This window comes from Vibrio gazogenes (genome assembly GCF_002196515.1).
GTDB classification, from domain to species: domain Bacteria; phylum Pseudomonadota; class Gammaproteobacteria; order Enterobacterales; family Vibrionaceae; genus Vibrio; species Vibrio gazogenes_A.
The window spans coordinates 115,343-173,013 of sequence record NZ_CP018835.1 but is presented as its reverse complement, the minus strand read 5'-3'; the positions used below and the strand labels follow the sequence as shown (position 1 = coordinate 173,013).

At 43.6% G+C, this 57,671-nt stretch carries 50 protein-coding genes and 1 pseudogene (2 of these 51 running past the window's edge); 24 read left to right on the top strand and 27 right to left on the bottom strand.

What is annotated here, in order from left to right; translation table 11 throughout:
* The 8 genes from BSQ33_RS00775 to BSQ33_RS00740 all read right to left on the bottom strand — a co-directional run.
* Positions 1–150, bottom strand: the start of a protein-coding gene (locus BSQ33_RS00775) for a trypsin-like peptidase domain-containing protein (protein WP_088132914.1). Its footprint begins 801 nt before the window's first position; only the first 150 of its 951 coding nucleotides appear in the window; the start codon lies at positions 148–150; the stop codon falls past the left edge of the window.
* A 233-nt stretch (positions 151–383) separates the two neighbouring features.
* Positions 384–5,231, bottom strand: a complete 4,848-nt coding sequence (locus BSQ33_RS00770) for an NAD-glutamate dehydrogenase (protein ID WP_088132912.1) — start codon at positions 5,229–5,231, stop codon at positions 384–386.
* A 152-nt stretch (positions 5,232–5,383) separates the two neighbouring features.
* Positions 5,384–5,602 (bottom strand): DUF2835 domain-containing protein, encoded by a 219-nt coding sequence (locus tag BSQ33_RS00765; RefSeq protein ID WP_021020330.1) that lies wholly within the window; start codon positions 5,600–5,602, stop codon positions 5,384–5,386.
* 62 nt (positions 5,603–5,664) lie between these two features.
* On the bottom strand, positions 5,665–8,268 hold the full coding sequence (gene pepN / locus BSQ33_RS00760) for an aminopeptidase N (RefSeq protein ID WP_088132910.1): 2,604 nt from the start codon (positions 8,266–8,268) through the stop codon (positions 5,665–5,667).
* A gap of 214 nt (positions 8,269–8,482) precedes the next feature.
* Positions 8,483–9,151 carry a hypothetical protein gene (locus BSQ33_RS00755; RefSeq protein ID WP_021020332.1) on the bottom strand — a complete coding sequence of 223 codons (669 nt, stop codon included), beginning with the start codon at positions 9,149–9,151 and terminating at the stop codon, positions 8,483–8,485.
* A gap of 175 nt (positions 9,152–9,326) precedes the next feature.
* Positions 9,327–11,333, bottom strand: a complete 2,007-nt coding sequence (gene prc / locus BSQ33_RS00750; RefSeq protein WP_021020333.1) for a carboxy terminal-processing peptidase — start codon at positions 11,331–11,333, stop codon at positions 9,327–9,329.
* A gap of 17 nt (positions 11,334–11,350) precedes the next feature.
* Positions 11,351–11,962 carry an RNA chaperone ProQ gene (gene proQ, locus BSQ33_RS00745; RefSeq protein WP_021020334.1) on the bottom strand — a complete coding sequence of 204 codons (612 nt, stop codon included), beginning with the start codon at positions 11,960–11,962 and terminating at the stop codon, positions 11,351–11,353.
* 90 nt (positions 11,963–12,052) lie between these two features.
* A complete protein-coding gene (locus tag BSQ33_RS00740) occupies positions 12,053–12,538 on the bottom strand; it encodes a GAF domain-containing protein (RefSeq protein ID WP_088132909.1) in 486 nt (161 codons plus the stop codon).
* Positions 12,539–12,843: 305 nt separating this feature from the next.
* Between BSQ33_RS00740 and rsmF the strand changes: the two genes are divergently transcribed.
* Positions 12,844–14,271, top strand: coding sequence for a 16S rRNA (cytosine(1407)-C(5))-methyltransferase RsmF (rsmF, locus tag BSQ33_RS00735; RefSeq protein ID WP_088132907.1), 1,428 nt, complete (start codon positions 12,844–12,846; stop codon positions 14,269–14,271).
* Positions 14,272–14,438: 167 nt separating this feature from the next.
* On the opposite strand, the gene BSQ33_RS00730 is transcribed toward rsmF, so the two are convergent.
* A complete protein-coding gene (locus BSQ33_RS00730) occupies positions 14,439–15,284 on the bottom strand; it encodes a S1 RNA-binding domain-containing protein (protein WP_021020337.1) in 846 nt (281 codons plus the stop codon).
* A gap of 157 nt (positions 15,285–15,441) precedes the next feature.
* Between BSQ33_RS00730 and BSQ33_RS00725 the strand changes: the two genes are divergently transcribed.
* Genes BSQ33_RS00725 through BSQ33_RS00715 form a run of 3 tightly spaced genes read left to right on the top strand, consistent with a single transcriptional unit; the run spans position 15,442 to position 18,375 of the window.
* Positions 15,442–16,806 (top strand): hypothetical protein, encoded by a 1,365-nt coding sequence (locus tag BSQ33_RS00725; protein ID WP_021020338.1) that lies wholly within the window; start codon positions 15,442–15,444, stop codon positions 16,804–16,806.
* 10 nt (positions 16,807–16,816) lie between these two features.
* Positions 16,817–17,875 carry a 3-deoxy-7-phosphoheptulonate synthase gene (locus BSQ33_RS00720; protein WP_021020339.1) on the top strand — a complete coding sequence of 353 codons (1,059 nt, stop codon included), beginning with the start codon at positions 16,817–16,819 and terminating at the stop codon, positions 17,873–17,875.
* Positions 17,876–17,892: 17 nt separating this feature from the next.
* Complete coding sequence (locus tag BSQ33_RS00715) at positions 17,893–18,375, top strand: YajQ family cyclic di-GMP-binding protein (protein ID WP_021020340.1); 483 nt, start codon at positions 17,893–17,895, stop codon at positions 18,373–18,375.
* Between the two features lie 91 nt (positions 18,376–18,466).
* On the opposite strand, the gene BSQ33_RS00710 is transcribed toward BSQ33_RS00715, so the two are convergent.
* Positions 18,467–18,823 carry a YibL family ribosome-associated protein gene (locus BSQ33_RS00710; protein ID WP_088132906.1) on the bottom strand — a complete coding sequence of 119 codons (357 nt, stop codon included), beginning with the start codon at positions 18,821–18,823 and terminating at the stop codon, positions 18,467–18,469.
* Positions 18,824–18,911: 88 nt separating this feature from the next.
* Entirely contained in the window at positions 18,912–19,862 is a 951-nt protein-coding gene (locus tag BSQ33_RS00705) for a precorrin-2 dehydrogenase/sirohydrochlorin ferrochelatase family protein (protein WP_088132904.1), read from the bottom strand.
* 472 nt (positions 19,863–20,334) lie between these two features.
* Between BSQ33_RS00705 and BSQ33_RS00700 the strand changes: the two genes are divergently transcribed.
* The 6 genes from BSQ33_RS00700 to BSQ33_RS00675 all read left to right on the top strand — a co-directional run bounded on the left by BSQ33_RS00700 (position 20,335) and on the right by BSQ33_RS00675 (position 25,930).
* Entirely contained in the window at positions 20,335–21,366 is a 1,032-nt protein-coding gene (locus BSQ33_RS00700) for an amino acid ABC transporter substrate-binding protein (protein ID WP_021020343.1), read from the top strand.
* 67 nt (positions 21,367–21,433) lie between these two features.
* Positions 21,434–22,645 carry an amino acid ABC transporter permease gene (locus BSQ33_RS00695; RefSeq protein WP_021020344.1) on the top strand — a complete coding sequence of 404 codons (1,212 nt, stop codon included), beginning with the start codon at positions 21,434–21,436 and terminating at the stop codon, positions 22,643–22,645.
* A gap of 1 nt (position 22,646) precedes the next feature.
* Complete coding sequence (locus BSQ33_RS00690; protein WP_021020345.1) at positions 22,647–23,744, top strand: amino acid ABC transporter permease; 1,098 nt, start codon at positions 22,647–22,649, stop codon at positions 23,742–23,744.
* Positions 23,745–23,763: 19 nt separating this feature from the next.
* Positions 23,764–24,525 (top strand): amino acid ABC transporter ATP-binding protein, encoded by a 762-nt coding sequence (locus BSQ33_RS00685; RefSeq protein WP_021020346.1) that lies wholly within the window; start codon positions 23,764–23,766, stop codon positions 24,523–24,525.
* 239 nt (positions 24,526–24,764) lie between these two features.
* The gene (locus tag BSQ33_RS00680) at positions 24,765–25,427 is read left to right on the top strand and encodes a Bax inhibitor-1/YccA family protein (protein WP_021020347.1); all 663 of its coding nucleotides are present in this window, start codon (positions 24,765–24,767) and stop codon (positions 25,425–25,427) included.
* A 173-nt stretch (positions 25,428–25,600) separates the two neighbouring features.
* A complete protein-coding gene (locus tag BSQ33_RS00675; protein ID WP_021020348.1) occupies positions 25,601–25,930 on the top strand; it encodes a TusE/DsrC/DsvC family sulfur relay protein in 330 nt (109 codons plus the stop codon).
* 148 nt (positions 25,931–26,078) lie between these two features.
* On the opposite strand, the gene yccX is transcribed toward BSQ33_RS00675, so the two are convergent.
* Complete coding sequence (gene yccX / locus BSQ33_RS00670) at positions 26,079–26,354, bottom strand: acylphosphatase (RefSeq protein WP_027694191.1); 276 nt, start codon at positions 26,352–26,354, stop codon at positions 26,079–26,081.
* A gap of 217 nt (positions 26,355–26,571) precedes the next feature.
* On the opposite strand from yccX, the gene BSQ33_RS00665 reads away from it, so the two are divergent.
* Positions 26,572–27,765 (top strand): class I SAM-dependent methyltransferase, encoded by a 1,194-nt coding sequence (locus tag BSQ33_RS00665; protein ID WP_088132902.1) that lies wholly within the window; start codon positions 26,572–26,574, stop codon positions 27,763–27,765.
* A gap of 187 nt (positions 27,766–27,952) precedes the next feature.
* Here BSQ33_RS00665 and citG read toward each other — a convergent pair whose 3' ends face one another.
* Genes citG through citC form a run of 6 tightly spaced genes read right to left on the bottom strand, consistent with a single transcriptional unit; the run spans position 27,953 to position 33,233 of the window.
* Positions 27,953–28,918: a triphosphoribosyl-dephospho-CoA synthase CitG gene (gene citG, locus BSQ33_RS00660; RefSeq protein ID WP_088132901.1), complete on the bottom strand. Its 966-nt coding sequence runs from the start codon at positions 28,916–28,918 to the stop codon at positions 27,953–27,955.
* The gene (gene citX, locus BSQ33_RS00655) at positions 28,896–29,435 is read right to left on the bottom strand and encodes a citrate lyase holo-[acyl-carrier protein] synthase (RefSeq protein ID WP_021020352.1); all 540 of its coding nucleotides are present in this window, start codon (positions 29,433–29,435) and stop codon (positions 28,896–28,898) included. Before citX ends, citG begins: the two co-directional genes overlap by 23 nt.
* Complete coding sequence (citF, locus tag BSQ33_RS00650; protein WP_021020353.1) at positions 29,432–30,958, bottom strand: citrate lyase subunit alpha; 1,527 nt, start codon at positions 30,956–30,958, stop codon at positions 29,432–29,434. The genes citX and citF overlap by 4 nt, the downstream gene beginning before the upstream one ends.
* A 13-nt stretch (positions 30,959–30,971) precedes the next feature.
* Positions 30,972–31,847 (bottom strand): citrate (pro-3S)-lyase subunit beta, encoded by an 876-nt coding sequence (citE, locus tag BSQ33_RS00645; RefSeq protein WP_021020354.1) that lies wholly within the window; start codon positions 31,845–31,847, stop codon positions 30,972–30,974.
* The gene (gene citD, locus BSQ33_RS00640) at positions 31,844–32,140 is read right to left on the bottom strand and encodes a citrate lyase acyl carrier protein (protein ID WP_021020355.1); all 297 of its coding nucleotides are present in this window, start codon (positions 32,138–32,140) and stop codon (positions 31,844–31,846) included. Before citD ends, citE begins: the two co-directional genes overlap by 4 nt.
* Positions 32,141–32,183: 43 nt before the next feature.
* Positions 32,184–33,233 (bottom strand): [citrate (pro-3S)-lyase] ligase, encoded by a 1,050-nt coding sequence (gene citC / locus BSQ33_RS00635; protein ID WP_088132898.1) that lies wholly within the window; start codon positions 33,231–33,233, stop codon positions 32,184–32,186.
* Between the two features lie 280 nt (positions 33,234–33,513).
* Between citC and citS the strand changes: the two genes are divergently transcribed.
* The 3 genes from citS to BSQ33_RS00620 all read left to right on the top strand — a co-directional run bounded on the left by citS (position 33,514) and on the right by BSQ33_RS00620 (position 37,403).
* Positions 33,514–34,857: a citrate/sodium symporter CitS gene (citS, locus tag BSQ33_RS00630; RefSeq protein ID WP_021020357.1), complete on the top strand. Its 1,344-nt coding sequence runs from the start codon at positions 33,514–33,516 to the stop codon at positions 34,855–34,857.
* A gap of 216 nt (positions 34,858–35,073) precedes the next feature.
* Positions 35,074–36,720, top strand: a complete 1,647-nt coding sequence (locus BSQ33_RS00625) for an ATP-binding protein (protein WP_088132897.1) — start codon at positions 35,074–35,076, stop codon at positions 36,718–36,720.
* The gene (locus tag BSQ33_RS00620) at positions 36,720–37,403 is read left to right on the top strand and encodes a response regulator (protein ID WP_027694194.1); all 684 of its coding nucleotides are present in this window, start codon (positions 36,720–36,722) and stop codon (positions 37,401–37,403) included. The genes BSQ33_RS00625 and BSQ33_RS00620 overlap by 1 nt, the downstream gene beginning before the upstream one ends.
* 129 nt (positions 37,404–37,532) lie before the next feature.
* On the opposite strand, the gene pncA is transcribed toward BSQ33_RS00620, so the two are convergent.
* Complete coding sequence (gene pncA, locus BSQ33_RS00615) at positions 37,533–38,153, bottom strand: bifunctional nicotinamidase/pyrazinamidase (protein WP_088132896.1); 621 nt, start codon at positions 38,151–38,153, stop codon at positions 37,533–37,535.
* 897 nt (positions 38,154–39,050) lie between these two features.
* On the opposite strand from pncA, the gene BSQ33_RS00610 reads away from it, so the two are divergent.
* From BSQ33_RS00610 to BSQ33_RS00600, 3 genes are read left to right on the top strand one after another with little or no spacing between them, the layout of a single operon-like run.
* Entirely contained in the window at positions 39,051–39,665 is a 615-nt protein-coding gene (locus BSQ33_RS00610) for a GNAT family N-acetyltransferase (RefSeq protein ID WP_021020361.1), read from the top strand.
* Positions 39,652–40,512 (top strand): hypothetical protein, encoded by an 861-nt coding sequence (locus BSQ33_RS00605; protein ID WP_021020362.1) that lies wholly within the window; start codon positions 39,652–39,654, stop codon positions 40,510–40,512. Before BSQ33_RS00610 ends, BSQ33_RS00605 begins: the two co-directional genes overlap by 14 nt.
* Positions 40,509–41,195, top strand: a complete 687-nt coding sequence (locus BSQ33_RS00600) for an HAD family hydrolase (protein WP_088132894.1) — start codon at positions 40,509–40,511, stop codon at positions 41,193–41,195. The genes BSQ33_RS00605 and BSQ33_RS00600 overlap by 4 nt, the downstream gene beginning before the upstream one ends.
* A gap of 70 nt (positions 41,196–41,265) precedes the next feature.
* Here BSQ33_RS00600 and BSQ33_RS22200 read toward each other — a convergent pair.
* Positions 41,266–41,412, bottom strand: a pseudogene (locus BSQ33_RS22200) (two-component system response regulator); the annotation flags it as partial.
* Positions 41,405–41,620 (bottom strand): hypothetical protein, encoded by a 216-nt coding sequence (locus tag BSQ33_RS22195; RefSeq protein ID WP_420070615.1) that lies wholly within the window; start codon positions 41,618–41,620, stop codon positions 41,405–41,407. The gene BSQ33_RS22195 and the pseudogene BSQ33_RS22200, both read right to left, overlap by 8 nt.
* Before the next feature lie 209 nt (positions 41,621–41,829).
* Between BSQ33_RS22195 and BSQ33_RS00590 the strand changes: the two genes are divergently transcribed.
* Together BSQ33_RS00590 and BSQ33_RS00585 are read left to right on the top strand one after the other, a co-directional pair.
* The gene (locus BSQ33_RS00590) at positions 41,830–43,725 is read left to right on the top strand and encodes a putative nucleotidyltransferase substrate binding domain-containing protein (protein ID WP_021020366.1); all 1,896 of its coding nucleotides are present in this window, start codon (positions 41,830–41,832) and stop codon (positions 43,723–43,725) included.
* A 1-nt stretch (position 43,726) separates the two neighbouring features.
* Positions 43,727–44,449 (top strand): 3'-5' exonuclease, encoded by a 723-nt coding sequence (locus BSQ33_RS00585; protein WP_027694196.1) that lies wholly within the window; start codon positions 43,727–43,729, stop codon positions 44,447–44,449.
* Between the two features lie 262 nt (positions 44,450–44,711).
* Here the strand turns inward: BSQ33_RS00585 and BSQ33_RS00580 are convergent, their stop codons facing one another.
* Positions 44,712–46,286 (bottom strand): BCCT family transporter, encoded by a 1,575-nt coding sequence (locus BSQ33_RS00580; RefSeq protein ID WP_021020368.1) that lies wholly within the window; start codon positions 46,284–46,286, stop codon positions 44,712–44,714.
* Between the two features lie 486 nt (positions 46,287–46,772).
* Here BSQ33_RS00580 and BSQ33_RS00575 point away from each other — a divergent pair, with 486 nt between their 5' ends.
* Positions 46,773–47,249, top strand: coding sequence for a MarR family winged helix-turn-helix transcriptional regulator (locus BSQ33_RS00575; protein ID WP_021020369.1), 477 nt, complete (start codon positions 46,773–46,775; stop codon positions 47,247–47,249).
* Positions 47,250–47,336: 87 nt separating this feature from the next.
* On the opposite strand, the gene BSQ33_RS00570 is transcribed toward BSQ33_RS00575, so the two are convergent.
* Positions 47,337–47,693 carry a hypothetical protein gene (locus BSQ33_RS00570; protein ID WP_021020370.1) on the bottom strand — a complete coding sequence of 119 codons (357 nt, stop codon included), beginning with the start codon at positions 47,691–47,693 and terminating at the stop codon, positions 47,337–47,339.
* A 308-nt stretch (positions 47,694–48,001) separates the two neighbouring features.
* On the opposite strand from BSQ33_RS00570, the gene BSQ33_RS00565 reads away from it, so the two are divergent.
* The gene (locus tag BSQ33_RS00565; RefSeq protein ID WP_021020371.1) at positions 48,002–48,682 is read left to right on the top strand and encodes a DUF2982 domain-containing protein; all 681 of its coding nucleotides are present in this window, start codon (positions 48,002–48,004) and stop codon (positions 48,680–48,682) included.
* Here BSQ33_RS00565 and BSQ33_RS00560 read toward each other — a convergent pair.
* From BSQ33_RS00560 to gyrA, 4 genes are all read right to left on the bottom strand, one after another.
* Positions 48,676–49,332 carry an MBL fold metallo-hydrolase gene (locus tag BSQ33_RS00560; protein ID WP_021020372.1) on the bottom strand — a complete coding sequence of 219 codons (657 nt, stop codon included), beginning with the start codon at positions 49,330–49,332 and terminating at the stop codon, positions 48,676–48,678. The genes BSQ33_RS00565 and BSQ33_RS00560 overlap by 7 nt on opposite strands.
* A 233-nt stretch (positions 49,333–49,565) precedes the next feature.
* Positions 49,566–50,162: a GTP cyclohydrolase II gene (locus tag BSQ33_RS00555; protein ID WP_021020373.1), complete on the bottom strand. Its 597-nt coding sequence runs from the start codon at positions 50,160–50,162 to the stop codon at positions 49,566–49,568.
* 300 nt (positions 50,163–50,462) lie between these two features.
* A complete protein-coding gene (locus BSQ33_RS21760) occupies positions 50,463–50,639 on the bottom strand; it encodes a hypothetical protein (RefSeq protein ID WP_021020374.1) in 177 nt (58 codons plus the stop codon).
* 390 nt (positions 50,640–51,029) lie between these two features.
* The gene (gyrA, locus tag BSQ33_RS00545) at positions 51,030–53,765 is read right to left on the bottom strand and encodes a DNA topoisomerase (ATP-hydrolyzing) subunit A (protein ID WP_021020376.1); all 2,736 of its coding nucleotides are present in this window, start codon (positions 53,763–53,765) and stop codon (positions 51,030–51,032) included.
* 383 nt (positions 53,766–54,148) lie between these two features.
* Between gyrA and ubiG the strand changes: the two genes are divergently transcribed.
* The 3 genes from ubiG to nrdB all read left to right on the top strand — a co-directional run.
* Entirely contained in the window at positions 54,149–54,856 is a 708-nt protein-coding gene (gene ubiG, locus BSQ33_RS00540; protein WP_088132892.1) for a bifunctional 2-polyprenyl-6-hydroxyphenol methylase/3-demethylubiquinol 3-O-methyltransferase UbiG, read from the top strand.
* A 426-nt stretch (positions 54,857–55,282) separates the two neighbouring features.
* A complete protein-coding gene (gene nrdA / locus BSQ33_RS00535) occupies positions 55,283–57,571 on the top strand; it encodes a class 1a ribonucleoside-diphosphate reductase subunit alpha (RefSeq protein WP_088132890.1) in 2,289 nt (762 codons plus the stop codon).
* An 88-nt stretch (positions 57,572–57,659) separates the two neighbouring features.
* Positions 57,660–57,671 carry the 5' portion of a class Ia ribonucleoside-diphosphate reductase subunit beta gene (nrdB, locus tag BSQ33_RS00530; RefSeq protein ID WP_021020379.1) on the top strand. 1,122 nt of this gene lie beyond the right edge of the window, so only the first 12 of its 1,134 coding nucleotides appear in the window; its start codon is at positions 57,660–57,662; its stop codon lies off the right edge, out of view.

The following is a 57,671-nucleotide window of genomic DNA, read 5'->3' as shown; positions in this document are numbered from 1 at the left end:
AGATATATTATTCAGACCAATCGCAAATGCTTTATGATCTGTTTGCTCCTGATATTTTTTGTAAAGATCTGTTGTAGTCATGGCTACGACAACTTTTGATGTAAACAATATCATAGTAAGACCCAATACACGGACCACCATCTTATTCATAAAAAATCCTATTCATTATCAAGTGTTAGCATCAATATTGACATTCAAAAAATATGTTTATACCTTCAGATTAGACTATTTGAAAGCTTTGTGTGAGTTCCTTTATCGGGAAGAAGATGATAACAAATATGAAGTGATATAAAAAATCCCCACTAATAAAAAATTAATGGGGATCATCTATAACCCTAGCACTATTCGATGCTTAGAAAGCCAAGTAAATCTCTATCATCTATTTACTCATTTGCCGAACAATTCAAATTTAATAATGTCAGCTCCCTGAGTGCCACTGAGAATTTGGCAAATTCATGAACAGCCCCGACTTTAAATTCGTTGAGGATATTCTCCCACCGTTGCAAGGTCATCTGGTTGGCTTCAATCCATTGTTCCAGTAGCGCGATTTCATCAAATGAATCGTCGAGACAAGCACAGGAAAGAACCTGAGATGTTAACTGACGCTGTTGCCAATCGAGATCTTCCCTAAATGCAGCGCGAGCTAAGGCCTGCCAATTATTATCAACCGCCTGATGATTGATTTGCTCTAAGAACCAGTGCAGTGATAAACGAACACCAAGGTGGAAATATAGCTTCGCTGTTTGCTGAACTGTAATCCCTTTTTCTCGGGCGACGATACAAATATCCAATGCAGAATTGAGACTGGAAAGTCGGGAAACATAATGTGCCATATCGTCATCGATTCCCTGGCCGATCCAGCGGTTAGCAAGCGCATCGTGATCACTGATTTCTCTGCCAACCAACACCTCATTCAAATGTGTCGCAATTTGCTGCACATCATCTTTATAAAGTTCGATCAGTTCATTAACCGATTTTTTCCCCATATGATTGCGGAGAATCCAACGGGACAAACGTCTTAAAAATCGCCGGACAACCCCCAGCACTTCATATTGTGCCGCTGTGGTAGCCTGATTATCTAGCACCCGAATTTTTTCCATAATATGGTCAAGGTTATAGATATCTCTAGCCGCACAATAAGCATTGGTAATCTCAACCACACCGGCTCCGGTTTCATCCTGTAAACGAGAGACAAAATTACAACCCATTTCATTGACCATTTGATTCGCCAGCGCTGTTGCAATAATTTCGATTCGCAGTGGATGTGTCGGAAGTAACTCAGCATAGTTACGCCGTAACTCAGAAGGAAAATATTGAATCAACTGCGTCGCATGGTAACTGTCATTAGCAATGCGTTCATCCGCCAACTGCTCTTTCAACACCATTTTCGCGTAAGCGATCAGAACGGACAACTCAGGACGAGTCAGCCCGACTTCCTGTTTTTCACGCTCCAACAGGGTTTCATCATCAGGCAGATATTCCAGCGCCCGATCCAAAGCACCATTCTTTTCGAGTGCATGAATAAAGCGGATCTGCTCTTTGACTAAAGAGACACCTTGCACTTCAGCCACCGAAATCGATTCGGCCTGCTGATAAGCATCAGCAAGAACGATCTCTCCCACTTCATCCTGCATTGATTGCAGTAATTGATTGCGTTTTTTCATGGTCAGCTCACCATGTGCAACCAATGTATTCAGGAAGATTTTGATATTGACTTCATTATCCGAACAATCAACACCACCGACATTATCAACAAAATCAGTATTGATGCGGCCCCCCTTCAATGAATATTCGATGCGCCCTAACTGCGTCATCCCGAGGTTGCCGCCTTCTCCGACAATTTTCGCTTGCAAATCAGTGCCATTAATTCTCACAGCATCATTGGCTCGGTCACCAACATCAGCATCGGTTTCTTGGGCAGATTTAACATAAGTACCGATTCCCCCATTCCATAGCAAATCAACATCCATTTTCAAGATTAAGCGGATCAATTCATTCGGCGCCAGTCGTTTTTGATCCGTTTGTAGCATGGTTCGGACTTCCGGTGACAGTGTGATTGATTTCGCCTTACGCGAGAAGATCCCACCTCCTTTTGAGATCAACTTCTGATCATAATCTTCCCATGATGATCTGGGCATTTTGAATAAACGATCCCGCTCCTGCCAACTCTGCGCAGGATCCGGATCGGGATCCAAGAAAATATGCAAATGGTTAAAAGCCGCCTGCAAACGTGTATATTGTGATAACAACATCCCGTTACCGAATACATCACCGGCCATATCACCAATTCCAATCGCGGTAAACTCGGAGGTTTGACAATCAATTCCCAACTCCCGGAAATGACGTTTAACCGATTCCCAACCACCTTTCGCAGTGATACCCATTGCTTTATGGTCATAGCCGTTTGAACCACCGGAGGCAAATGCATCTCCTAACCAGAAGCTATATGCCTGTGAAACAGAGTTAGCAATATCCGAGAATGTTGCCGTCCCTTTGTCTGCTGCAACCACTAAGTATGGATCATCAGGATCATGTCGAACCACCTGGGCCGGTGGCACAACATCCCCTTCTTTAATATTGTCTGTAATATCCAGCAATCCCTGAATAAACTGGCGATAACACCGTTGTCCTTCCGCAAAAATTTCATCGCGATTACTAAACAAATATTGTTTCTTACAGATGAAGCCACCTTTGGCTCCTACAGGAACAATCACAGTATTCTTCACTTGCTGAGCTTTGACCAACCCCAGAATTTCTGTGCGATAGTCCTCAAGTCGATCCGACCAACGCAATCCGCCTCGGGCAACTTTACCACCGCGTAAATGGACGCCTTCAACATCCGGTGCATAAACAAAAATCTCATAAGCAGGAACTGGAGCTGGAATATCAGGTATATCCCGTGGACTCAGTTTCATCGATAACCAAGGTTTCGGCTGCCCTTGCTCATCCGTCTGGAAATAATTCGTCCGCAGTGTGGCCTGAATCATTTCCATGTAACGACGTAAAATCCGGTCATCATCGAGACTTTCAACATCTTCAAGCTGAGCTGAAAGCTCATTCACCAATTTCTCAAATGTCCGAGTACGTTTCTGCTCATCTGAAGCCGGATTGAAGCGCGCGCTAAACAGACCAACGAGCCCCTTAGCCAAGTGAGGATAATGATTGAGTGTATCTTCAATATATTGTTGGCTGAACGGGAAGCCAACTTGCCGCATATACCGGGCATAAGCTCTCAGAATAGAAACTTCTCTTCCCGTCAGTGAAGCGCTCAATACCAAACGGTTAAATCCGTCATTGTCGAGTTCTCCGCGCCAAATTGCAGCAAAAGCCTGCTGGAAACGATCCCTTGATTCGCGAATATCAATAGCCATGTCTGTTTTATGTAGCATGGAGAAATCAAGAATCCAGTAAGTCTGCCCATTGGTTTTATCCACTTCATAAGGAGACTCGCCAATCACTCGAAGTCCGAGATTTTCAAGCATCGGCATCACATCGGATAAATGAATCGGTTCATCCCGATGATAGAGTTTCAGTTTGACGACCTTGGAGTGACGATCTTCTTCCTGTGGGCGATAAAACAACATGTCTAATTTATGCGATTCGCTTAAGGACTCCAGCCTTTCGATGTCCGCAACAGCCGTACTTGGCATCATGGCTTCTTTATAAGATCGCGGAAACGCTCGCATATACTCTTTTGAAAGTGGTAATCCTTTACTCTCACCTGAATCCGCAACAATGGCTTCAGATAATCGATCATCCCAACTGGTCGATGCTTCCATCAAGTTTTGCTCTATTCGTTTCACATCAATATCCATATTATTGTTATCAACCCGTACAATATAATGCGTTCGGGCTAACGGACTCTCTGAGAAATACACTGTATAATCAACGGGTTGTTTTGACTCAAAATAATCAGCAAGCACCGTTTGTGTTTTTTTCCTCAGTTCGGTCGTATGTCGATCTCTCGCAACATAAACCATACAACTGAAGAAGCGCCCGAATGGGTCTTTGCGGACAAATAACCGTAACAGATCCCGATCCTGCATCTGGACCACACCCATCCCGACTTCAAGTAATTCTTCCTCATTGGCCTGTAACAGTTCATCCCGTGGGTAATTTTCGAGAATATTGTGCAATGCTTTATAAGAATAAGCTCCCTCGCGATAGCCACTGGCAGCAAGGATCCGGCGGACTTTATCACGGATCAACGGAATACTTTCAACCGTTTGGTTATAGACCGCTGAAGTGTATAACCCCGTAAAACGATGCTCCCCGATCACTTTGCCATTTTTATCGAATTTTTTGATCCCGATATAATCGGTATAAGCCGGACGGTGGATCCGGGACTGACCATTCCCTTTGGTCATGATCAACAAGAATGGCTTCGTTGCTTCCAAACGTGCGGAGTCAGAAAAATCGGAGAGCTTGACACCTCTGACCCGCTTCGGATTAGAAAAAAGTCCCAGTCCAACATCATCGGTTGGTTTGAGCTCCCCGCCTTCTGCGGTATCAATCAAATCGTACTCTTTGTAACCCATGAACGTGAAATTATGGTTGGCTAACCAACGTAAGAACTCAATTGTTTCGGAAAAGCGTCCTTCATCAATCGGTAGTTGCTTTTTCTGTTTTTCCAATTGCTGAATGACACGATTGAGTTGTTCAACCATCGGCATCCAATCTCTGACAACCAATGCAGTATCTGCGATCACTCGAATCACTTCTTCGCGCAGATGTTTTATCTTTTGAGTATCCGTTAATCGATCAACTTCAATGTGAAACATCGAATGCAGCTCACCCTTACGCTGACCAATTGAAATAATTTTATTATTCTCATCACGCTGAACCTGAGCGGGACCATGCAGCATGATATGACAGGCCAGATCAAGGCGATTCAAAACCATTTTTATTGAATCAACTAAAAAAGGCGTATCGGGAACGACGACTTCAATAATCGTATGTGTGGACTGCCATCCATGTTTGCTAACCACTGGATTAAAAACTTTGACGGATTGCTCCGTGACTTGGGCTTCATTCAAATGATGCCAAAGACTAATGACCGCCCCATAAAGATCAGACTCCGTTCGATCAGTCAGATCATCCTGTGAAATGTTATTAAAAAGATGCTGCGCCAACTGCTTAACGACCGAATGTTGCTCAGAATCGAACTTCGATTGGATCAGTTGGTATACTTTCTCAACTAAAACTGGCTGTAATGTATCGTGGGAGCCCATAGAAACCTCATCTATTACTGGATTGCCTGTCATTTTTATTAGTTTATGCGTTAAAGAGAATATTTTTGTAAAAGAAACAACTGAATTGTGAAGTAATTTCGATAAAAATTAACTAATTCGTATCACAAAAGGGAGAATATGTTGCGTAAATGTCAAATCAATTCAAGGCGCTGGAATTTATGTTGTGCATCAGTCGTAAGACGGAAGCGCCCCTTCAAACCAAATTGAGTCAAATAAGGACGAAAATGTGTCGCGGGAAGTTGAAGTGTGAGTCCATTATCGGTTTTCACAACAAGATGGCTTGCCGAACCGGAGTAATGTGCAAGGTATTCCTGATAGGGAATATAAAGCGAAAAATAAAAATATTTCATCAGTGAATAATGACCGTGGCCAAGCCACGGTCTTTCCTCATCTAAACTAATGATAATACAAACTAAGCTTCCAGCGCTTTGGTTACTTTTTCATATAAATCTTTTGCGAGATTATCCATATTGAGTAACGCCTCTAACTCTTGCTTCATCAATTTCTGACGAACTGAGTCATAACGCTTATATTTCAGCAATGGATCAATCAAACGTGAAGCAACTTGCGGGTTTATCGCATTCAGTTGCTGTAATATTTCACCGGCAAAACGGTAACCGTTCCCTGACTTGTCATGGAAACGTGCAGGATTCTGATTCAGGAATGAACCAATCAAACTCCGAATACGATTCGGGTTTTTCAGCGTGAATGCTTCGTGGTTCATCGTTTCCTGAATCACCGCCAGCGCATCTTCTGCCGAGTTGGTTCCTTGTAACGCAAACCATTTATCCATCACCAGACCATCGTGTTTCCACTGACGACTATAGTCAGCCATCAATGTTTCACGACACGGAAGTTCAGCCTGATTTGCCGCCGTCATGGCAGCGATAGTATCGGTCATATTATTAGCATTTTGGTACTGCTGATGTACCAAGGCATCCCCTTGTTCCGTCAATGCTAAATAGGATAAGCAAGTATTTCTCAGAGAACGTTGGCCAATCGCGGCATGCTCAATGGTGTATTCATCTTGCTTCAACGAATGATAGAATGCTGAAAACTCATCTTGTAACTCTTGTGCTAAAGCATTTTTGATCGCTTTCAATACCAGCGAGATCGCATCAACATCAACCGTTTCAAACCAACCTGACACTTCATTATGATTTGGCAGTGCCAACATCTCAGCAATAAATTCATGATCCAAAGATGGATCGAGCAATACACCGCGGAAAGCATCCATTACCGATTCAGGCAACTCAATTGACTGTCCCTGTTGCACTCGCTCAATATTGGCGCGAATATACTTCGCAATCAGCATTTGTCCGGCATCCCAGCGAGCAAATTCATTTCTCGCATGGATCATCAAAAATGCTAATGCTTCATCTTGATAGTCATACACCAGTTTCACCGGTGCTGAGAATTCTTGCATCAGAGAAGGGATTGGCTCGCTGCTAACCGACTCAAACACGAATGTCTGCTCTTCTTGGGTAATATCCAAGACATCTGATACCTTTTCACCGTTACAACGTAACTCAATAATATTTCCTGTGGCATCATAGAGTTCGATAGCAAGAGGAATATGAAGTGGCTGCTTTTCTTTTTGATCGGCTGTCGGTGGCGTGTGTTGCTTCACTGACAGTGTAAATGTCTGCGCGGCTTGATCATAAGTACCGCTCACTCGAAGTTCCGGAGTTCCCGATTGGCTGTACCATAAACGGAACTGCTGCAAATCAACACCCGATGCATCTTCCATTGCCGCGACAAAATCTTCACAAGTTGCAGCGGTGCCATCATGACGTTCAAAGTAAAGTTTCATCCCCTTCTGGAAATTGCTTTCACCCAACAAGGTATGAATCATACGAATTACTTCGCTGCCTTTTTCATATACCGTCAAAGTATAGAAGTTATTCATTTCGATCACTTGCTCCGGACGAATCGGATGTGACATCGGTGAAGCATCTTCGGCAAATTGTGGTCCGCGAATAATACGCACATTATGAATACGATTGACTGCCCGCGAGCCCAAATCTGAAGAGAACTCTTGATCACGGAAAACCGTCAACCCTTCTTTCAGACTAAGTTGAAACCAATCCCGGCAAGTGACACGATTCCCTGTCCAGTTATGAAAATATTCATGTCCAATCACCGCCTCGATACCAAGATAATCCGTATCGGTTGCTGTTTGATCATTGGCTAAGACGAACTTGGAGTTAAAGACATTTAACCCTTTATTCTCCATCGCACCCATATTAAAGAAATCGACGGCTACGACCATGTAGATATCTAGGTCATATTCCAGCCCGAATCGCTGCTCATCCCATTTCATCGCGTTGATCAGCGAGCGCATCGCATGATGAGCGCGGTCTAAGTTGCCTTTATCAACGAAAATTTCAAGTGCAACATCTCGGCCGGATACGGTTTGGTAAGAATCGCGAAGCACATCAAAATCACCGGCCACTAACGCAAACAGGTATGAAGGTTTTGGATGCGGGTCTTCCCAACGAACCCAAGACTTCCCTTCATCGGTTGTTCCCTGCGCAACTTTGTTACCATTGCTGAGCAGATAAGGATAATTTTGCGGGGCAATAATTGTGGTGGTATATCGTGCCAGCACGTCAGGTCGGTCAAGATAATAAGTGATGCGGCGGAACCCTTCAGCTTCACATTGTGTGCAGAATGCACCGTCAGATAAATATAAACCTTCCAACGCTGTATTTTCTGCCGGATTAATCAGTGTCTCTATTTGTAGTTCAAATTGAGTAGGAAGATTACTCAATTCTAAGCCGGCTTCGACAACCTGATAATCCGTCCACGGTTGCTGGTCAACCTGAACACTCACCAACTCAAGGGCTTCACCATCGAGCGTCAATTGATTGCTTTCTTGTAACTGTTTCACCTGAGATACGGCGACGACGCGAGTTTGATTTTCATGAAGGTCAAACGTGAGATTGAGATCAGTGATCGTATGAGAAGGCGATTGATAATCTTTACGATATTTGGCTTGAAGCGTACTTGCCATCTTGAATCCTTTTGCGTTAACGATATAAAACTTTTCCAGAATGATGGAAATAGGTTTGTCAGAGATATAGAACGTTTTCACGTCTATAGATAAGGCTACTCTAGGCGATTCTCATATAATTCTCAATGACCGAACAAGATTATCTGTCGATGTGCCGATGTTGTATCTTGCGATGCTGCAATATCATTCAATACTCATCGGCAAAGACTCAGACTTACTCAACCCGATTCAACACCGCAACCATTGCGCCATTTTCAAAATTAACCGTGAGCTGATCAGCACTAACCTGAAAACGGGTATCGTGCTCTCCCTGTTCATACAATAAAACCAGATGATCGCTCTCGGTATAATAGACACCACGGTGGACCGCTTCATTGCCTTGTTCATCAACAGACCGAATAAAAAATAAGAAATCAGGTTGTAGAATCAGTTGAATTTGTGTCACACCAACCACATCTAACTCCGTTCCCGATAGGTACTCACTTTGCCAATAGCCAACCAGAGAACGAGCAAGTGATTTGACGAAAGTAACCCCATTTAACATCAGTCGATTATGGGTTGTCTGATAGGCATAAATTTGTGGTTCAATCATGTGGGTACCAAGCATTAAAGTGTCTTGGCTCGCGGTATATCCACCTTCCCAATATTCGACTGAACTATCCCGCTTCTTGACCTGAACGGCAAATGTATAACTGGAACTCAGTGTCAGATGGATAGACATAAAATCCTGATGCGGGTCTTCCGGATCTGGATTCACCAGATACCACTCACCGATCAAAAAAGGAAAATCGAACTGAGTGAGATCGCTCTTGTGACTGGAACTCAATCCACTACCAGAACACACGAAACTGAGGATAGCGACATACCATTTCACATTGCGCATCAGATATTCTCCTCACTTTTTTCTTTAAGCTTAGAATCCATATACTGATAAAGCGAACAATTCCATGATTGTCTCAAGATGCAAAAAGACAGAGACAGAAACGCATGAAGCAGATAAAAAAGAAAACGCGCTTTCAAAAAGCGCGTTTATCTATAAAAGTCAAAAAATGACGAAATTAAGAACCAATATTGACCATATCAACGGTAATTGCGACGGCTTCATCCAAATAAGCATCCGGAGCAACATAGTCCTTCGGAATATCTTCGAACTTGGCATAAGGCTTATGACCTTCTTGCTTCTGGCGTAGATTGATCCGTTTTAATTTCAGTGCATCCGCAGCATCAGTCTCCTGACGTCTGACAGCTTCATTCAAAGAAAGCCAATTCTCATTTTCTTTCTCCTGTTTATACTTCGCAATGTCTTGCTCGATAAACTGAAACTCCATATCTTTGGCAATGCGTTTTTCATGGCGTTTTTTTAGTGCCTGAATCAGCTTTTGATAGTGATGCACTGGTGTGTAATCAGCACGAGTAATGCTATCCCAAGGTAAGGCATTATCTTCAACACTTTCACCAGTTTCGCTCGGATCAACAGCTGTCGGGAATGCAATATCAGGGGCTACGCCCTTATCCTGAGTGCTACCGCCATTAATGCGATAAAATTTCTGGATGGTATATTGGATATATCCCAATGGCTCACTGAACAAATCGTAAATACTATTCAACGAGTAATGTTGCTGAACCGTCCCTTTGCCATAGGAGTTTTCTCCGAGAATTACAGCACGATCATAATCCTGCATAGCGGCGGCAAAAATTTCAGAAGCCGAAGCACTATAACGGTTAATCAATACCGTTAAAGGCCCATCATAACTACTCTTGCCATCGGTATCGCTGTTGATGTTTACTTGTCCGCGGCTATCACGTACCTGAACCACCGGTCCTTTTTTAATAAATAAGCCCGTTAATCCAGTCGCTTCAGTCAGCGCACCCCCACCATTATTACGCAGGTCAACAATCACACCATCAACATGCTGCTGCTTAAATTCAGCCAACAGCTTATCGGTATCACGGGAAAGTCCGACATAAAAACTAGGCACTTCAAGCACCCCGATTTTCTTGCCGTCTCGCTCAATCACTTTTGATTTAACAGCCCGATCTTCCAGACGAATTTTATCTCGTGTAATTGTGACAACGTGACTTTTAGCATTCTTGCCTTCTGGCAGGATTTGCAATTTAACCACGGTGCCTTTCGGCCCTTTGATCAGTTGTACGACATCATCCAGACGCCACCCAATTACATCAACGATTGCTTTACCTTCCTGACCAACCCCGATAATACGGTCACCCTCAGAAAGTTTGTGGCTTTTATCTGCTGGTCCACCAGCGACTAATGAACGAATGACGGTATAATCATCCGTCATTTGCAACACAGCACCGATCCCTTCCAGCGACAGGTTCATTTCAGATTTAAACTGCTCAGCACTACGCGGAGAAAGATAGCTGGTATGCGGGTCAATCTGACGCGCAAAAGCATTCATAAACAGTTGAAATACATCTTCACTATGTGTCTGAGTCAAGCGTTTGATTGCATTATTATAGCGTTTCGTTAGCGTCTCTTTGATTTCCGGCCATTTCTTTCCGGTCAGTTTCAAATTCAGCGCATCATATTTCACTCGCTTACGCCATAAATCATCTAATTCCTGTTGATTCTTCGGCCAAGCCTCTTTCGAGCGATCTAATTCAATCGATTCCTTGGTATCAAATTTTATTTCATGATCCAGTAATGAAAGTGCATATTGAAATCGCTCGTAGCGTTTTTTAACGGAGATGTTGTATACATCAAACGCAATTTGGTCATTGCCTGCATTCAGTTGGTCGTCCAATTCAACTGACCACTGTTTAAACCCATCAATATCTTTCTGAGTAAAAATATTACGGTTGTAATCAAGCAGACCAAGATAACGCTGAAATATCTTTTTGGAAAATGCATCATCCAAATAAATATGCTTATAGTGAGACTGCACAAACTTATTCTTAACCCGTTCCGTCGCAAGCGAATGTTGACTTTCGGGAGCAAGGACAGGCAGATCCGATTCACGGATTGAAGGTGCAGAGGCTTGAACAGAAGAAACTGCCAGCCAAAGGCCAGCAGTAATTAGTGTCAGTTTTGAACGGCATTTCATGCGTAGGAGGCTCTCCTTTATGCGCTTAAGTGCTCCGCTTTAATGACCATTTGTAGGCCATTCCCAAGCTGTACGCGCACATCTTCCTTATTGATCTCAACAATGGTCGCAGCCATGTTGCCTTTACCCATGGTGACTTTGACCTGACGACCCACACTTAGTTCATCAGCAGTCAATGCCCGGGCTTGTACGGTTTTTTCCTGAGCACGTTTTACCGTTTTTGCCTTAGGATTTGGCTTCCTAGTTTTAGGCTGTGCATTATTCTTTTCTTGTTTCTGTTTTTCTTTGCGTCGAGCCTGAACTTTTGCCTTACTCTCGGCCAGTGTGTTCTGGGCATGTTCAACATGTTCTTGTTCTAATGTACCACATGGATTCCCATCTAAGTCAACTCGTTCGGCACCGGGTTTTACCCCATGCAGATAACGCCATGAGGAGGTGTACTGTCTTAATGCTGCACGAAGTTGAGTTTTACTCACCTTCGGGTCACCTTCCAGACGTTCAACAAGATCTTGAAAAATACCAATTTTCAGTGGCTTAGCTTCACCTTCTAATGTGAAGCATTTTGGGAAACATTCAGCAATATATGCAATGACTTCTTTGCTGTTTTTTAACTTTTCAGTGTTTTCCATGTGGGTTCCTGGTTACTACGGTTTCATTCCGTAAGACATGAAGATATCAATGTTCGGGTATTATAGTGTTCTGAATCGGAAAAACCACCGTCAGACTGTAAATAATGTCTCGTTAGTCTGTGAATTAAACAGCTTTTCTACCTGAGCCATCATTTCTGTGAGACCTTGTTGATCAACTTCGGAGAATCGTCCTTTGCTCGGGCTGTCAATATCCAATACCCCCCGCAATCGGCCGTGAATCGAAAAAGGGATCACCAACTCGGAGCGACTATCGGCATCACAAGCAATATGTCCGTCAAATGCATGCACATCATCAATCCGCTGGACACAATTGGTTTCAATCGCAGTCCCACAGACGCCTCGACCAACAGGGATTCGAATACAAGCAGGTTTGCCTTGAAATGGCCCCAATACAAGCTCATCGCCTTCTAACAGATAAAAACCTACCCAATTGATGTCGGTCATTTCCATATTCAGAAGCGCTGATAAATTTGCCAAGTTAGCCACTAAGTTGGTTTCAGAACCAATGAATGTCACGGCCTGTTTTGTTAAAAGTCGATACTGTTCAAGTTCCATAAATCTTTCCGTTGTCATGCAATCTGTTCAATCATTGCTATATATTGCTTTAAAAACGAGATATCGCTTTTAAACGAGTCGTTTTATCGCTGAATGACTGATAATACAAGCAAAAACTAACATTCATGTTGTATTGATGCAAATACATCCATATCCGAGGACATCATTTTCATTGTCATCGACGCCACCGCTCCGGTAAACGGGTAGAAAGCTGACAAGAAGACGTCTGATTCTGTATCTTAATATGACTTGTGTATATAATGCTGCGCTTCCCTGCAATTGAACGTTAAATTGAGAGAGTTATTTTGCACACGAATATTTATTTGCCGGATGAATTTCTGCGGACGATTGAACAGATACTGCCATCTCAACTGACGATGGATGATTTTATTGCCGCCTGTCAGCGCCCGCTGCGCAAAAGTATTCGCGTCAATACCCTGAAAATATCTGTCGTCGATTTTTGCCAACGAGCCAAAGAAAATGGCTGGCGCTTAACCCCTATTCCTTGGTGTTCTGAAGGATTTTGGGTTGAACCGGAAGATTTCGACACACCAATAGGCAATACATTCGAACATATGACCGGCTTATTTTATATTCAGGAAGCCAGTTCTATGATGCCTGTCAGCGCATTATTCCATGAGCAGGAAACCGCTTTTGAATCGGTATTAGATATGGCGGCGGCACCGGGGTCAAAAACAACTCAGATTGCTGCTCTCATGAATAATGAAGGCATCGTCGTTGCCAACGAGTTTTCCGCCAGTCGCACCAAAGCCCTGTACTCAAATATTGAACGATGCGGGGTCAGGAATAGTGCCCTCACAACATTTGATGGCCGGGTTTTCGGTGAATGGCTTCCCGAACAGTTTGATGCTGTGTTAATTGATGCGCCTTGTTCCGGAGAAGGAACGGTACGCAAAGATCCGGATGCGATGAAGAACTGGAGCCCTGCGTCGATTGCAGCGATAGCTGAGACGCAGAAGGCATTGATTGAAAGTGCTTTCCACGCTTTAAAACCGGGAGGAGTACTCGTCTACTCTACCTGTACACTGAGTCGTGAGGAAAACCAGAATGTCTGTTATCATCTGAAACAAACTTTTGGTGACGCCGTCACATTCGAATCTTTAGCGTCCCTCTTTCCACAAGCTCAATCCGCTCTGACAGAAGAAGGCTTCCTGCATATATTCCCACAAATTTATGATTGTGAAGGTTTCTTTGTCGCGCGTATCCGTAAAACAGCTTCCGTGCCGACACCCCAAGTCACAAAACGGCTTGGAAAATTTCCCTTCAGTAAAGCGACTCATAAGCAGTGCCAGAGTATTCGTGAGTCGTTAAAGCAATCACTGGATATTGACCTTCCGCCACACAGTCGGATTTGGCTTCGTGATAATGAAGTATGGCTCTTTCCTGAAGCTTTAGAGCCCATGATCGGCCGATTCAAATTTTCCCGAATGGGCATCAAGCTGGCCGAAGCACACAAAAAAGGCTATCGCTGGCAACATCAAGTTGTAACATCCCTGACGTCTGGACATGAAACCAAAGCGATCACGCTCTCACTGGAAGACGCTCGCCAATGGTTTATGGGCAAAGATATTCGTCCGGAACAGACTGAAGCCGGCCAAGGCGAAGTTTTGGTTCAATATCAAGGTGTCTTTCTTGGACTGGGGAAATGGGTCGGTAACCGAATTAAAAATAGCCTGCCAAGGGAGCTGGTAAGAGATGGTAATTTGTTTTAACCAATATTTGTTTTAACCCATATTGGTTTTAACGCTGTCTATTTTAATGAACGCCTGTATTAGCGGGCTTCGGTTTTAACTGACATCACTTATCCCCCATATAAAAAAGCCCGATAGCAACGCTGGATCGGGCTGATTTTTACAGCAAGCACTTCAGATTTGACGCGTTATTCTGCATCATCAATCAATCGAATACCATTGGATTCAATCTCAATCATACCTTGTTTATAAAGCTGACCAATTGTCTTCTTATAGGTACCTTTACTGGTCCGGAAAGCGTCAAAAATGGCTTCTGGTGAAGATTTATCCCCCAGCGGCAAAAAACCACCTTTTTTACGGAGCTGCTCTACAATTTTACCACTCAACTCATCAAGTTTTGCAACGCCAAGCTTTTGCAGGGAAACATCAATTTTGCCATCTTCACGAATCTGCTTCACAAATCCTTTCAATCTTTTTCCGACAAACACTTTGCCAAAAACATCGGACTGAAACAGCATTCCCCAATGCTGACCATTGATGATCACTTTGTATCCCAAAGAAGAACGCTCTGCGACCAACAAATCAACTTTCTGATTCAGGGTATATGGAGCTGGTGTTTTATCCAGCCACTTGTTGAATTTGGTTGTTCCGACAATCCGTCCGGAGGCTTTATCGATATAAACATAAACCAGAATGGATTGCTCTGCGGTCAATCGTCCACGCTGTTCACTAAAAGGAATCAATAGATCTTTCTCATGAATTCCCCAATTGACAAAAGCACCCGTCTGATTGACACCAACCACTTTCATCATGCCCCATTCACCCACACAAGCAACTGGCGTTTCCGTTGTTGCTGCAAGTTGGCTGTCAGAATCGAAATACAAAAAAACATCCACTGATGCACCAATTTCAACTGGTTGGCGCATCAGCTTCTTCGGCAACATCACCGTGCCATAGTCTTTTGCATCGAGAAACACACCAAAGTCCGTTTCTCGCAAAATCTCTAGCTGATTGATTTGTCCAATATTAATCATCAAATAGCTCTCATCTCAAATTTGCAGAGATTATACGCGATCTCTGATATCCTTTCTCTACCATTTACAAATATATAGTCAGTCAACGTCAGGATTGATGTCACCTAGGCAATCACGCTGATTCAGGAATATAGATACGTTTACCGGAGGGACAAGTTTGATCAAGGTTAGCAAACATGATGCAATTACATTGAAAATATCCCATGCAATGTCAAAAAGTAAACTTTCCAGTCTGGAAATGTATCTGTTCGTACCGGGAGAGATCGGACTCAATCAAGACCTGATGCCTGAGACAGACCTATATTACAACTGTCTGACCCAAAAACGCGCCTATTATAGTGATAAACATCTTCTGCCGTTGATTCACAGCCGTCTTGCTCAGCGAGGCAGACTGTCATCCACGCAATACCGAATTAGTTTGAGTTTGTTTGCTTACCAGTATGTGATGGCACTCGACACTGCAGTTGGCAACCTGCTTCATGATAGTGACAACGTCACTGAAACTGAGATTGATAATGTTGTTGAACTGACGTTAGACATCCTCCGCAGGCTCAGACGTACTATTCCTTATGAAGAAACACTCAAACGGTATTACACCAATATTGATAACTATCTCTCTTGGTATACCGAACAGAAATTTTTGTCTCTGGTTGCTCATTTAACCCGGGACAATGATTACAAAACCATTAAAGATCGTCTGATTATTCTGGCAGAAAAAGAACAGGCGCACCGGACACTGCATCACTATAACTCGGAGCAAGCAGCCCAGGACATCACACGTATTAGTAATAAAATGCGTCTGTTGCGTCGCCTGATTGAGCACCCTGTCATTCTGAAAGAAAATTTGATCGCGTTGGGCAATAATATTCGCCGTGCCGTAAAAGGTATCGCCACCGGTTTCGTGATGCTGTTTGTTACGATGATCGTTGTTTTTGCCCGTGATTACTGGGGAGAAATTACCGCTTCATTTATTATTGCGATGTCTTTTATTTATGCGCTGAGAGAAATATTTAAAGATGATTTGAAAGATATGCTCTGGCGCTGGCTCCGTAAAGGCAAACCGAAATGGAAAAGACGTTACTACGATCCCAGTACAGGAAAGCAGATCGGCCAAAAATATGAGTGGTTGAATTACCAGACGATTAGCAACCTTCCCGATCGTATTCAGCGCATCCGTAAAAAACGGATCGTTCAACGGGAAGAGCAAGTCATTAGTTACCGCTCTGAAACGGAAATGTCAACATCACGCTTTATGAGCGGTTACGAAGAAACTCGTGAAACCATCTATTTTGATTTTCGTGAAATTACACGACTTTTTGATAAAGATACATATCGTGTTTATCGCTTAAACAACGGCCAAGTCAGCCGTGAAAAAATTGAAAAACGTCACCTGTTTAACCTCATTATCAAACAGGATAATCATATTGATGAGCCAATTTACTATCGCTGGAAGGTGGTACTCAACCGTAGCAAGATAGTCGCGATTGAACCAATTGAGCTGACATCTAACGAACTGGAATGAAAACTTAACCATGAAAACCGACGAATTAAGAACAGAATCTTTAGGGCAGATGCCAACCCCCGAACAGTTACGATCACAGTCTCCTGTCAATGCTGCCGTTGGCCAGCATATTTCACAAAGTCGCCATGAAATCGAAGCCATTATCCATGGCAGAGATCATCGGCTCTTAGTCATCACCGGCCCATGCTCGATTCATGACCCGGAGGCCGCGCTGGATTACGCACAACGCTTGAATGTCCTTCGCGAACGTTATGCAGATAATTTACTGATTGTGATGCGGACTTACTTTGAAAAACCGCGGACGGTCGTCGGTTGGAAAGGATTAATCACGGACCCGTATCTGGATGGCCGTTATGCACTTGAAGAAGGATTAAGCAAAGCCCGTGAAGTCTTACTGGCGATTAATCAACTGGGATTACCAACTGCCACTGAATTTCTGGATATGATCACCGGTCAATACATCGCCGATCTGATCTCTTGGGGAGCCATCGGAGCCAGAACGACTGAATCGCAAATTCATCGGGAAATGGCTTCGGCACTATCCTGCCCTGTCGGCTTCAAAAATGCGACTAACGGCAATGTCAAAGTTGCAGTTGATGCAATTCGAGCTGCCAAATCATCCCATTATTTTTACTCGCCGGATCGGCAAGGTCGAATGACCGTTTACCGAACCAGTGGCAATCCGCATGGACACGTCATTCTTCGCGGTGGTGAAAACGGGCCGAACTTTGACAGTCAGTCTGTTCAACAAGCTTGTGCTCAATTAGAATCACACCATCTGTCTCCGCGGGTTGTCATTGATTTCAGCCATGCCAACTGTCAGAAACAACATAAACGTCAGTTAAGTGTTGCTGAAGATATTTGCCAGCAAATTCGTCGGGGAAGTGTTCAAATTGCGGGAATTATGGCAGAGAGTTTCATCGAAGAAGGTCAGCAGCCAATTGCCCCGCTTGACCAACTGACATATGGCATGTCGATTACCGATCCATGCCTGAGCTGGGCAGATACTGAGCAGATGATCACTCAACTGAACGCTGCGGTACAAGACAGAAATAACAACAAACGATAAAAATAAGGAGCTTCCCTATGCCTTCTTTTGACATTGTGTCAGAAATTGACACTGTTGAATTAAAAAATGCTGTTGATAATGCAAACCGTGAACTCTCAACTCGCTTCGACTTTAGAAATGTTGAAGCCAGTTTTGCATTGAAAGATGAAGTCGTCACCCTATCTGCTGAAGGTGATTTCCAGTTGAAACAGATGCGTGATATTTTACGAGCGAACCTGGCAAAACGCGAAGTCGACGGGAATGCGATGGCGTCTCAAACAGCCAGCCAATCCGGTAAATACTGGCATCAGGATGTTTTATTCAAACAGGGAATCGAGACGCTGTTGGCCAAAAAAATAGTCAAAAGCATTAAAGATCAGAAACTCAAAGTTCAGGCCTCAATTCAAGGCGATAAAATTCGTGTCACAGGTAAGAAACGAGACGACCTGCAGAGTGTGATTGCCTTTATCCGCTCAGAAGATTTTGGTCAGCCGTTTCAGTTCGACAACTTCAGAGACTAACAAAGCCTGATGGTGTTAGATAAACAAGCAGTTTAATCCCACAGGGCTCGCATATCACGAGCCCTGCATTCTCAACAAAATGCTGCTGCCATTAAAACTGGCGAGGCGCAAAACCGGTCATCACCTCAAGACGCATCGCCTTGCCTAATTTGGTCGTCGGGTGAACCAGAACCAACCCCTTAACGGATTTCTTCAGCTTACCGATATCCGCTTGTTCCTCACGCGTGATTTCCCGGGAGAAAGGTAAATCCGTCAATCTTTTGCGCTCTTTATTTAAATCGTATTCCTGCTTACTTTTCAATGCATTGATCTGTTTACTCAACGCGTCAATTTCATCCGTAAACTGGGTGATCATCTCACTATCCCCCCGAGATCTGGCTGCTTCCAGCTTATGCTTACATTTGTCCAATCGATTCTTCAATTGCTGGCTTTGCTCTTTTACACTCATAGGAAATAACTCTCATTTGTTAATTGCGGCGCAGTATATCACAAGCTCGTGAGATTTTGATTGAGCCGATCATAGTGAATTTCAACTGTCATTCACTCAGATAAAATCCACTACCAAACTGACGTTCCCCTTTCATTTTCAGATCAGCAACGCTCTGAAAGTCCGCAGCAGTCACCATGATACAAAGGTTGAGATTTTCTTCTCTGGCTTTCGTGAGTAAATCCTGGAGCTGGGTCCGACTATCAAACACCGCTCTTTCTGCATCACGGCGACATAAATCAAGCCCTTCTGCGGGAATATCCCGATGGTAAAGCACTTGCTCTGACTGCTGCATAAAACGCACGGCTTTCATCGGCAATAATTCCACATCCGCATGACAAACCACCCACACAACTTCACGAACAGTCAGCTCAGGCGCTGCAATATAACGTTGATAGATTTGCTCTAATACCACCGGATCACGTGTTTCTTTAACGGTCGGATCCGCGAGGAAAGCCTCCCAGAAACGGCGACGGGCATTCACATCCGGTCGTTTTACTTTCAGATGGTCTCGCTTTTCACCACAAAACTGCGCAAGGACGCGTAAGTTCTGCGCCAAAACCGCTTCGATTGACTCACGAATGTTACGCACCAACACCGGAGAAGCGCCACCACTGGAAATAGCCACTTGGATTTGTCCGCGGTCAATCATCGCCGGCGTAATAAAATCACAATAGGGTTGGTCATCAACAACATTGACCTGTAATCCGAGTAATTTGGCATCCGCATAAATCTGATGATTCAATGGTGCATGATCCGTCGTTGCCCAAACCTGAACATAATTGCGGGTCAGAAACGCACTATCATAGCGTTGCTCAATCCACTGAATCGCATCATCGAGCCACAACACTCGGAGTGATTCGGAAATCTCAGGAGACAGGACAGTTACTCGTGCACCAGCTCTGACTAAAGCTTCAGTTTTTCTGCTTGCTACTTCCCCTCCTCCAACAACTAAAACAGCTCTTTTGGTTAAATCCATAAACAGCGGAAAATATCGCATAACATTTATAACCCTATATTAACAACCATAACAAAACTCACGACCCAAAAAAGTGCAATCCTGATTGAATCCGATGAACACTTGGGAATTATTGATTAAATTAACATCGAACAATAGATTAAAAAACCAAATATAAACAAAAATAAAAAACAAAAATTCAAAAAATCATTTGATAAATATACACACGCACAATTGCACTATGATTGAACTTGATTGCACTATTTACATTTAAATAACAATTAGCCATGCTAAACGCAGGCTCGGCTTGAGATTACATGATAATTCCTTTGATTAGAAATTAGAGAAAAACTGAATCTCTACCGATGCTTACAGACAATTGTTACCGGAAATGGAATAGCGTTCTGAACAAATAGCGGTTTCAACCGCCAGAACAAACAAATACAAAATGAATTACTTGTGTCAGGCATCTCTCATGACATCTGAGTGGTTCATACTGGAAGGATACAAACTCATGGCAAACACACTCAAAATTCTTGCTTCAATCACTGTTGCATCAGCGGCAATGGTCGCAGCTCAGTCTGCTTCAGCAGCAGAAAGCACGCTTGATAAAGTGCTCTCAAATGGTGTTGTAACTTGTGGTGTCAGTACAGGGCTTCCCGGTTTCTCCAACCCCAATGCGAAAGGAGAATGGGAAGGTATTGATGTTGAATATTGTCGAGCATTGGCCGCGGCCGTTCTCGGTGACAAAACAAAAGTCAAATTTGTACCATTAACCGCCAAGGAGCGTTTCACGGCATTACAATCCGGTGAAATTGATGTCCTGTCTCGTAATACAACATGGACACTGCAACGTGATACTGCTTTAGGTCTCAATTTTGTTGGCGTGACTTACTATGACGGTCAGGGATTCATGGTCAAAAAGAATCTCGGTGTCAAAAGTGCCAAAGAGCTTGATGGTGCTTCCGTTTGTATTCAGTCAGGGACCACCACTGAACTGAACCTTGCCGACTACTTCCGTAAAAATGGTATGTCTTATAAGCCGGTTGTCTTTGATACATCCGCGCAAACCGCCAAAGGTTTTGATGCTGGCCGATGCGATGTGCTGACATCCGATCAGTCTCAACTTTATGCGCTCCGTGTCAACCTCAAGGATCCAAGTTCTGCTGTCGTCCTGCCGGAAATTATTTCTAAAGAACCATTAGGCCCGGTTGTCCGCCAAGATGATGACAAGTGGTTCAACGTCGCAAAATGGACACTATTTGCGTTAGTCAATGCAGAAGAATATGGCATCACATCGAAAAATGTTGATGAGATGAAAAAATCAAAAGATGCCAATATCACGCGTATTCTTGGCTTGGACGGACCGAAAGGCTCAGGCTTGGGCATCCGCGACGACTGGGGCTATCAAATCGTCAAACAAGTCGGAAACTATGACGAGATCTTTGAGCGCTCCGTAGGTTCAGGTTCTCCACTTAAAATTGCCCGTGGTGTTAATGCACTATGGAACGCGGGCGGCTTCATGTATGCCCCACCAATCCGCTAAATCATCATATTAAAAACGGGCGGTTCAATCCGCCCTTTGTCGGAAATGGACTTGAGGTTATTGTTGTATGAAGCCTGAAAATAACGCGGTGTCCTCAACAGGCAACACATCTGCCCCAAAAAAAGTGACACATTTATTTTATAATCCCACATTTCGGTCAGTCGTCTTTCAGATAATTGCTATCTTGGCACTGGTCTTCTTTATATACACGATTGTGAATAACGCCCTGACAAATCTGGAGTCTCGCGGCATTACCACTGGGTTTGCTTTTCTGGATCAACCCGCAGGATTCGGGATTAGCCAGTCCCTGATCGACTACAACGATACAGATACATATGGCAGAACCTTTGTTGTCGGACTACTGAATACCTTGTATGTCTCGGTCATCGGTATATTTTTTGCGACGGTACTTGGGTTTATTATTGGGATTGCCCGTCTGTCATCAAACTGGCTCGTCAGCCGCTTTGCCGCAATTTATGTCGAAATCTTTCGTAATATTCCACTGCTGTTACAGATTCTTTTCTGGTATTTCTCCGTTTTACAGGCCTTGCCCGGAAAAAGACAAAGCCTTTCTATCGGTGACGCAGTCTTTATTAACGTCAGTGGCTTATTTATTCCTAAACCTATTTTTGCTTCAGGCAGTGGGCTGGTCTTAACAGTCTTCATTCTCGGAGTGATCACGACTATCTGTGTGAAGATCTGGGCCAACAACCGTCAAAAAGTGACAGGGCAACAAACGCCAACCCTAAGTATTGCGCTTGGGCTGATTATCGGCCTGCCTGCGATTGTTTATGTCTGGATGGGAATGCCAATTTCAGCGGAATACCCTGTTTTGCAACGGTTTAATTTTCAGGGCGGTATCGAGATTATTCCAGAATTCGTTGCACTACTGCTTGCACTCAGTATTTATACAGCGGCATTTATTGCAGAAATCGTGCGCTCAGGCATCAATGCCGTCAGCCATGGTCAGACCGAAGCTGCTATGTCATTAGGTTTATCCCGCAGGAGAACACTCAAACTGGTCATTATTCCTCAGGCCATGCGCATTATTATTCCGCCGTTGACCAGTCAGTATCTCAACTTAACCAAAAACTCTTCACTCGCAGTTGCGATTGGTTACCCGGATCTCATCAATGTGTTTGCCGGAACGACCTTAAACCAGACGGGGCAAGCCATTGAAGTCATATCGATGACGATGGCTGTTTATCTGGCTATCAGTCTGATCACTTCATTTCTAATGAATACGTATAACCGTAAAGTTGCTTTGGTGGAGAGGTAAAATGAAAGTACATCAATTTCAACCGGATCTGCCGCCACCGTCAAATACCAACGGCCCAATCGCCTGGATGCGTAAGCATTTATTCAGCAATGTTTTCAATTCAGTATTGACGCTCATTCTCGCTTACTTTGCATTCACCGGACTATACCATGTCATCGACTGGGCTCTGATTAAAGCCGACTGGATCGGGCAAAGCCGTGAAGCCTGTTCAAAGCAAGGTGCCTGTTGGGTGTTAATTTACGTCCGCTTCAATCAGTTTATGTTTGGCTTTTATCCGGAAAGTGAATTATGGCGACCACAGCTTTTCTATGCCACATTGGCGATTTTAGTGGCTCTGTTGGCTTATCCGAAGACACCGAAACGTGGTTGGCTGGCACTATTCACGCTAACCGTTTACCCGTTATTAATGACAGGACTACTGCACGGTGCATGGTTTGGTTTACCTGTTGTTCAAACCTATAAATGGGGCGGTCTTCTGGTCACACTCGTGCTGGCTTTAGTCGGGATCGTTGCATCCTTACCCATAGGGGTATTACTTGCTCTCGGACGACGCTCTCATATGCCGGTCATCCGTAGCTTCTGTACCGTTTATATTGAAGTATGGCGAGGTGTCCCGCTAATCACCGTTTTGTTTATGGCCTCGGTCATGCTCCCGCTATTCATGGCTGCCGGAGCAGAAAGTGACAAGTTAGTCCGGGCGCTGATTGGTGTCATGCTGTTCAGCGCGGCTTATATTGCCGAAGTTATCCGCGGTGGGTTGCAAGCGATCCCCAAAGGACAATATGAAGCTGCTGATTCACTCGGGCTCAGTTATTCCAAAAAGATGGGATTAATCATTTTGCCTCAGGCGCTGAAAATTACCATTCCTTCGATTGTGAATACCTTCATTGATCTATTTAAAGATACTAGCCTAGTGCTCATTATCGGGATGTTTGATGTGCTTGGTATTGGTCAAGCTGCAAATACCGACCCGAATTGGCTTGGTTTTTCCACCGAAAGTTATGCATTTGTCGCGTTAGTGTTCTGGGTCTTTTGTTTTGGCATGTCGAGATATTCGATTTGGCTAGAGAACAAACTGCATACGGGTCACAAACGATAAAAATTTCAAGGAACGTATTATGACGCTACAAAATACTCAAGATAAAGAAGCCGTGATCCAAATTAAGGACATGAACAAATGGTACGGTGAATTCCATGTATTAAAGAACATTAACCTGAATGTGACTAAAGGTGAACGCATCGTCATTTGTGGTCCCTCCGGGTCCGGTAAATCGACCATGATTCGCTGCATTAATCGGCTCGAAGAACATCAGAAAGGTCAGATCATCGTCGCAGGTCATGAACTCACTGAAGATTTAAAAGATATCGAAGCCGTTCGTCGTCAGGTTGGCATGTGCTTTCAGCATTTCAATCTATTTCCTCACTTAACGGTGCTAGAAAACTGCACACTGGCCCCCATTTGGGTGAAGAAAATGCCGAAGGAAGAGGCCGAAGCCATTGCGATGAAATACCTGGAACGCGTCAAAATCCCCAATCAAGCCAAGAAATATCCGGGCCAGTTGTCCGGGGGACAGCAGCAACGAGTGGCGATTGCCCGCTCACTGTGTATGAATCCTCATATTATGCTATTTGACGAACCGACATCCGCTTTGGATCCGGAAATGGTCAGAGAAGTCTTGGATGTTATGGTCGAGCTGGCAGAAGAAGGCATGACGATGCTGTGTGTTACTCACGAAATGGGATTTGCCAAAGAAGTGGCAGACCGGGTCATATTCATGGATGCCGGTGAAATTATTGAAGAAAATAACCCCCAAGACTTCTTTGCCAATCCTCAGTCAGATCGGACCCAAAACTTCCTCGCGCAGATTCTGCAGCATTAATGCTCAGAAAAGCGTCTTTTACGAATAAGGCACGCAATGTGCCTTGTTTTTACCACTAAACGATCTCAAACTTAACACTTGTTTCTCATCAGAAAAATTGTGTTACAACTTCATCACAGTATTGCAGTTCATTTTTGACTAAGATAAGGTCATAGTATTGCATGAGGGTTGAAGGTAAGAACTTTTACCCCCATATAGAGTCTTAACTAGTAATAGACAATCACTATACGAGGAAGCGTATGAACCGTCCTATGTATTCACGCACATCGACATTAGATAGTGCACTTCAAACAAACAAAGTGTTAAGAAACACCTATGCACTATTAGGGATGACACTGTTGTGGTCTGCTCTTGTTGCTGGCGTTTCTATGGCGATGAACCTTCCGGCTCCTGGATTGATCATTATGCTGGTCGGATTCTATGGCTTACTGTTTCTGACCGAGAAGAACCGCGATAATAGTATGGGGTTAGTTTTCACCTTCCTGTTTACCGGTTTCCTCGGTTATACACTAGGCCCGATCCTAAACGCATATATCAGCGCCGGTCTCGGAGATGTGGTTTTAACAGCACTTGGTGGTACAGCCCTCACCTTCATGGCGGCTTCCGCTTACGCACTGACCACCAAACGTGACCTTTCATTCCTGTCCGGAATGCTGTTAGCTGGTTTTGTGGTTCTGCTTGTCGGATTTGTAGCAAATATCTTCCTGCAACTCCCTGCCCTGTATCTGGCAATGAGTGGGCTGTTCGTGTTGTTCTCGACCGGTGCGATTTTGCTGACCACACAACAAATTGTTCGTGGCGGAGAAACCAATTACATCTCAGCAACGATTACGCTGTATGTTTCAATCTATAACTTGTTCATCAGCCTGCTGAGCATCTTGGGCTTCATGAACGACGATTAATGGTTTTGAGACCAGTGCGTTGAGAATAATAATGTTCTCAACGACAGTAAAGAAAAAGCCCGGATTCCGGGCTTTTTTCGTTTTCCACTCATTTTTTCTGTAGCAATGATTGTTTCATCCCAAGCACTCCGCTACTCTTACCGCGTTCTAATTAATGAGGCAATATAGCGTTTATGTTCGAATATCATGGTCAAATGATTGAAACCGACAGCGAAGGTTATTTACTTGATCACACACAATGGCAAGAAGGGATGATTCCACTGCTGGCTGAAGCAGAAGGGATTGAATTGACGGAATCACATTTGGAAGTCATTCTCTTTGTCAGAGCATTCTACGAAGAATACAATACCTCTCCTGCCATTCGGATGTTGGTCAAAGCGATGGAAAAAGCCCATGGCCCGGAAAAAGGCAACAGCAAGTATCTGTTTAAGCTATTTCGTAAAGGGCCGGCCAAGCAAGCAACTAAACTGGCCGGGCTGCCAAAGCCGGCGAAATGCCTGTAATACATACCATCATGTACTCAGGTGTGTGATGATTGGATGTTCTCTCCACATTCAAAGACTGAATCCACAAAGGTTGAGGATAAATCATCGTGTTTCAACGCAAGGTCTTTTCCGTTGAAACACCACTCCTCAACCACAAGATGAGTCGTCACTGGATTGAAAATCCCCGAAACGATTTCTCACTGTGAAAGTCATCTCGCACAACCGCTTCGACGCGCGCTGCCGGTGAACCTTCATGGAGCCATTGATAAAGTAATTCGAGCTTGTTGGCTTCACCACAAGCCACGACCTCCACATCACCGTTATGCAAATTCTTCGCATAACCGGTCAGCCCTAATTTCAAAGCCTGATGCGAGGTGTAATAACGAAAGCCAACCCCTTGAACAATACCTTTCACCGTAAAGATTTCTCTCTTTTGTGACATATTCAGCGCCTCCTCTTTCGCATCAGAAAACTCATCAAGCAATGATAATTCACTCATAATGGTAGTATATCCAAATTCCGATCAAATGTGAGAGGTACAACACTCACGCTGAACAATGATTCCTGATGTAAAACACCTTACCGCTCAATCCCTCAATCCATTGCTTTTCCCCCGGACATCACCGACAATACCGTTTTTCAAGCTACAGAATACATCTATGACAGCCGCTATCTATCTCGCCAAAGGGCGTGACAAATCTCTCCTCCGCCACCATCCTTGGATTTTCTCCCGAGCAATCGAACATGTGAAAGGTGATCCTGTTTCAGGCCAGACGGTTGATGTCTATAGCCACGACGGCAAGTGGCTGGCAAAAGCCGGGTTTTCGCCACAATCACAAATTCGGGCCCGGGTCTGGAGCTTTGAACCGACCGATATTGATACCAATTTTTTCATTCAACGTATCCGTCAGGCACAACAACTGAGAGACCCCGTGATTCAGCAAGGTCAGTTAACGGGTTATCGTCTCATCGCCGCAGAGTCTGATGGTTTACCGGGGATTACAATTGATCGATACGGAGACTACTTAGTCTGTCAGGTGTTGAGCGCTGCCGCAGAGTTCTTAAAAACCTTGCTTGTTGAAGCCCTTAAAACGTGCTTCCCCGAATGTCATATTTATGAGCGTTCAGATGTTGCCGTCCGTAAAAAAGAAGGATTACAGGAACAAGTCGGTGTGTTACACGGTGATAGCCCAACAGCGCCTGTGATTATTGAAGAAAATGGCATCAAAATCAGCGTTGATATTGTCAATGGGCATAAAACGGGCTTCTATCTGGATCAACGGGATAGCCGCTTACATGCCATGAAATATGTTGAGAATAAAGAAGTCCTGAATTGCTTCTCCTATACGGGAGGTTTCGGACTCTATGCCCTGAAAGGTGGCGCAAAACGTGTGATCAATGCTGATGTGTCCCAGCCTGCTCTGGACATAGCAAAGGCGAATGCCCAATTGAATGAGTTCGATATCTCTAAAAAACGGGCTGTTTTTCTGAACGCTGATGTCTTCAAATTATTACGTGAGTACCGCGATCAGGGCACCCAATTTGATGTCGTCATTATGGATCCGCCAAAGTTTGCCGAGTCGAAAGCACAACTGAGCGGAGCCTGCCGAGGATATAAAGACATTAACATGTTGGCAATGCAGATTCTTAAGCCGGGGGGAATGTTACTCACTTACTCCTGCTCTGGTCTCATGGATCAAATGCTATTTCAAAAAATTATTGCAGATGCAGCGCTGGATGCTGGCAGAAGTGTTAAGTTTGTCGAACGTTTCAGTCAGGCTGCCGATCATCCTATCGACTCAGCCTATCCGGAAGGCTTCTATCTCAAAGGGCTCGCCTGTAGGGTTCTGTAGAAATACAAACAAATATAAATATTCTGGTGACGTTGATCGCTTCCCTGAATAAAATGGTTTATTCTGTGAATCCTTGATTTTGCATCCATAAAAAAAAGCTTCGGTAGCGACAGTCATCTACCGAAGCAAAAGTATCATCAAATTGTTCTGCTCTCGCTTTCGATATGAACCACGAAAACGCCAGCCCTTAATCGATTGAGGAAAGTCTTTTCTCCAATTCGGCAATCAGCCAAGTCACAGCCAGTAAATCCGCACTGCCACCGGGACTGAGATGTCGTTCTATCAAACGACGGTCAAACTGATTTAATGCCATTTCGATATCAGGATGAGCAATTCCCCCTGACGCAAGTAGACTGGACGCATACTGCTGAACATACAGCAACCCGCTCATTCCCCCGCGGGAAAGTAAATTGGTATCCTGATTGTGCGCAATCAAAACTAATAGTGTCTGCCACAATGCTTGCTCTGTTGAAAACGCTTGCGCGATAGCCGATTGATAGGCAGGCAACGCATGTATCATGACCGTCTCAAAGCCCGAAGCGGCTTCTCCTCTTGCACCGGCCACCCCATACTGTTGATAGAGTTTTTCACCTTGCGTCATCGGTGCCCGGTGTTTTATTTCCCGAAGCTCATCCCAGACGAGATGTTGACAACATTGACTTACAGCTTCACTGATAGCACATGCATTCACATGCTGTTGGTTGGCTTGTAGCCAACCAACAACGCCACATATGAGCCCCATGGAAAAGATCATGCCTTTATGGGTATTGACCCCCGATGTTGCTTGGAACATTGCGACTTCAGCATCAATACCAATCAGCCGTAATTCCGCTAGAAGAGACGAGAGCGGCTGGCGGTGATGCAACCAGCCCGTTCGAACGAAACTAGCCATATATGGAGCGAGCACTTCGGCACTGCGAATAAACAACGCTAAATCCATATCATGGTGGGCGCCTTGATTCACGGTATCAACCAGCCCCGGTTTCGGTGTCAGATGAACTTCTAGCATCATGGCATGGTAAGCCAGACGACCTACAAATTGGGCGAAAGGCGCCTGCTCTTCAATGTGACAATGTAACACATCGACACTTTCAGCATCTAGACACTGCTGTGGTCTGTCAAACTGAAAATCAATGACAGCACTCGTCCGCATGAGTCATTTCCTCTATCTTCGTCAAGAGCTCCTGAAGCGGATGCCGACGGGAGCGAGCACAGACAACAGCATCTTCCTGACAGACCAAGCACTTTCTTCGTCCTATCTGATAAGCTTTACGGCTAATACTTTTACCCTGCTTATCAATCACGTCTAAGTCCATCAATCGTCCAACCGGATGCGTTTTCTCGATGTGCATCATCTGTTTTTTAAGAATGGATGCACTCACGCCTTGCACTGCAAATATGCCTTCTGGCCCCGTTTTTTCATGATGGATTTGCTGTGCGATGAGTGTCCACCCCTGCTCATGGCAAGCGGCTTCCAGTGCCGCTAATCCCTGAGCAAAAATATGTTCACTCATCGGGTTCAATTTGACGGGCCCCGGCATATTGATGCTAAATGAAACCAAAGGCACCCCGTAAGTTTTCAACCATGACAACTGAGTTTTTGCCCGCTGTTCTTTACACGCAAGTAGCTCACACAAATTAACGGGTGTTTCTTCTGTTATATGTGTCATTGAGTCACCTCCTTAATCACATCAATGACAGAACCATCCCGATACCGCACAAAGGCAATTGTTCTGTCAGTAAATTGAATAGGCTCAGGCTTACCCGTAATTAATTCAGCTCGGGCCTGCAATGCATCGATAGAATAAACCGGAATTGAAAGTGCGTTCAGTCGTTCAATCAGATCTTCACGTCTTGGGTTTACAGCAATACCATGATCAGTGACTAACACATCAACCGATGCTCCCGGTGTCACCACATTCGTGACCCGCTCAACAACCGTTGGAATCCGTCCCCGAACTAATGGCGCAACAACAACCGTTAAATTCGCAGCAGCCGCCGTATCACAATGACCACCAGAGGCGCCACGAATCACCCCATCTGAGCCGGTAATCACATTGACATTAAATTGCATATCAATTTCTAAAGCGCTGAGAATGACCACATCCAGCCGATCAACCACGGCACCTTTTGAGGAAGGGTTAGCGTATTCATTGGCTGAAATTTCATGATGGTTTGGATTACGGGATAGAGAGTCAGCGGCAACAGAATCAAAACACTGGACATCCAATAATGTTTCAATCAAACCCTGCTCATGTAAATCAACCATCGTGGCAGTAATGCCGCCGAGCCCGAAAGATGCCACAATATTTTGCTTGATCATTTTATCTTTCAGGAAACGCGTCACCGCAAGAGATGCACCACCAGAGCCTGTTTGCAAAGAGAACCCCGGCTTAAAATAACCAGAGTGTTCGATAACCTCAGCCGCATGTTTCGCAATCAGCAACTCACGCGGATTGGAGGTCATTCGCGTTGCATCGCCCCCGATTTTATCTGGGTCGCCAACTTCCTCAACCTGTATCACGGCATCAACGCAGTCCTGACGAATTGAGGCAGGTGAGTTCGGATAATCAACCATTGATTCTGTCAAAATAACAACACGGTCTGCATATTGCGCATCAACCTGCGCATAACCTAAAGAACCACAACGTGACTTGCCTTGAATACCGTTTGCATTGCCAAATTCATCACTACAAGGAACACCTATAAATGCGAAATCGATATGAATTTCACCACTTTGAACTAAGTGAACCCGTCCGCCATGCGAATGAATATGAACAGGTTCTTTCAGCAATCCTCGGGAAATTTCTTCAGCAAGCTCACCCCGTAATCCAGAGGTATAAATTTTACGCACAACACCATTACGAATATGTTCAATTAATGGCGCATGAATCGATGTCAGAGAACTGGAAGCTAAAGTTAAGTCTTTGAATCCCATTTTGGCAATCACATCCATTACGGAATTAATAATTTTATCACCGCCACGAAATGCATGATGGAAAGAAATCGTCATACCATCAGCCAAACCTAACTCTTTAATTGCCTGTTCAAGTGAACCTTTGAGTTTTCTTCCCTTTTTAAATCGTTCTTCAGCCAGATGCGGTGTGATTGCGTTGGCTCTTGTATAAGGCGTTAATGAATGGATTTCCAGTTCATCAAGCGAAATTGGATTATTTAACGTACTGACACTCATAACACACTGCCTTCTATTGTTTGATACCGGATTCAGCACGTTGCAATGTCCAGCGTGCACGTTCAATGATTGGGCTATCGACCATTTTCCCGTTGAGAGATACAACACCTAGCCCTTGCTGCTCTGCTTCTTCAGCCGCTTCAATAACGGCATAAGCATAATCGACCTCTTTCTGGGTCGGTGCATAGACATTGTGGAGTAGATCGATTTGGCGTGGGTTAATTAGTGACTTGCCATCAAATCCAAGTTGTTTGATGTGTTCTGCCTCGCGAAGGAATCCAGCTTCATTATTCGCATCCGAATAGACCGTATCAAATGCCATAATCCCCACAGCTCGTGCAGCCTGAAGAATACTACATCGGGCAAACAGCAGCTCGGTTCCCTCTGGTGAGCGGTTGGTACGCAAGTCACGAACATAATCTTCCGCTCCCAGCGCAATCCCGATCAATCGAGGGGAACTATGTGCGATCTCAACCGCATTGTTGATGCCTTGGGCACTTTCAATCGCGGCCAACAATTTGGTACTACCGACAGCACGGCCACAAGCTTTCTCAATTTCTTCAATTTGGTTCGCCATCAACGTCACATCATGCGCTGTATCAGTTTTCGGAAGACGTACGACATCCGCACCACCTCTGACGACAGCATTTAAATCGTTGATACCAAATTTGGAGTCGATCGGATTCACCCGGACAACGGTTTCGATATCCTGATATAAAGGATGTTGTAATGCACGATACACCAGCATGCGCGCAGTATCTTTTTCCCGTAGTGAAACAGAATCTTCAAGATCGAACATAATCGCATCAGGCTTGTAGATAAACGTATTACTCAGCATGGCGGCATTCGCACCTGGTACAAATAACATGCTTCTGCGTAATTGACTCATGATAATAGACTCCAATCAATCTGTTCGACATCACAAGCACGCATCACTGCAGCCTGTACCCGAGCCTGAATCACACAATCCAAAGCCCCTTTATCTTCAATCGTTAAAATAGCATTGGTCACTTTCAGTTGCTGTAAAGCATCGAGTACCACCTGTTTGATGGCTTCTCCGAACTGTTGCTGAACCGTACTATCGAGATAAATGATGATACCTCCGTCACTATTGGGGGAGATTCGAACCTGAAGATCACTGGACTCCAGAGTTCCTGCAAACGCTGGTTGTTTAATTTCCATGGGATTGGCCTTTCTGATTTTAAATTTTTATATAGGATGATGTTCAGGCCGCAACCGATTTTAGTCGATTGCTCTGAACATCATCGCTCAATAGGATTTGATAGGTCGTTTTCGGTACCAGTTTCGCAACTTGATCATAGTGTTGCTGAGATAATAACCGCCGAACTCTGGAGGCTGAGACAGGCTCACCACCAATGGCCTTTCTTGGTACTTCTATAATGTCAATTTTATTGGGTCGAGAAGCTGCCGAGGCCAGCCAGTAATGCATCGACTCGTTATAATGATTGGTAACCGGACACAGCGGCTCTGTACCAACATATCGATGGGTGATTCCTAAAGCCGGTACGATGCCGTCACGAAACAGTTGTAAATCCAATGCTGCATGGCAATGATTGATTTTCTTCTGATCTTTGATGAAATAAGTCGGGAATGTGGCTCTGGAAATCATGTAATCCGAGCCTGGGTGAACAGTTACATTTTTCAGATGTTGTGTGCCGGCCCGAATCATATTCAATCGTTCAAGATAAGAAAAATCCTTACCTTCTTCACGAACGACAAACAGATGAACCCAATCACACTCCGCACAGGCTTTTTCAACTAAATATTGATGCCCCAGCGTGAATGGATTCGCATTCATAATCATGCTACCAATACGGTCGCCTGCAACTTTCATCAATTTGAGTTGCTGACAATAGGATTGAAAACGGTTAGGGCTATTTTCCATGAGAATCATGGCATCATCGACTTGCGCAAGCTGGAAAAAACCAGACTGGCGAAATAAGTTAAAGTTTTGAGGTTTGGTAAATAAAAATAAATTGTAGCGTCCTAACTCATAAGCGAAGTTAGTCAATTCAGTCATGAGTGTCAGTGATAACCCACTGCCTCGATGTGTTTTATCAATCGCAACAGACTTTAAAACTTTTCCGGCAATACCACCACATGCCAATATCTGCCCAGATACATGTTTACCGATAACGAAATATTCTACATCATCATCAATATCCAACCCGTTACGCGATAAAAAGGTCTGAATTTTACCCATTTTATGGCGATTCGTAATTGGGACTCGAGAAAAAAACACCTCGTCTAACATGCCGTACTGCCTCTATAAATCAATTTGTCACGACATAGTTTGCGGTGTTTGTACCCATAAAATAATGATATGAATCACTTTATATGCGAGCTTAAAAACTCTTTATGATTTTAATGAACTAAACCCCACTATCTCATTGTTTTTAACTTGTAAAACACAATAAAAATCATTAACGCCATTGACGTTTTTAACGTCACTTCATTCAATGAACTTTTTCACAATTATGGATCAATTTTTTATCTAAATTGTTAAATTGAACATCAACCTACGGAAATTGATTATGAATGAAAAAACGTTACGGATAACAAGTGACGCTCAGGGATCTCACTCGTTGTTGTCACAAATAAAAATATTCGGCATACCATTCCATCTTTTTGCCCTACTCTTTCTTGTGGTTCTGACTGCGCATATTACAGATACGCTTCCTAATAATATTGTTGGCGGCTTCTGCTTTATGTTTGTTGTCGGAGCAATATTTGGTGAATTCGGTAAACGTTTGCCGATATTTAATAAATATATTGGTGGCGCACCAGTGATGATTTTTCTTGTCGCGGCATGGTTCGTCCATACTGGATTGTTGACCCAAAGAGAAATTACCGCTGTCACCGATGTCATGAAAAAAACGGACTTCCTTGACCTATTTATTGCGGTACTGATTACCGGTTCAATTCTGGCAGTCAATAGAAAACTCCTGTTGCGTTCATTAGTTGGCTATATTCCAACCATTCTCGCAGCAGTAGCCGGAGCATCGATTCTCGGTATCTTAGGGGGTATGATTTTCGGTATTCCGGTGGACCGAATTATGATGCTGTATGTACTCCCGATTATGGGGGGTGGTAATGGCGCAGGTGCAATTCCCCTGTCTGAAATTTACGAGTCAGTAACGGGTGGTTCAAAAGAACAGTATTATTCAGTTGCTATTGCAATTCTTACGATTGCCAATATCGTTGCAATTGTTGCGGCTGCGATTCTGAACGGTTTAGGCGATAAAATCCCGTCACTAACCGGCAACGGAGAACTCATACGTAAATCAAATTTCAATGTGAACGAAGAAACCAAAAAAATCACGATTACACCTCGTGAAATAGCCATTGGCCTGATGCTTGCTGCCTGTGTTTATACATTCTCAGTCTCACTTTCCAAACACATTCTCCCAGGGTTTGGTGATATCAAAATTCATACATTTGCTTATATGGTCATCATTGTTGCACTCATCAACGGTGCCGGTCTTTGCTCGGATGAAATCAAAGAAGGTGCAAAACGTCTTTCTTCTTTCTTCTCTAAACAGTTGCTTTGGGTTTTGATGGTCGGTGTCGGTATTGCTTACACCGATCTGGGTGAAGTGGTCAATGCATTAACATTCACCAATGTTATTATTGCGACACTCATTGTAACCGGTGCAATTTTTGGCTCTGCACTCGGAGGTTGGATGATGGGCTTTTATCCGGTTGAATCTTCAATCACGGCGGGTCTATGTATGGCAAACCGAGGCGGTTCCGGTGACCTTGAAGTATTAGCTGCGTCTAACCGAATGAACCTACTCTCCTACGCCCAAATCTCTTCACGTCTTGGTGGCGGAATTGTTCTCATCATCGCCAGTGTTGTATTCGGGATATTTATGTAATTTTTCTTCCCTTGGAGCGCGTCATCCGACGCGCTCTGCCCAGACCTCCCCGCACCTAAAATCATATTGATATTTAACAATTGTGATATCGCGCGCATGGCGATAAAAATACAGGTTATTCAACGTCTAAAAATGGATTTTGAACCACACATGTCAATTCTATTTATCCATAGAGTCGATATAATCACGGATAACAATTAGCCTTAATCTACCGTTATGCTCAAAACGATCTTTCAAGCCGCTCATACACAGATATGTCAGAAGCTATCATTCCAACGCCGGGTTGCCCTTCTGCTCATCTTGGTTATTTCAATCCAGTTAATACTGGTCACGGTCTTTTTTCATCTTACGCTCAGTAAAAGTCTCGAACATCAATTTAGAACCAAAGCGGTCATTCAAGCCCGAGAGATTGCACATAATAAAGTATTAATTCACAACATCGAACAACACAATATTGAAGCGATTCAGCATACCGTCCATGAATTACAAGCCATCTCTGACGCTGACTTCATTGTGGTCGGCAATAAAGAAGGGATTCGGCTGGCACACCCTGAGTCAGATAAAGTCGGCTTTCCCATGCAAGGGGGGGATAATGTTCGAGCGTTAAAATACGGGGAATATTATTCATCGTTAAGGAAAGGAAGCTTAGGCTTTGCAATCCGTGGAAAGTCCGCCGTTATTAATCAACACAATGAGATTATCGGTGTCGTCTCCGTCGGTTACTTGATGAATAGTATCAGTGACTGGATGGCGTTATATTCCTATCCGCTTTTTTATGCTGTTTTTGCCCTGTTGATCTTATCCATGCTCGGTGCTTGGTTATTTACCAAACATATCAAACGACAAATGTTCGAGATGGAGCCGGAAGAAATTGCGCTCTCTCTGCGCTTACACAGTTCAATCTTACAAAGTGTTTATGAAGGCATTATCGCTGTCAGCACCCAAGGTAAGATTTTATCGGTCAATAACCGTGCACTCAAGACATTGGGTATCGCGCATCCGCCCAAGTATTTACTCGGCAGATCGATTACTGAATTCGTCACCCCCGCTTCATTTTTTATGGGGAGCGACCCACATGGTCAGGTTGATATCAGTGACCAACAAGATGAACTGATCACCTGCAACGGTGAAACACTGGTTGCCAACCGAGTCAACATTTGGGATCACGAAAAACATGTTGGCTGGGTTGTGAGTTTCCGTAGGCGGGATGATATCAATACCCTGACATCACAAATTTCACAAATTCGCCAGCATACGGAGAACCTTCGGGTCCTCAGTCATGAATACACCAATCGGTTATCCACTATCGGAGGATTAGTACAAATTGGCGCTTATGATGAAGCCATTCAGGCGATTCAGAAAGAAACCCAGAATCAACAACAGTTGATCGATTATATTACCCAAACTTTTTGCTCGCGTATTATTGCCGGACTCCTTCTGGGCAAATATAGCCGCGCAAAAGAACTCGGCTTACAGCTGGATTTTGATCCACTCTGTCAGGTGAAAAAAGAACCACAATGTATGTCATCCGACGAACTGGCCGCAATTTTGGGGAATCTACTTGACAATGCCTTTGAAGCTACTTTAAAAAGCGATAGCAGTAATAAAACGATCACACTGCTTTTAACCGATGCCTCAGACGAGCTCGTCATTGAGGTAGCGGACAATGGTATCGGTATCCCCGAAGCAATTTCTGATTCACTTTTTACCAAAGGCGTCAGTAGCAAGGAACAACCGGGACATGGTATCGGTTTATATCTGGTCCATCGTCTGGTCACTCAGGCCAATGGCACAATATTGATTGATCATGCAGACCCCCAAGGTACCATTTTTTCTATTTTCATCCCTAACGTGAGTACATAATAATGGATGTATTTGATGTATTGATTGTTGAAGATGAAGTCAGTATCTCTGATTTTCACACTTACTACCTGAATCAAATGCCTAGGTTTCGTCCGGTTGGTGTTGCCCGCTCTCTGGCTGAAGCGCGGAATATGCTCCGCTTTTTAAAACCACAATTAATTATATTAGATAACTTTCTTCCCGATGGATGTGGTCTGGATTTACTGAAAGAGATGATTTCCGGTGGAAACACACCGGATGTGATTTTTGTCACCGCAGCCTCAGATATGGAAACCGTCCGTGAAGCAGTTCGCTGTGGTGTATTTGACTATCTGCTCAAACCGATTGCCTACGACCGATTACAGGATTCACTTGAACGCTATTTAAAGTATAACAATTCTCTGAGAGCCGCAGATAACTTCAATCAAAGGCATGTCGATGAATTACTCAACTTCCAATCAAAAGCACAATACCATCAAGATAATCTCCCCAAAGGGATTGATGAACTAACCCTAGATAAGATTAAGGTCATTTATCAAGAAAAGGATGTGACACACACTGCGGAATCTCTGGGTAAACTGGTTGGTATCAGTAAAACAACCGCTCGTCGATATCTGGAATATTGCACATCCTCCAGCTTCCTTGAAGCGATAATCCAACACGGTCGGGTTGGCAGGCCTGAAAGGCTATACCGTCGAAAGTAAAACCATGGATGGGTCAGTCTTGTTACTGGCTCTTTTCATTGTGATGCACTTACCATACTCATCTTCTACCATCACAGCATGATCGGCCTGCTGGGCACAATCATTGATGAATACCATGATTGATATACATCACTCGTTCAGTACATCTTTTGACTGTATAATCCGACAGCCCGCTTGAGCCATTCTATCCAACGCTTTCTTTTCATCGTCAGAATTGAGGTTCACAGCACGACAAGCATCCTGGACAACATAAGTTTTAAAACCAAGTTCAACCGCGTCAAGCGCTGTATATAGCACACAGTAGTCTGTCGCAAGCCCGACAATATACAATTCATCCGAACCGATTTCTTTCAAATAATCCAAAAGTCCGGTTGATTGCAGTTTTCCATTGTCAAAGAATCCACTGTAACTATCAATCTCAGGATGACTGCCTTTATAGACAATATATTCAATATTGTTCTGTGCGAGTCCGGGAATAAATTCAGCTCCCCAAGATGATTGAATACAATGATCGGGCCATAGAATCTGCTCAATGCCATTCAGCTCAATCATCTCACCAGGAGACATATGGTGTACGGACGCGAAACTCCCGTGTCCTGCGGGATGCCAGTCTTGCGTTGCGACAACATGCTTAAAACAAGACATTAACCGATTGATTACTGTAACGACACAATCTCCATCAGGCACAGGCAACGCACCAGATGGTGAAAAATCATTTTGAACATCGACGATCACTAACGTTTGAGTCATATCTTCCTCCTGAATACAGCTATCCTTATAACATCACATGCTCAAATCAAAATCACTGTTGGTCATAAAATGGCGGGTTGTGATTGCAGTTACGATTATCAATGCAATAATGACCTTCTTTAAAGTATATCATACTGATAAATAGCACTGCTTATTGGATTTGACTAATATTGTCAATCATATTGATGATATCCATGTCTATAAATGAAAGATTGTTCGAAAAACACGATACCCAGATTTTTTCCTAATTTAAAACGATTAATCATCATATATATCCAACTTTCTTACAATGAAAACGCTAACATTCTTATATAACTCTGTTCCAAACTAGCGAGTCTCACAAAAGAAAAATTAAGAAAATTTTCTCACATTAGAGACTGAAGTGCATATTTTTTGTTTTTTTAGATGATTTTATTTTATTTTACACTTTATCCACTATGCCTCACCCCTCCTAGCGATTGACTAGCTGTATCAAGACCACGACTCCCTCTTCTGATAATTATGACGATAAGCAACTATTTACATTAAAACAAAGAGCAAATAACTTAAATTCATAATGATGATTCAAAAGAGGAATATTTTAACGAAGTACTATTCACTCAAGAAAATTTTCCGTCACTTTTAAGTTTTTATATGCAATTGATCACTGGTCGGAGGAGATAAAGTATATATATCAATAATAATGATGTAATAAATATGTTTAAAAAAATACATAAGATGAAGAGAGTTGAGTTCAGCTCCTCACCCAGTGTTCATAACTTTTCCATCTGTTCTCAGTCATATGAACTCACAGAAGGACGGAAAATACAACGTATTAGAACGAGATGTAGAAACATCACATTGGACAATGTGGCAATAATAAACAATTGAACAACTGACGTTTGGCGGTAGGTAGATATGATGAATAATGTAATATGTAGCAAGTACGGCATCACACTTCGTAAGTGGAATGATGATGATATTCAAGGGTATGCGACATTGGCTTCCGATGAAGAAAATATGAAGTTTATTTCTTCTGGGCAGGCAAGAACAATCGATATCATCAAAGGTGAAGTTGAAGGATTTAGGCAAAATCAGGAACAAAAAGGATGGGCTCGCTGGGTCGTTTCTCAAGGCGTAAATGCCCCTTTCATGGGGTATGCAGGATTTGAAGAGAAACAATTTGGTATTAACTTCGGGATGCGTTATTTACCAAAATACTGGGGAACGCCCTGGACATATTTAGCAGGACACACAGCATTATGCTGGGCCTTTGACGTACTGGGATTCACGTCCGTTTACACACTCACAAACATTAAACACACCCGTGCAATTCAGATGAATCTGAAATACCTCAACCTTGACCGTGAACAGTGCCGAGTTGTTTCCACCCCATTCGGTGATCACCTCAAGATTGACTATGACCGAGATAACTTCTTCAGGGTCAGAGACAAAAACGAAAGTACTGCTCAGAAACTGTATCAGTACATTCAGAAACAAGAAACACGGGAAACAGTACATGCAAAATATTGATCAATCCACATTATGCCGGGATGTCCCTATCTCGGCATTATGTGATGTAAAGCTATGGAATCACTTTTCAGTACTGACAGCGTTATATATACCATTTGGATTATTATTATTGCTGTTTCGGCTGTTGCTGATTGGTGTTTACGGACTGGTGTTTCCGATATTTCCTTATGCAAAAAGAAAGTCGGTATATCGGATCTTCATCCGGCTGTTAGGCATACAAGTTCGTTGTAATATGACCCCCGAAGCTGTGGGTAAATATACTGCTGGGAGTGTTGTTGCATGCCCTCATGTCAGCATTTTTGATCATATCCCGGGGCTGGCAATGCCGCACGCGACACTGATGATTGATAAATCGGATAGTCCTCTGGGCAAATTTGTGGGCTACATATTATTTAAAGGCTCGAATTCCAACTATTGGCTCGTCAGAAATCAGCGGCAGTTAGTGCAGAGTTTCAAAGAGTGGAATAAAGAGCCGGAAAAACATGCGCTATACATTACCCCAGAAGCCACGATCAATAACGGACAAGCGCTATTCCGGTTTCGTCCTGAATTTATGATCCGAGGCCAACCCGTCGTCCCGAACGCTTTAAAAGTCAGGCTTCCTTTCGGGTTGTCTCCAAGCCCGATAATGTCTCCGGGATATGTCCGCTTTATGACAATTCTCATGATGCCCTATATCCATTTTGAAATGACTTATCTGGATAAGCTTCATTACTCTCGGGAGCAATCACCGCAAGAATTTGCCGACTCCGTTCAACAGGCTATCGCCGATTATCTGAAGATACCGGCCACCCATTGGACCAGAGACGATAAATATAGTTACAGAGAGCAGTTAAAGCAGCTATGAATGTCATCTTTGATTTTGATAATACGTTACTTCCGGAAGAGAGTACGGTAGAAGTCTTGAAAATCGCATTGAGTCATAAAAAAGGTGGTGATGAAACAATGCGGTATCTGGCAGAAATCGCACCTCGGGCATTTGCCGGACGCGCCACTTGGCAAGAGAAACTGTTCATGCTCAGAACAGCAATGTTCGTCACCAAGCAAACAATCGATCAGTATGTTGCGAGTCGGGTAGATGCTTTGGAGCCCGTATTGAAAGATACATTCCGTACGTTAACCGACAAAGGTATCAAGCTCCATGTTATCTCTGGTGGTTATACGGAATGGATCGCCCCGTTATTAGATGCATGGGGCATTCAATATGATCAACTCACTGCGAACCGTTTTATCTGGCTGGGAAATCGGGTGCTCAGTATACGACCTTCCCCGCTACTTTCCTCGAAGGGGAAAGTACAGGTCATCGAGCAATGGAAAAGTCAGAATAAAACGACAGGTAAGTTTATTATTGTGGGTGACGGATCCGCTGATCAGGATACATTACGCTATCGTGCCAGTGATGCCTTTGTTTCAGCGGAATATTTCCAAAATAATCAGCTCCCTTCGATGGAACAGATGAGACGGGCTTCGACACCGGCAGAAGTGGGACAGCATATTGACCATTTCTTAACGCAGCTCTGCCCTAGTTAAAATCTACATTGCATCTTGTAAATATATGTAGTGAGCCAACGGTTCACTGCATATGATTACCTTTCTTATATCATCTCTTACGCTGATAACACCGTTCAGGACGACCAACCATCCCATAATTGACATCAGAGCTCACTTCTCCGGTACCGTTCAGATATTCCAGATAGCGTCTGGCACTGGTTCGGCTTGTTCCGATCTGCTCTCCGGCTTCATCCGCCATCTAAAAGAATCAAATCCGGCGCAAGAAGTGACAGTTGCACCTCAGCCTCGACCCTATTGGTGGCAATACCGACAACCTCAAAGCCATCGATTTGTTCCAAATAACGCTGATGCTCAGTGATGGTGAACTCAATTTTCTCTGGGGAAAGACCGATTACTTTCACATTCACATCACTGGCAATTCTATTGCTGATCAGTCCACTCATCAGTACCATGCTCAGTCATTGGAAAACACAGAAAACCTCATTACATCACTCTTAAATTTGAGGTTCTTGAATTTGATATACAGCCCGGCATCAGCTGGGCTTTTTTACCTAACTGAGTTTACCTTTTTTTAACAATTTCATTCTCTTCCATCGAACCATGCATCACTTCCTGCTATGATGATAAAAAAGCTCGTTATAGGGAAACCTACATGCATACAGAATTATTGGAAATTAAACAATTTTTTGCCCAATACCCGCCATTCAACGAGTTTGAAGATGCCGTCCTTGAAGAGATTATCCAACAGATAGAGATCACCTATTTTCGAAAAGGAACGCCGATCATTCAAAACGGCGGTGCGATTCAGGAGCTGTTCATGATCCGGAGTGGCGCTGTCGAAGTCTATCGACGCAAAGGTGAACTCTACAATCGTCTTTCACAAGGCGATCTATTTGGTCAAATGGGATTACTGACCAACAACAAAGTCGTTTTCCCTGTCACAGCGATTGAAGATACATTGGTCTATCGAATTCCAGAATCACTGTTCCAGTCTCTGTACGATAACTACGAAATCTTTGCCGACTTTGTTGAGGTCAATGATAAAACCAGACTGCGTCATGCGGTTTCCAGTACTGTAGAAACCAATGACCTGTCCACCGCCAAAGTTAAAAATCTGCTGACAGGGGAAGCGATTTGGATTCCACCGGAGACGTCGATCCATGAAACAGCGCAAAAAATGGCTGAAGAAAATGTCTCTGCCCTGCTGATATTGAACACCGACCCAACCACAACAGATTGCCATGATGACAAACCTCAATTAGGTATCATTACAGATAGAGATCTTTGTAGTCGAGTACTGGCAAATGCCATTTCTCCACAGCGTCCGATTCATGAAGTAATGACAACCGAGCTGTTAACACTCGATCATAATGCTTACGTTTATGAAGCCATGATGGTGATGTTGCGTCATCAAATTCATCATCTACCCATTTTGAAAGAGAACCAACCGTTAGGCATTCTCGAAACCACCGATTTGGTTCGTTATCAGTCACAAAACTCACTGCTATTAGTCAGTAGCATATTCCATCAAAACAGTGTCGATGATTTGGTGACGATTGCCGAGCAGGTGAAAGAAAGTTTTGTTCGTCTGGTCAATGAAGATGCGAATGCCCATATGATTGGCACTGCGATGTCAGTGATTGGTCGAAGCTTTAAACAACGAATTATTGAGTTGGCTGAAGCAGAATACGGGCCGCCCCCCATCCCTTACTGTTTTCTGGCACTGGGTTCAATGGGAAGAGATGAACAACTCGTAGTCACGGATCAGGATAACGCAATTATTCTCGACAACCGTTATGATGCCAATAAGCACGATGACTACTTCAGTAAACTCTCTCAGTTTGTTTGTGATGCGCTCGCTCTCTGCGGTTACAGCTATTGTACCGGTGGGATTATGGCAACGAATCCGATTTGGCGGATGACCCGTCAGGAATGGGAAGTTTGCTTCTCCGATTGGATTGATGATCCGAATCCTAAGGCACTACTGAATGCATCAATTTTCTTCGATCTCGATGGCGTCTATGGGCAAACGCGCTGGGCAGAACAACTCAATCGGTTTATCGTCAGGCGCGCTCAAAGAAGTCCGCGTTTCCTCGCTTGTTTAGCCCGAAATGCGTTGAACCGTACCCCACCACTAGGATTTTTCAAAAACTTTGTGATGGAAAAAGATGGTCGCCACAATAACTCCATCAATCTAAAACGACGGGGAACCGCACCGCTAGCCGATGTCATTCGGGTTCATGCCCTTGCGATTGGCTCACATGCGAAAAATTCATTTGAGCGATTAGATGACATTATCGAATCAGGTTTGCTGCCAAAAGGCGGCGGTGAAAATCTCAGAGATGCGCTTGAATTTATTTCCATGGTGCGTATCCGTCATCAAGCCTACGATGTTGAGAACCGGATTGAGCCGGACAACAATATTGAGCCGGAAAATCTCTCAGACTTTGAACGACGTAACCTGAAAGATGCATTTCAAATTTTGAGCAATGCGCAAAACTTTTTGAAATATCGTTATAAAGCTAACAGTTCACCACGTGCATCATAAAATGCTAAAAAAACTATTGAAAGCCCCCAGCATTGACTGGCAGAAGAAATATCAACTCAAGCAGAAACGGGTCACGCACCCGTCTCTCAACTATTTTTATCAACAATTACTACCGGATGCAGATACCCCGATTGAGGAAATCGAGTTTCTGGCTCTTGATTTTGAAACCACAGGGCTGAATCCGGCTAAAGATGAAATCGTAACAATTGGAGCAGTACCTTTTACGCTGGATCGAATCCAACTGAGTCAGTGTAAACACTGGCTGGTGAAACCTCGTCGTCCCTTAAAAGAATCATCCATCATTGTTCATGGCATCACGCATACGGATATCATGGACGCTCCTGATTTAAATGAGTTCCTCGATGATATTCTCCATCTTATGGCGGGGAAAATCATTGTCGTCCATTACTATCCGATAGAACGGCAGTTTCTCGATCAGGCACTTAAAAAAAGAATTAAAGAAGGCATCGAGTTTCCGGTTGTTGATACAATGAATATTGAAGAAAGGATTTTGGCACAACAATCCGGTGGTATTCTCAATCTCATGAACAGTTTTAAGAAAAAACCGTCAGTACGCTTAGGAAATACGAGGGAGCGCTACGGACTACCACTCTATCCGCTCCATGATGCACTGCTTGATGCACTCGCGACGGCAGAACTGCTTCAGGCACAGATCGCCCATCATTATGATCGCGCTCGTCCAGTGAGTGATTTTTGGATATAAGTCAGCCGCAAAGCATTCACTGAAAAATACACCGCACAACAGCATCCGACGTACGATTTCGGACGTCGGACACCCTCACAATATCTTTCAATAAACTGCTTGTATTCTCATCTTCAGCCACGTTTCACTCTCGGCGGAAAATGCAGACAGTTCATCGAACAGAATTATGTGACAACGTCACCAATTGTTATCATCAGCCTTTGTCCAGACAGAAAAAAAGCCGACATATGTCGGCTTTTTTCAGTTTCAACAAACCGATCAATTAATCCAATCGTTCGGTTTTCATTCCCATAACCAGACTGACACACATCATCAGCAGGACAAATGTGAATGGCAGGGCTGTTGAAATCGCACCCGCTTGTAGTGCCTGAATCGCTTCTGTACCACCAATCCATAACAATGCAATTGCAATCGCACCCTCAATCGAAGCCCAGAAGATTCTCTGAGGCACAGGAGCATCAACCTTACCACCAGCGGTAATACTATCGATAACCAACGAACCGGAGTCAGAAGAAGTAATGAAAAATACCAAAACTAATACAACACCAATTAAAGAAAGTATTTTGCCGTAAGGTAAGACATCAAACATCTGGAACATCGCCAGTGAAACTTCAGTAATTCCTTTATGGCCCAGTTCACCAGCTTGATGAACCACTTGATCAATCGCCATACCACCGAATACAGACATCCAAACCACAGTCACAAGTGTCGGAACAAAAAGTACCGCTGTGATAAATTCTCTCACCGTACGACCCTTTGAAACCCGAGCAATAAACATACCGACAAATGGTGACCAAGAGATCCACCAAGCCCAGTAGAATACAGTCCAGCCTTGGAACCATGCTTCATCTTCACGGCCATGAGGATTACTTAAAGGAATAATATTTTCAATATAGGCAAGTAACGTGGTTTTAATCGAGTCAAACGTAACAGCATAACCAATCAAACCCACCGCGACCAACAGTAAGAAAGCGATGATCATGTTGATATTCGAAATGACTTTGACACCGCCATCAATACCACGAACCACTGAAACAACAGCTAACATAGTAACAACAACAATGACAACGACCTGTAACCCGATACCAGCTTCGATACCGAAGACATGATGGATACCACTTGCTGCCTGTTGTGCACCAAGTCCTAACGACGTCGCTAATCCGAATAACGTCGCAACGACGGCAAGGATATCAACCAGATGCCCGGGCCATCCCCAAGCACGATCCCCAAGTAGCGGATAAAAGATTGAACGTATCGATAACGGCAACCCTTTGTTATAGCAGAAAAATGCGAGAGACAGAGCAACAACCCCATAAATAGCCCACGGATGTAGTCCCCAGTGGAACATGGTCGCTCCTAACGCAAGTTTTGCAGCCTCCGGTGAATATGCTGCAACATTTAACGGCGTATTATACCACCCAGTATAATATGCCACAGGTTCAGCAACACTCCAGAACATCAGGCCTATCCCCATACCGGCAGCAAATAACATCGCCAACCAAGAGACGTAAGAGTAATCAGCCGTCGCTGATTGTCCACCCAAACGAATCTTACCGAATGGTGAAACCACAAGAATCAAACAGAAAACCACAAAAATATTACCAGCCCAAATAAAGAGCCAGTCAAAATTACCGATGATTTTCCATTTGATACCGTCTAAAACAGATTTTGCGGTTTCAGGATCAGCGACTAACGTTGCAACAAGGAACAACAGGATTAACCCCGCGCTAATACCAAATACGGGGTTATGGACATCAAACCCCCATTTCTGCACATTATCCTGACCGACAGTGTAATCTGTACTGTCGATACTATATTTATCAATACCTTTGGTCATAATTCCCCTCTTTATGATTTAGCCTTCAAATTATTATTGCCTATCCTTAGGAAAATCAGCTAAAAATCATCTAAATATGCCATAAACAAATACGTAATGGTCATAGAATAATTTATCTTAAAAAAATCAATAACGCTATCAAATGGTTAAAAAATAGACCAAAAAACAACTAAAATAGAATTTTATGGTCAAAAATAAAACACAGCTAACAAACTTTACTAACAAAAATGTTTTGTACACTAATATTTTATGTAGATTACAATATCGTAAAAATCTTATGCTACTGTTTCGCATACGACTGCATTGCAACCGAATGGCATTCATGTCATCCTTTGTCTGAACAACTCAGTAAGGTACGTTTCAGTCACCTTCTTTTCTGAAAAAATTGCAAAGAAAACGACGACATCAATACTTTTCTTCTGTGAACAAGTAAGATAATGTCCGCGTTATTTATATTAGTAATCACTCAAAGTCTGGATATTGATTTTGGAAAAACATGAAGAAGTACTGGTTGCTATACGCCAGATCATCCGAGCTATTGACCTCCATTCAAAAAAATTAAGCAAAATTGCAGGGCTCACAGGACCGCAACTGATACTGATGCGATCGATCGAACAGTTAGGTGAAGTCACGATTCGTGAACTTTCTCGTAATACGAATATGAGTCAGGCCACAGCAACGACCATTCTTGATCGTCTGGAAAGGAATGGTTATGTCCGCCGCGTACGTAGTGTGACAGACAAAAGAAAAGTTCACGCTCATTTGACGGAATTCGGTCAGGAACTGTTGCATAAAGCACCACAGCCCTTGCAGGACAACTTTGTTTCTCAGTTTCAACAGTTGGAAGAGTGGGAGCAGACATTACTGCTATCTTCGATCCAGCGCCTTTCAGCAATGATGAAAGCAGATAATATAGATGTCGCACCGATGTTAGAAATTGGTAGTATCTTGAATCACGAGTAACGAATTGACGATAGAGGCAATGGCTTACTTTCTTAAAAGATCCAGCGGAATGACATCACGACTGGATCTTTTTAGCACGAATCAAGTTTAAGCGCGTTTATAAAGCACCTTATTCCCCGCCAGTTGCACTTTTTCAACAAGATTATCTTCTAAAAGTTTTTTCAGTGCCCCTGTTGCCCAGCTAGCCGCTTTTGTTTCTTCCTGACCAGCTTCTAGTCCAATGCTTTTCGGATTAATGCCATCAACATGTTGAGTCACAATGTCCAGCACTTGTGCCTGCTTCGGGGTGAGATTTTCGTTGACGATTTTCGCTACCTTTGGCTGAACCGAAGAAACAGGGGTCTGCATCTTAGTTTCAGACTGTTTTAAAGTCGGTTTTACAGCAAAGGCTTTCATGCGCTTTTGCAGTTTATTCTGCACATTACGCTTGTGAGCAAGTCTCATCGAATATTCTCCATTACAACTGCCGAGACAGTATTCATTAAACAAAGTGCGGTTTATATCAAAAATTTTCCTTAATTTATAGACAGCAGAAATGATTTGGCATGAAAAGTCCGCTTTTAGGCTGAAAATGATTAAAAAGCAAACAAATCAGCACTGATAAAGCAACGATGAGACAAGAGCACTGTATCTTCTCAATACTTGGCGATATTATGTTCAGGAGTTTCAAGTGTCAGCTCCCAAGTCGTTATTTCTTCTGGAGAATCATCGATTGAAGAAAAAACATCGTGCCAAATGATTGTGGAACAGATATGCAGACGGTTCATCTTTCAAATTTTGAATTTGATTTTCAGCAGCGATCTGTACGTTTAATGATAATTGCGTATGCTACAGTCGCCCTGCTTATCATCATGACAGCCAACACACTCTCTCTGGCTTTGGTTTATACTGCATTATTCTCCGGTGTCGCAGTACTGCTTTATTGGTTGATCCGCAAAAGTCAGGTGCGCTATACGCTGACCGCAACCCATTTCCAACAACATACGTTTCGCGGTGGTTGGGTTGTTAAGTGGAACAATATCCAAGAGATTAATCAATGTACCTACAATATCGATGGCTGGCACCAATCACTCCCGTGGGTCGGTATTCGTCTGAAGTCCTATACACCTTATCTTGACAGTATTTGTCCTCGCATTATCAGTGACATATTGTTGTCTCAGCGTGGGTTACTCTATTTGGGCATGAAACAGCATCATATCCGACTCTCTGAGTTTGAAGATATTGTTTTGGATCCGAGTCTATATAAATCGGCAGATGGACAACTATATTCCGGCTTACTGGCAATGCTGGCAAACCGGATGAGCTATCAAAGAAACTATCATGGATATGATATATTCATCCCCATGAGTGATTTAGGCATTCAAGGCGATGAACTGATTGGAATGGCCCGGCGCTATATTGCAGCAGCAGAGCCGGAGTTATCTCATCAATAGAGAGGCATCTCATCCGCAACAAAAGGATTTGAAGCTCGTTCATGACCAAATGTTGATTGTGGGCCATGGCCGGGAATAAACGTGACATCATTGCCCAATGGCCAAAGCTTTGTTTTGATCGAACGAATGAGTGTCTCGAAGTCACCTTGAGGAAAGTCAGTTCTTCCGATACTTCCCTGAAACAAAACGTCACCGACAAAAGCAACCTTTGCTGACTCACTAAACAAACAAACATGACCCGGAGTATGACCTGGCGTATGATAAACCTGAAGCGTTTGATGGCCAAAAGCAACCCAATCCCCTTCATTCAACCACTGATCGGGGGCAAATGATGTCGTCCGGGGAAAACCAAACATCTGACTTTGATTTTCCAGCTCTTGTAGCCAAAACAGATCGGCTTGATGAGGGCCAATAATATCGACATCGCCAAGCGATTGTTGCAAAGCCTGCGTGCCACCGACATGATCGAGATGTCCATGCGTTAGAACGATATGTACAACTTGTACACCTAATCCCTGGATCACTTCTGCAAGATGCTTTTCATCACCACCGGGGTCAATCACGATGCCCTTCATTGTTTCATCACACCAAACAATTGAACAATTCTGAGCAAAAGCCGTTACGGGGACTATTTGATATTGAAGAGACATATTTTTCCTTATAAAACCTAATTTCAGTGAACTATGACACTCCAAGATAGCTTTGACAAGGCTCGACTAAACGACAAATCGTCTATTCAAAATGCCTCTATCACTCACCACAAACTTAGTCTGAGAACCACTCGTTCTTGTTGTGATGAACGCAGAGGCCATATTGACACAATATAGAATACGTCAAAACATCGATGAGATAATGGGATGAATAATCAGTGAAATTGCTTCACTTACAGTGAGAGTTTATGCTTACCATAACTAACTTTTGCTTTCAGATAGTCGGTATTACCAGCTTTAATATGGGCAGCCGTATGGACAATCTCGACAATTTCAATGCCATGTGTTTTCAAATCATTCACTTTCTTGGGGTTGTTCGTAACTAAGCGAATTTTAGTGATATTCAGAGCCTTCAGCATTTGCGCAGCTTCAGAAAACTCTCTGAGATCATCATCAAAACCAAGCTCTCGGTTTGCTTCGTAAGTATTCAACCCCTGACTTTGAAGCCGATAGGCATCAATTTTATTATACAAACCAATCCCCCGCCCTTCCTGACGAAGGTACAGAATGATTCCACCCAACTCTCCCATTTTCGTGATAGTTTCTTCTAGTTGTTCACCACAGTCACATCTTGATGAGTGGAATACATCACCAGTCAGACACTCTGAATGCATTCTCACTAAAGGAATTTCTTGATTTAAGTCTGCAGATTTAAAAATCAAAGCAACGTGTTCTTTCTCTGTATTCAAACCGTGAAAAGAGAGGATCTCAGCATCAATATCACTTTTTGCTCCAACTTTTAAATCCACTCTGGCTCGGACATCCGCCATATCAGTACTCTCTTACTCAGATATTTTTATATCAATAACAATCAAAATATTTTGCATTTACGTCGCCATCGCGAATACGAGGTGACGTTATAATATTACAAATAGAAAATACCACTAGATGTCCGAGAGAAAAAGAGATTATTCCATATTGCTGCGTAATCCTTGCAAATCATACGCATCAAACACCACTGACCTGCCTGATAAATAGCAACATGTATTACATCACTACAAATTTTCAATATAAAAAACCCGGTAATCAGTTGATTTACCGGGTTTCTTATATGTATGAGCCGCTACCTGTTAATGCGTCTGCGCTTTTTTCCACATGATTAGTTCGATCCAGACTCTTTCAATCTGCTCCAGCTCTTCATCAGTTAAAAGTGACAATGTTGAAGACGTATTTGGAAATGCATACGCGTGCTGCGACATAATCTGCTGGTAGAAGTCTTTCTTCAACTGAGTTACTTGAGAGTCCACTGCATCTATCCATTATCGGTAACAAGTAGAAAAATTTTATCATTTTCTCATTTATTGTCCTATGAATATTCAATTATTGGAATAAGAATCACATTTTATGTTATTTTTTTCTGCTAAGAGCAACTGAGTAAGTTGTTAATTTCATTGTCAATTACGCTGTCAACCCCAGATAAATGTCATAGCAAGCAACCCATCGGGCAAAAAATGGGCGATTTGTCTGCTGTGAATTTTTAATGGTTTATACCCACCAACCAGAGACCCCGATTCAGGCTGGTATGGTGAGAAAAAATCGCAAAACGATTCTTATAAAAAATGCCGGTCAGCTTTTAACTGACCGGCATTAGGCAAATATCTCGATTTTATAAGCGTTATCGCTGATATTCGTCAGAATTAATCATCTTCAGACTGATTTTGCTCATCTGAGAGATCATCCTCATTAGGCGATGCCACGTCTGATGACGAAACCTCAGGAGCATCCCCTGTTAGCGCACCTTCAGACTCGATATCAATATCGATATCAGCATCTTCCACTTCTTCGATTCGCTGTAGGCCGACCACTTTTTCGTCCTCTGAAGTCCGAATCAGTGTCACGCCCTGAGTATTACGACCAACCTGACTGACTTCTCCGACACGGGTTCGAACCAATGTTCCAGCATTGGTGATCATCATAAACTCATCACCTTCATCAACCTGCACCGCACCAACGACGCTACCGTTACGCTCAGATACTTTGATTGAAACAACCCCCTGAGTCCCACGGCCTTTCGTTGGGTATTCAGACAGGCTGGTGCGCTTACCATAACCATTTTCAGTGACTGTGAGTACATCACCATCGGTCTTCGGTACAATTAACGATACCACCTGATCACCATCAGCCAGTTTCATGCCTCGCACACCCGATGCAGTACGACCCATTGGTCTCACGCCTTTGAATTTGATCTCCGGCTGGCCATTTTCATCCAGCACTGGTTGACCATTTTCATCCACGACGGCGATTTCTTCTGCTTCTTTAAAGCGCACAACTTTACCGAATTTAGAGAACAACATGATTTCACTGTTCCCATCCGTAATATCGACACCAATCAATGAATCGTCATCCCGTAAGTTCACAGCAATCAGACCGTTAGAGCGAACATTGGCAAACTGATCAAGCGGTGTTTTCTTCACCGTCCCATCACCGGTTGCCATAAAGATAAATTTATCTGCAGCATATTCAGCAACCCGAAGAATAGCCGTGATCCGTTCATTTTCTTCCAGCGGAAGAATATTATTGATTGGCTTCCCTCGCGCAGTCCGAGTCGCATGAGGTAACTGATACACTTTGAGACGATACGTTTTACCACGCGTCGAGAAACACAGAATATTATCGTGTGTATTCGCCACCAACAGACGTTCAATATAATCTTCGTCTTTCATCTTCGTGGCACTTTTGCCCTTACCACCACGACGCTGGGATTCATAATCACTCAGAGACTGATACTTCACATATCTTTCATGAGATAAAGTAACAACGACATCTTCACGCGCGATCAGCTCTTCCATATCAATATCATGTGAAGCAGCTGTGATTTCTGTCAGACGATTATCACCGAAACCGTTTCTGATCGTTTCCAGTTCTTCCCGAATAACTTCCATGAGACGTTCAGTGCTGGAAAGAATCAACATTAACTCAGCGATTTCTTCCAGTAATCCCTTGTACTCATCGAGGATCTTTTCATGCTCAAGACCGGTCAGGCGGTGCAGTCTTAACTCAAGAATCGCTTGTGCCTGTTGCTCTGTCAGGAAATACAGACCATCACGGATACCATATTGTGGTTCCAGCCAGTCAGGTCGTGCAGAGTCTACACCCGCACGTTCCAGCATCGCTGCCACATCCCCTAAAGACCAGCCGCGCGCCAATAGACCCGCTTTGGCTTCTGCTGGTGTCGGTGCACGACGAATCAACTCAATAATGTCATCGATATTTGCCAGTGCAAGAGCCAGACCTTCAAGGATATGAGCACGATCCCGAGCTTTACGTAATTCGAAAATCGTACGACGGGTGACCACTTCACGGCGATGGTTAACAAAACACTTTAACAGTTCTTTCAAGTTAAACAGTTTGGGCTGACCATTATCGAGAGCAACCATGTTAATCCCGAAAGTCGTTTGCAACTGAGTCTGTGAATACAGATTGTTCAGTACCACTTCTCCGACAGCATCACGCTTACATTCGATAACAATACGCATCCCGTCTTTATCAGACTCATCGCGCAGTGCACTGATACCTTCGACTTTTTTATCTTTGACCAGTTCCGCGATCTTCTCGATCAGACGAGCTTTATTGACCTGATACGGAATTTCAGTCACAACAATGGTTTCACGACCATTCTTATCACTTTCGATATCCGCTTTGGAGCGGAGATAAATTTTCCCCCGACCCGTTTTATAGGCATCAATGATACCTTTCCGTCCACTAATCATGGCAGCAGTTGGAAAGTCCGGGCCCGGAATATATTCGAGCAATTCATCGATCGTAATATCTTCATTGTCGATGAAAGCAAGGCATCCATCGATAACTTCCCCTAAGTTATGGGGCGGAATGTTGGTCGCCATACCAACCGCAATTCCAGAAGCACCATTGACCAACAAGTTCGGTACTTTTGTTGGTAATACGGCTGGAATTTGCTCGGTATCATCGTAGTTTGAGACATAATCGACGGTTTCTTTATCCAGATCGGCAAGCAGCTCATGGGAAATTTTTGCCATCCGAACTTCGGTATAACGCATTGCTGCCGCAGAATCACCATCAATTGAGCCAAAGTTGCCCTGGCCATCGACCAGCATATAACGAAGTGAAAACGGTTGTGCCATCCGTACAATTGTGTCGTAGACGGCACTATCACCATGGGGGTGATATTTACCGATGACATCGCCGACAACACGGGCCGATTTTTTGTAGGGTTTATTCCAATCATTCCCCAACACGCTCATTGCGTATAGTACCCGACGGTGCACAGGTTTAAGTCCGTCACGTGCATCAGGAAGTGCCCGACCTACAATGACCGACATTGCATAGTCAAGGTACGAGCCTCTCAGCTCATCTTCTATACTGACAGGCGTGATCTCTTTAGCTAGATCGCTCATAGAGCCATTGTCCCTCTATAGTTTGATCGTATATTCGATACGTATAAGACCGGAAAATATAACACAGGTTTTGCTACTTCGGCATCACTTTCACTCTCCTTTTCTCAGCTTGTTACATCGGTCGCGAATTAACTGCCTATATTTTATTCACTTCTTCAAGAGTCATTGATTCATCAGTGCATTTTTTCAACGTATAAGCCAATCCACTTTCTACCGTCATCAGGATATTAGCGAACCAGGATCAATTGATGAGATGAATAGATAGTAAATATTGCGGGTTTCAGAGACTGAAACTTTCGGGGACATTGCATTTCTGTATAATACGACGAGCAAAACGGTACATCGCGATTGCGACAATGTAGATATCAACAACGGATCTGAAAATGACGACACAGAATGTGGACCCGAGAGAAATTCAAAAGTTTGAAGACATGGCTTCCCGATGGTGGGATCTGGAAGGAGAGTTTAAACCACTGCATCAAATCAACCCACTTCGCCTAGATTATGTCTTGCAACAAGCCAATGGGCTATTCGGTAAACACGTTCTGGATGTCGGATGCGGTGGTGGTATTCTCACTGAAAGTATCGCACGCGAAGGTGCGACGGTCACAGGCCTCGACATGGGAAAAGAACCACTCGAAGTTGCACGGCTGCATGCACTAGAGAGTCATTTAAAAATTGATTATGTCCAGACAACCATTGAAGAACACGCCCAACGTCATCCAGCCGCTTATGATGTGGTCACATGTATGGAAATGATCGAGCATGTCCCTGAACCTCAATCCATTATTCAGGCATGTGCCCGACTGGTTAAGCCCGGCGGACATGTGTTCTTTTCAACCCTAAACCGTAATTTGAAATCCTATTTATTTGCGATTGTCGGTGCAGAAAAGTTGCTGAAGATTGTCCCGGAAGGCACACATGACCATGAGAAATTTATCCGTCCCTCAGAGTTATTCCGGATGATTGATCAGACCCCACTGCAAGAACGAGGGATCACGGGGCTACACTACAATCCCTTCACCCAAACATATCGTCTCGGACATCGAGTCGATGTCAATTATATTGTGCATACCATATTGCCCGAATAAGGTCATTTTTGGACCTTGTATCAAGTCTGTGCATCGGCTTGCTGGTGCACGTTTTTCATACATATTGATGAAATTAACACCAGAGATTTGATCTGATCATTTACCACTAAAGATCAAGCTGTTTTTTTTTCATTTTAGTAGAACTTCACTCAAATAAATGTCACCTGTTTTGCCATTCTCTTGTAAACACAGGTTCTCAGTAAGCAGCTACTAACAAAAAAATTTCATGCGCTGGTTATCCACAAGATGTCCCCTGATGACAAACTTGAAATAAACCCGCAATAGCACTATCTTGTAATCCGCAAGGCACGAAGACCCTATATATTGTGTTTGACGCATAATGTTATTTATATCAGATAAGCAAGACCCTAAACCTCAAATAATTCATAGTCGGTCTTATCAGTTTTGTTAGGGAAATAAAGCAGAATGAACCAACAACTCACAGTTACAAAGCGCGATGGACGTAAAGAACAAATCGATCTAGATAAGATCCATCGGGTTATCGCATGGGCAGCAGAAGAGCTGCAAAATGTATCGGTTTCACAAGTTGAACTCCGAGCCCATATCCAGTTTTATGACGGCATCACCACTTCCGACATTCATGAGACACTGATTAAATCCGCCGCCGATTTAATCTCCGAAGATTCGCCAGATTACCAATATCTTGCCGCCAGACTTGCCGTATTCCATCTGAGGAAAAAAGCATACGGTCAATATGAGCCGCCGACATTATTTAATCACGTAACAAAACTGGTTGAGATGGGCAAATATGACCGCCATCTCATTGAAGATTATACGCAGGAAGAGTGGATCGAACTGGGCAACTATATCGATCACCGCCGCGATCTAAACTTCTCTTATGCTGCCGTCAAACAATTGGAAGGTAAGTATTTTGTCCAAAACCGTGTAACAGGACAGATCTATGAGAGTGCCCAATTCCTGTATATTCTGGTCGCAGCCTGCTTGTTTGCCAAATACCCTCAGGAAACACGGCTGAGCTATGTCAAACGTTTCTACGATGCGACGTCGAAGTTTCAGATCTCGTTACCAACACCGATTATGTCCGGTGTCCGTACCCCGACACGCCAATTTAGCTCCTGTGTTTTGATTGAGTGTGGTGACAGCCTCGACTCAATCAATGCAACATCGAGTTCTATCGTCCGTTACGTGTCACAACGTGCAGGTATTGGTATCAATGCTGGTCGTATTCGTGCACTGGGTTCAGAAATCCGTGGCGGAGAAGCATTTCACACCGGTTGTATCCCTTTCTATAAATACTTCCAAACCGCTGTAAAGTGTTGCTCTCAAGGTGGCGTTCGTGGGGGGGCTGCGACAGTCTTTTATCCTCTGTGGCATCGCGAAGCACAATCTCTGCTGGTCCTTAAAAATAACCGTGGTGTTGAAGAAAACCGAGTCCGCCATATGGATTACGGCGTTCAGCTCAACAAGTTAATGTATACACGTCTGGTTCAGGGTGGCAATCTTTCTTTGTTCTCCCCTTCGGATGTACCGGGGCTCTACGATGCCTTCTTCCAAGATCAGGCAGAGTTTGAGCGTTTGTATACTCAGTATGAAAATGACGCTTCAATCAAGCGAGAAACCGTAAAAGCAGTTGAACTCTTTACCCTGCTGATGCAAGAACGAGCTTCCACTGGACGGATCTATATCCAAAACGTTGATCACTGCAATACTCATAGTCCATTTGATGCCAGCGTTGCCCCGGTTCGTCAATCGAATCTGTGCCTTGAAATTGCATTACCAACCAAGCCATTGAACAATGTTGAAGATGAAGAAGGCGAAATAGCACTGTGTACGCTGTCTGCCTTCAACCTTGGTGCGATTCAGTCTTTAGATGACTTTGAAGGTCTCTCTGATCTTGTTGTCCGCGCACTGGATGCGCTGCTTGACTATCAAGATTACCCACTCCCTGCTGCGCGTAAAGCAACCATGAATCGCCGGACGCTGGGTGTTGGCGTGATCAACTATGCCTATTATCTGGCAAAACATGGCGTCAAATATTCTGATGGTAGTGCCAATGACCTCACTCACCGTACTTTTGAAGCCATGCAATATCATTTGCTCAAAGCATCGATGAATTTGGCAAAAGAGCAAGGTCGTTGCCCTGCTTTCAATGAAACCAACTATGCGAAAGGCCTGATGCCAGTTGATACCTACAAAAAGGACATCGACCAACTCTGTGCTGAACCATTGCATTATGATTGGGATCAGCTTCGTGCCGATATCATGGAATATGGTTTGAGAAACTCAACGCTGACAGCGCTGATGCCTTCAGAAACATCGTCTCAGATTTCAAATGCAACCAATGGGATTGAGCCACCACGTGGTTATATTTCAGTGAAAGCATCGAAAGACGGTATTTTGAAACAGGTGGTGCCTGAGTTTACTGAGTTGAAATCTAACTACGAGCTCTTGTGGGATATCGGTTCAAATGAAGGCTATCTACATCTTGTAAGTATCATGCAAAAATTTATCGACCAATCGATTTCTGCAAATACAAACTATGATCCGACGCGTTACGCAAGCGGCAGAGTGCCAATGAAGCAACTACTTCAGGATCTACTGACTGCTTATAAATTCGGTGTAAAAACCCTGTATTATCACAATACAAGAGATGGCGCGAAAGACGATCAGAAGGATGTCACTTCATCAATCACTGAAGATGATGATTGTGCCGGTGGCGCTTGTAAGATTTAACGCGTATACCGGATAGAACTTTTCTCTGTCAACATATACCAGTTTTACACCCTCTCTCAACGAGAGGGTGAAACAGATTGAGGCAACTATGGCTTACAGC

Coding starts and splice junctions, on each gene's coding strand:
- BSQ33_RS00755 (WP_021020332.1), bottom strand. CDS start 9,151: ATGCGCAATGTGAAATGGTATGTCGCTATCCTCAGTTTCGTGTGTTCT.
- gyrA (WP_021020376.1), bottom strand. CDS start 53,765: ATGAGCGATCTAGCTAAAGAGATCACGCCTGTCAGTATAGAAGATGAG.
- BSQ33_RS00765 (WP_021020330.1), bottom strand. CDS start 5,602: ATGAAATATTTTTATTTTTCGCTTTATATTCCCTATCAGGAATACCTT.
- citC (WP_088132898.1), bottom strand. CDS start 33,233: ATGTTAGACGAGGTGTTTTTTTCTCGAGTCCCAATTACGAATCGCCAT.
- BSQ33_RS00605 (WP_021020362.1), top strand. CDS start 39,652: ATGCAAAATATTGATCAATCCACATTATGCCGGGATGTCCCTATCTCG.
- pncA (WP_088132896.1), bottom strand. CDS start 38,153: ATGACTCAAACGTTAGTGATCGTCGATGTTCAAAATGATTTTTCACCA.
- citX (WP_021020352.1), bottom strand. CDS start 29,435: ATGACACATATAACAGAAGAAACACCCGTTAATTTGTGTGAGCTACTT.
- BSQ33_RS00695 (WP_021020344.1), top strand. CDS start 21,434: ATGAAGCCTGAAAATAACGCGGTGTCCTCAACAGGCAACACATCTGCC.
- ubiG (WP_088132892.1), top strand. CDS start 54,149: ATGACGACACAGAATGTGGACCCGAGAGAAATTCAAAAGTTTGAAGAC.
- citS (WP_021020357.1), top strand. CDS start 33,514: ATGAATGAAAAAACGTTACGGATAACAAGTGACGCTCAGGGATCTCAC.
- BSQ33_RS00690 (WP_021020345.1), top strand. CDS start 22,647: ATGAAAGTACATCAATTTCAACCGGATCTGCCGCCACCGTCAAATACC.
- citF (WP_021020353.1), bottom strand. CDS start 30,958: ATGAGTGTCAGTACGTTAAATAATCCAATTTCGCTTGATGAACTGGAA.
- BSQ33_RS00565 (WP_021020371.1), top strand. CDS start 48,002: ATGCAGACGGTTCATCTTTCAAATTTTGAATTTGATTTTCAGCAGCGA.
- citE (WP_021020354.1), bottom strand. CDS start 31,847: ATGAGTCAATTACGCAGAAGCATGTTATTTGTACCAGGTGCGAATGCC.
- BSQ33_RS00730 (WP_021020337.1), bottom strand. CDS start 15,284: ATGATTAATATTGGACAAATCAATCAGCTAGAGATTTTGCGAGAAACG.
- nrdA (WP_088132890.1), top strand. CDS start 55,283: ATGAACCAACAACTCACAGTTACAAAGCGCGATGGACGTAAAGAACAA.
- BSQ33_RS00680 (WP_021020347.1), top strand. CDS start 24,765: ATGAACCGTCCTATGTATTCACGCACATCGACATTAGATAGTGCACTT.
- BSQ33_RS00685 (WP_021020346.1), top strand. CDS start 23,764: ATGACGCTACAAAATACTCAAGATAAAGAAGCCGTGATCCAAATTAAG.
- yccX (WP_027694191.1), bottom strand. CDS start 26,354: ATGTCACAAAAGAGAGAAATCTTTACGGTGAAAGGTATTGTTCAAGGG.
- BSQ33_RS00700 (WP_021020343.1), top strand. CDS start 20,335: ATGGCAAACACACTCAAAATTCTTGCTTCAATCACTGTTGCATCAGCG.
- BSQ33_RS00590 (WP_021020366.1), top strand. CDS start 41,830: ATGCATACAGAATTATTGGAAATTAAACAATTTTTTGCCCAATACCCG.
- BSQ33_RS00720 (WP_021020339.1), top strand. CDS start 16,817: ATGAAAACCGACGAATTAAGAACAGAATCTTTAGGGCAGATGCCAACC.
- prc (WP_021020333.1), bottom strand. CDS start 11,333: ATGAAATGCCGTTCAAAACTGACACTAATTACTGCTGGCCTTTGGCTG.
- BSQ33_RS00600 (WP_088132894.1), top strand. CDS start 40,509: ATGAATGTCATCTTTGATTTTGATAATACGTTACTTCCGGAAGAGAGT.
- BSQ33_RS00625 (WP_088132897.1), top strand. CDS start 35,074: ATGCTCAAAACGATCTTTCAAGCCGCTCATACACAGATATGTCAGAAG.
- BSQ33_RS00610 (WP_021020361.1), top strand. CDS start 39,051: ATGATGAATAATGTAATATGTAGCAAGTACGGCATCACACTTCGTAAG.
- BSQ33_RS00710 (WP_088132906.1), bottom strand. CDS start 18,823: ATGAGTGTAAAAGAGCAAAGCCAGCAATTGAAGAATCGATTGGACAAA.
- BSQ33_RS00585 (WP_027694196.1), top strand. CDS start 43,727: ATGCTAAAAAAACTATTGAAAGCCCCCAGCATTGACTGGCAGAAGAAA.
- BSQ33_RS00570 (WP_021020370.1), bottom strand. CDS start 47,693: ATGAGACTTGCTCACAAGCGTAATGTGCAGAATAAACTGCAAAAGCGC.
- BSQ33_RS00705 (WP_088132904.1), bottom strand. CDS start 19,862: ATGCGATATTTTCCGCTGTTTATGGATTTAACCAAAAGAGCTGTTTTA.
- citD (WP_021020355.1), bottom strand. CDS start 32,140: ATGGAAATTAAACAACCAGCGTTTGCAGGAACTCTGGAGTCCAGTGAT.
- BSQ33_RS00715 (WP_021020340.1), top strand. CDS start 17,893: ATGCCTTCTTTTGACATTGTGTCAGAAATTGACACTGTTGAATTAAAA.
- citG (WP_088132901.1), bottom strand. CDS start 28,918: ATGCGGACGAGTGCTGTCATTGATTTTCAGTTTGACAGACCACAGCAG.
- BSQ33_RS00740 (WP_088132909.1), bottom strand. CDS start 12,538: ATGGAACTTGAACAGTATCGACTTTTAACAAAACAGGCCGTGACATTC.
- BSQ33_RS00580 (WP_021020368.1), bottom strand. CDS start 46,286: ATGACCAAAGGTATTGATAAATATAGTATCGACAGTACAGATTACACT.
- BSQ33_RS00560 (WP_021020372.1), bottom strand. CDS start 49,332: ATGTCTCTTCAATATCAAATAGTCCCCGTAACGGCTTTTGCTCAGAAT.
- BSQ33_RS00555 (WP_021020373.1), bottom strand. CDS start 50,162: ATGGCGGATGTCCGAGCCAGAGTGGATTTAAAAGTTGGAGCAAAAAGT.
- pepN (WP_088132910.1), bottom strand. CDS start 8,268: ATGGCAAGTACGCTTCAAGCCAAATATCGTAAAGATTATCAATCGCCT.
- proQ (WP_021020334.1), bottom strand. CDS start 11,962: ATGGAAAACACTGAAAAGTTAAAAAACAGCAAAGAAGTCATTGCATAT.
- BSQ33_RS22195 (WP_420070615.1), bottom strand. CDS start 41,620: ATGAGTGGACTGATCAGCAATAGAATTGCCAGTGATGTGAATGTGAAA.
- BSQ33_RS00770 (WP_088132912.1), bottom strand. CDS start 5,231: ATGGGCTCCCACGATACATTACAGCCAGTTTTAGTTGAGAAAGTATAC.
- BSQ33_RS00665 (WP_088132902.1), top strand. CDS start 26,572: ATGACAGCCGCTATCTATCTCGCCAAAGGGCGTGACAAATCTCTCCTC.
- BSQ33_RS00675 (WP_021020348.1), top strand. CDS start 25,601: ATGTTCGAATATCATGGTCAAATGATTGAAACCGACAGCGAAGGTTAT.